52 protein-coding genes and 1 riboswitch (1 of these 53 running past the window's edge) are annotated in these 50,791 nt (G+C 69.6%); of the genes, 32 read left to right on the top strand and 20 right to left on the bottom strand.

Features of this window, described 5'->3' with window-relative positions; translation table 11 throughout:
• The 12 genes from ACWIGI_RS21050 to ACWIGI_RS21105 form a co-directional block, all read left to right on the top strand.
• A protein-coding gene (locus ACWIGI_RS21050) for a hypothetical protein (protein ID WP_454204101.1) crosses the window boundary here: on the top strand, positions 1 to 252 show its 3' portion. 507 nt of this gene lie to the left of the window's left edge; the window shows 252 of its 759 coding nt (coding positions 508-759); its start codon lies off the left edge, out of view; its stop codon occupies positions 250 to 252.
• Positions 249 to 1,181 carry a tRNA (adenosine(37)-N6)-dimethylallyltransferase MiaA gene (miaA, locus tag ACWIGI_RS21055; RefSeq protein WP_454204102.1) on the top strand — a complete coding sequence of 311 codons (933 nt, stop codon included), beginning with the start codon at positions 249 to 251 and terminating at the stop codon, positions 1,179 to 1,181. The genes ACWIGI_RS21050 and miaA overlap by 4 nt, the downstream gene beginning before the upstream one ends.
• 1 nt (position 1,182) lies before the next feature.
• On the top strand, positions 1,183 to 2,004 hold the full coding sequence (locus tag ACWIGI_RS21060; RefSeq protein WP_454204103.1) for a TrmH family RNA methyltransferase: 822 nt from the start codon (positions 1,183 to 1,185) through the stop codon (positions 2,002 to 2,004).
• Positions 2,005 to 2,016: 12 nt separating this feature from the next.
• The gene (gene dapF, locus ACWIGI_RS21065; RefSeq protein WP_454204104.1) at positions 2,017 to 2,934 is read left to right on the top strand and encodes a diaminopimelate epimerase; all 918 of its coding nucleotides are present in this window, start codon (positions 2,017 to 2,019) and stop codon (positions 2,932 to 2,934) included.
• Positions 2,935 to 3,168: 234 nt separating this feature from the next.
• On the top strand, positions 3,169 to 4,662 hold the full coding sequence (hflX, locus tag ACWIGI_RS21070) for a GTPase HflX (RefSeq protein ID WP_454204105.1): 1,494 nt from the start codon (positions 3,169 to 3,171) through the stop codon (positions 4,660 to 4,662).
• 134 nt (positions 4,663 to 4,796) lie between these two features.
• On the top strand, positions 4,797 to 5,666 hold the full coding sequence (locus ACWIGI_RS21075; RefSeq protein WP_454204106.1) for a lysophospholipid acyltransferase family protein: 870 nt from the start codon (positions 4,797 to 4,799) through the stop codon (positions 5,664 to 5,666).
• 161 nt (positions 5,667 to 5,827) lie between these two features.
• A complete protein-coding gene (locus ACWIGI_RS21080; RefSeq protein WP_454204107.1) occupies positions 5,828 to 6,973 on the top strand; it encodes an acyl-CoA dehydrogenase family protein in 1,146 nt (381 codons plus the stop codon).
• Between the two features lie 229 nt (positions 6,974 to 7,202).
• Positions 7,203 to 7,775: a hypothetical protein gene (locus ACWIGI_RS21085; protein WP_454204108.1), complete on the top strand. Its 573-nt coding sequence runs from the start codon at positions 7,203 to 7,205 to the stop codon at positions 7,773 to 7,775.
• A 161-nt stretch (positions 7,776 to 7,936) separates the two neighbouring features.
• Positions 7,937 to 9,151 (top strand): MFS transporter, encoded by a 1,215-nt coding sequence (locus ACWIGI_RS21090; protein WP_454204109.1) that lies wholly within the window; start codon positions 7,937 to 7,939, stop codon positions 9,149 to 9,151.
• A gap of 63 nt (positions 9,152 to 9,214) precedes the next feature.
• A riboswitch (SAM riboswitch) is annotated at positions 9,215 to 9,328 on the top strand.
• Positions 9,329 to 9,413: 85 nt separating this feature from the next.
• The gene (locus ACWIGI_RS21095) at positions 9,414 to 10,133 is read left to right on the top strand and encodes an AfsA-related hotdog domain-containing protein (protein ID WP_454204110.1); all 720 of its coding nucleotides are present in this window, start codon (positions 9,414 to 9,416) and stop codon (positions 10,131 to 10,133) included.
• On the top strand, positions 10,130 to 10,870 hold the full coding sequence (locus ACWIGI_RS21100; protein ID WP_454204111.1) for an HAD family hydrolase: 741 nt from the start codon (positions 10,130 to 10,132) through the stop codon (positions 10,868 to 10,870). The genes ACWIGI_RS21095 and ACWIGI_RS21100 overlap by 4 nt, the downstream gene beginning before the upstream one ends.
• Complete coding sequence (locus ACWIGI_RS21105) at positions 10,864 to 11,703, top strand: hypothetical protein (RefSeq protein WP_454204112.1); 840 nt, start codon at positions 10,864 to 10,866, stop codon at positions 11,701 to 11,703. Before ACWIGI_RS21100 ends, ACWIGI_RS21105 begins: the two co-directional genes overlap by 7 nt.
• A gap of 119 nt (positions 11,704 to 11,822) precedes the next feature.
• Here ACWIGI_RS21105 and ACWIGI_RS21110 read toward each other — a convergent pair whose 3' ends face one another.
• A complete protein-coding gene (locus ACWIGI_RS21110; RefSeq protein WP_454204114.1) occupies positions 11,823 to 13,031 on the bottom strand; it encodes a PucR family transcriptional regulator in 1,209 nt (402 codons plus the stop codon).
• A gap of 196 nt (positions 13,032 to 13,227) precedes the next feature.
• On the opposite strand from ACWIGI_RS21110, the gene ACWIGI_RS21115 reads away from it, so the two are divergent.
• On the top strand, positions 13,228 to 13,806 hold the full coding sequence (locus ACWIGI_RS21115; RefSeq protein WP_454204115.1) for a hypothetical protein: 579 nt from the start codon (positions 13,228 to 13,230) through the stop codon (positions 13,804 to 13,806).
• Positions 13,807 to 13,812: 6 nt separating this feature from the next.
• Here ACWIGI_RS21115 and ACWIGI_RS21120 read toward each other — a convergent pair whose 3' ends face one another.
• From ACWIGI_RS21120 to ACWIGI_RS21135, 4 genes are all read right to left on the bottom strand, one after another.
• Complete coding sequence (locus tag ACWIGI_RS21120) at positions 13,813 to 14,826, bottom strand: NADP-dependent oxidoreductase (protein WP_454204116.1); 1,014 nt, start codon at positions 14,824 to 14,826, stop codon at positions 13,813 to 13,815.
• A gap of 105 nt (positions 14,827 to 14,931) precedes the next feature.
• Positions 14,932 to 16,164, bottom strand: coding sequence for a L,D-transpeptidase (locus ACWIGI_RS21125; RefSeq protein WP_454204117.1), 1,233 nt, complete (start codon positions 16,162 to 16,164; stop codon positions 14,932 to 14,934).
• A 217-nt stretch (positions 16,165 to 16,381) separates the two neighbouring features.
• Complete coding sequence (locus tag ACWIGI_RS21130; RefSeq protein WP_454204167.1) at positions 16,382 to 17,485, bottom strand: TDT family transporter; 1,104 nt, start codon at positions 17,483 to 17,485, stop codon at positions 16,382 to 16,384.
• Positions 17,486 to 17,648: 163 nt separating this feature from the next.
• Entirely contained in the window at positions 17,649 to 19,097 is a 1,449-nt protein-coding gene (locus ACWIGI_RS21135; protein WP_454204118.1) for an ABC1 kinase family protein, read from the bottom strand.
• 108 nt (positions 19,098 to 19,205) lie between these two features.
• Here ACWIGI_RS21135 and ACWIGI_RS21140 point away from each other — a divergent pair, with 108 nt between their 5' ends.
• Together ACWIGI_RS21140 and ACWIGI_RS21145 are read left to right on the top strand one after the other, a co-directional pair.
• A complete protein-coding gene (locus ACWIGI_RS21140; protein WP_454204119.1) occupies positions 19,206 to 19,979 on the top strand; it encodes a GntR family transcriptional regulator in 774 nt (257 codons plus the stop codon).
• A 150-nt stretch (positions 19,980 to 20,129) separates the two neighbouring features.
• A complete protein-coding gene (locus ACWIGI_RS21145; RefSeq protein WP_454204120.1) occupies positions 20,130 to 21,518 on the top strand; it encodes an ABC1 kinase family protein in 1,389 nt (462 codons plus the stop codon).
• 53 nt (positions 21,519 to 21,571) lie between these two features.
• Here the strand turns inward: ACWIGI_RS21145 and ACWIGI_RS21150 are convergent, their stop codons facing one another.
• Both ACWIGI_RS21150 and ACWIGI_RS21155 read right to left on the bottom strand, forming a co-directional pair.
• A complete protein-coding gene (locus ACWIGI_RS21150; RefSeq protein WP_454204121.1) occupies positions 21,572 to 21,853 on the bottom strand; it encodes a hypothetical protein in 282 nt (93 codons plus the stop codon).
• 6 nt (positions 21,854 to 21,859) lie between these two features.
• Positions 21,860 to 22,840, bottom strand: coding sequence for an SDR family NAD(P)-dependent oxidoreductase (locus tag ACWIGI_RS21155; RefSeq protein WP_454204122.1), 981 nt, complete (start codon positions 22,838 to 22,840; stop codon positions 21,860 to 21,862).
• Between the two features lie 104 nt (positions 22,841 to 22,944).
• Here ACWIGI_RS21155 and ACWIGI_RS21160 point away from each other — a divergent pair, with 104 nt between their 5' ends.
• A complete protein-coding gene (locus ACWIGI_RS21160; protein ID WP_454204123.1) occupies positions 22,945 to 23,727 on the top strand; it encodes an SDR family NAD(P)-dependent oxidoreductase in 783 nt (260 codons plus the stop codon).
• Here ACWIGI_RS21160 and ACWIGI_RS21165 read toward each other — a convergent pair.
• The 3 genes from ACWIGI_RS21165 to ACWIGI_RS21175 form a co-directional block, all read right to left on the bottom strand.
• Complete coding sequence (locus ACWIGI_RS21165) at positions 23,721 to 24,980, bottom strand: KasA/KasB family beta-ketoacyl-ACP synthase (protein ID WP_454204124.1); 1,260 nt, start codon at positions 24,978 to 24,980, stop codon at positions 23,721 to 23,723. The two genes, ACWIGI_RS21160 and ACWIGI_RS21165, sit on opposite strands and share 7 nt — an antisense overlap.
• Positions 24,981 to 25,074: 94 nt before the next feature.
• A complete protein-coding gene (locus ACWIGI_RS21170) occupies positions 25,075 to 25,671 on the bottom strand; it encodes an SRPBCC family protein (protein WP_454204125.1) in 597 nt (198 codons plus the stop codon).
• Positions 25,672 to 25,880: 209 nt separating this feature from the next.
• A complete protein-coding gene (locus tag ACWIGI_RS21175; RefSeq protein WP_454204126.1) occupies positions 25,881 to 26,324 on the bottom strand; it encodes a phage holin family protein in 444 nt (147 codons plus the stop codon).
• Positions 26,325 to 26,445: 121 nt separating this feature from the next.
• On the opposite strand from ACWIGI_RS21175, the gene ACWIGI_RS21180 reads away from it, so the two are divergent.
• Positions 26,446 to 27,426: an oxidoreductase gene (locus tag ACWIGI_RS21180; protein WP_454204127.1), complete on the top strand. Its 981-nt coding sequence runs from the start codon at positions 26,446 to 26,448 to the stop codon at positions 27,424 to 27,426.
• Between the two features lie 1,362 nt (positions 27,427 to 28,788).
• Here the strand turns inward: ACWIGI_RS21180 and ACWIGI_RS21185 are convergent.
• On the bottom strand, positions 28,789 to 30,291 hold the full coding sequence (locus ACWIGI_RS21185) for a DUF222 domain-containing protein (protein ID WP_454204128.1): 1,503 nt from the start codon (positions 30,289 to 30,291) through the stop codon (positions 28,789 to 28,791).
• Between the two features lie 254 nt (positions 30,292 to 30,545).
• Between ACWIGI_RS21185 and ACWIGI_RS21190 the strand changes: the two genes are divergently transcribed.
• The gene (locus tag ACWIGI_RS21190; RefSeq protein WP_454204129.1) at positions 30,546 to 30,800 is read left to right on the top strand and encodes a hypothetical protein; all 255 of its coding nucleotides are present in this window, start codon (positions 30,546 to 30,548) and stop codon (positions 30,798 to 30,800) included.
• Between the two features lie 58 nt (positions 30,801 to 30,858).
• Here the strand turns inward: ACWIGI_RS21190 and ACWIGI_RS21195 are convergent, their stop codons facing one another.
• Both ACWIGI_RS21195 and ACWIGI_RS21200 read right to left on the bottom strand, forming a co-directional pair.
• Positions 30,859 to 31,098 carry a DUF397 domain-containing protein gene (locus ACWIGI_RS21195; protein WP_454204130.1) on the bottom strand — a complete coding sequence of 80 codons (240 nt, stop codon included), beginning with the start codon at positions 31,096 to 31,098 and terminating at the stop codon, positions 30,859 to 30,861.
• Positions 31,095 to 31,982, bottom strand: a complete 888-nt coding sequence (locus ACWIGI_RS21200) for a helix-turn-helix domain-containing protein (protein ID WP_454204131.1) — start codon at positions 31,980 to 31,982, stop codon at positions 31,095 to 31,097. The genes ACWIGI_RS21195 and ACWIGI_RS21200 overlap by 4 nt, the downstream gene beginning before the upstream one ends.
• A 179-nt stretch (positions 31,983 to 32,161) precedes the next feature.
• Here ACWIGI_RS21200 and ACWIGI_RS21205 point away from each other — a divergent pair, with 179 nt between their 5' ends.
• From ACWIGI_RS21205 to ACWIGI_RS21215, 3 genes are all read left to right on the top strand, one after another.
• On the top strand, positions 32,162 to 32,590 hold the full coding sequence (locus tag ACWIGI_RS21205; protein WP_454204132.1) for a hypothetical protein: 429 nt from the start codon (positions 32,162 to 32,164) through the stop codon (positions 32,588 to 32,590).
• Between the two features lie 4 nt (positions 32,591 to 32,594).
• Positions 32,595 to 32,852 (top strand): hypothetical protein, encoded by a 258-nt coding sequence (locus tag ACWIGI_RS21210; protein ID WP_454204133.1) that lies wholly within the window; start codon positions 32,595 to 32,597, stop codon positions 32,850 to 32,852.
• Positions 32,853 to 32,996: 144 nt separating this feature from the next.
• The gene (locus tag ACWIGI_RS21215; protein ID WP_454204134.1) at positions 32,997 to 33,767 is read left to right on the top strand and encodes a hypothetical protein; all 771 of its coding nucleotides are present in this window, start codon (positions 32,997 to 32,999) and stop codon (positions 33,765 to 33,767) included.
• Between the two features lie 275 nt (positions 33,768 to 34,042).
• On the opposite strand, the gene ACWIGI_RS21220 is transcribed toward ACWIGI_RS21215, so the two are convergent.
• A complete protein-coding gene (locus tag ACWIGI_RS21220; RefSeq protein WP_454204135.1) occupies positions 34,043 to 34,912 on the bottom strand; it encodes an AraC family transcriptional regulator in 870 nt (289 codons plus the stop codon).
• 334 nt (positions 34,913 to 35,246) lie between these two features.
• On the opposite strand from ACWIGI_RS21220, the gene ACWIGI_RS21225 reads away from it, so the two are divergent.
• The 5 genes from ACWIGI_RS21225 to ACWIGI_RS21245 all read left to right on the top strand — a co-directional run bounded on the left by ACWIGI_RS21225 (position 35,247) and on the right by ACWIGI_RS21245 (position 40,157).
• Positions 35,247 to 35,630: a nitroreductase/quinone reductase family protein gene (locus ACWIGI_RS21225; RefSeq protein WP_454204168.1), complete on the top strand. Its 384-nt coding sequence runs from the start codon at positions 35,247 to 35,249 to the stop codon at positions 35,628 to 35,630.
• A gap of 129 nt (positions 35,631 to 35,759) precedes the next feature.
• Positions 35,760 to 37,889: a TY-Chap domain-containing protein gene (locus ACWIGI_RS21230; RefSeq protein WP_454204136.1), complete on the top strand. Its 2,130-nt coding sequence runs from the start codon at positions 35,760 to 35,762 to the stop codon at positions 37,887 to 37,889.
• 160 nt (positions 37,890 to 38,049) lie between these two features.
• A complete protein-coding gene (locus tag ACWIGI_RS21235) occupies positions 38,050 to 38,748 on the top strand; it encodes a hypothetical protein (RefSeq protein WP_454204137.1) in 699 nt (232 codons plus the stop codon).
• Between the two features lie 66 nt (positions 38,749 to 38,814).
• Positions 38,815 to 39,552, top strand: a complete 738-nt coding sequence (aat, locus tag ACWIGI_RS21240; protein ID WP_454204138.1) for a leucyl/phenylalanyl-tRNA--protein transferase — start codon at positions 38,815 to 38,817, stop codon at positions 39,550 to 39,552.
• 140 nt (positions 39,553 to 39,692) lie between these two features.
• Positions 39,693 to 40,157 carry a DUF4189 domain-containing protein gene (locus ACWIGI_RS21245; protein WP_454204139.1) on the top strand — a complete coding sequence of 155 codons (465 nt, stop codon included), beginning with the start codon at positions 39,693 to 39,695 and terminating at the stop codon, positions 40,155 to 40,157.
• A gap of 33 nt (positions 40,158 to 40,190) precedes the next feature.
• Here ACWIGI_RS21245 and ACWIGI_RS21250 read toward each other — a convergent pair whose 3' ends face one another.
• Together ACWIGI_RS21250 and ACWIGI_RS21255 are read right to left on the bottom strand one after the other, a co-directional pair.
• On the bottom strand, positions 40,191 to 40,940 hold the full coding sequence (locus ACWIGI_RS21250) for a YqjF family protein (protein WP_454204140.1): 750 nt from the start codon (positions 40,938 to 40,940) through the stop codon (positions 40,191 to 40,193).
• 68 nt (positions 40,941 to 41,008) lie between these two features.
• Positions 41,009 to 41,377 (bottom strand): VOC family protein, encoded by a 369-nt coding sequence (locus tag ACWIGI_RS21255; protein ID WP_454204141.1) that lies wholly within the window; start codon positions 41,375 to 41,377, stop codon positions 41,009 to 41,011.
• Between the two features lie 63 nt (positions 41,378 to 41,440).
• Between ACWIGI_RS21255 and ACWIGI_RS21260 the strand changes: the two genes are divergently transcribed.
• Together ACWIGI_RS21260 and ACWIGI_RS21265 are read left to right on the top strand one after the other, a co-directional pair.
• A complete protein-coding gene (locus tag ACWIGI_RS21260; protein ID WP_454204142.1) occupies positions 41,441 to 41,893 on the top strand; it encodes a MarR family winged helix-turn-helix transcriptional regulator in 453 nt (150 codons plus the stop codon).
• A gap of 113 nt (positions 41,894 to 42,006) precedes the next feature.
• A complete protein-coding gene (locus ACWIGI_RS21265; protein ID WP_454204143.1) occupies positions 42,007 to 42,636 on the top strand; it encodes a glyoxalase in 630 nt (209 codons plus the stop codon).
• Positions 42,637 to 42,644: 8 nt separating this feature from the next.
• Here ACWIGI_RS21265 and ACWIGI_RS21270 read toward each other — a convergent pair whose 3' ends face one another.
• Complete coding sequence (locus tag ACWIGI_RS21270) at positions 42,645 to 45,422, bottom strand: ATP-binding protein (RefSeq protein WP_454204144.1); 2,778 nt, start codon at positions 45,420 to 45,422, stop codon at positions 42,645 to 42,647.
• Between the two features lie 638 nt (positions 45,423 to 46,060).
• Between ACWIGI_RS21270 and ACWIGI_RS21275 the strand changes: the two genes are divergently transcribed.
• The 3 genes from ACWIGI_RS21275 (at position 46,061) to ACWIGI_RS21285 (ending at position 47,763) form a co-directional block, all read left to right on the top strand.
• Entirely contained in the window at positions 46,061 to 46,495 is a 435-nt protein-coding gene (locus ACWIGI_RS21275; RefSeq protein WP_454204145.1) for a YdeI/OmpD-associated family protein, read from the top strand.
• Between the two features lie 67 nt (positions 46,496 to 46,562).
• Positions 46,563 to 46,706, top strand: coding sequence for a hypothetical protein (locus ACWIGI_RS21280; protein ID WP_454204146.1), 144 nt, complete (start codon positions 46,563 to 46,565; stop codon positions 46,704 to 46,706).
• Positions 46,707 to 46,995: 289 nt separating this feature from the next.
• Positions 46,996 to 47,763 carry a 2-phosphosulfolactate phosphatase gene (locus tag ACWIGI_RS21285; RefSeq protein WP_454204147.1) on the top strand — a complete coding sequence of 256 codons (768 nt, stop codon included), beginning with the start codon at positions 46,996 to 46,998 and terminating at the stop codon, positions 47,761 to 47,763.
• A gap of 119 nt (positions 47,764 to 47,882) precedes the next feature.
• Here ACWIGI_RS21285 and ACWIGI_RS21290 read toward each other — a convergent pair whose 3' ends face one another.
• The 3 genes from ACWIGI_RS21290 to ACWIGI_RS21300 form a co-directional block, all read right to left on the bottom strand.
• A complete protein-coding gene (locus ACWIGI_RS21290) occupies positions 47,883 to 49,163 on the bottom strand; it encodes an RNA polymerase sigma factor (RefSeq protein ID WP_454204148.1) in 1,281 nt (426 codons plus the stop codon).
• Positions 49,163 to 49,582 (bottom strand): YciI family protein, encoded by a 420-nt coding sequence (locus tag ACWIGI_RS21295; RefSeq protein ID WP_454204149.1) that lies wholly within the window; start codon positions 49,580 to 49,582, stop codon positions 49,163 to 49,165. The genes ACWIGI_RS21290 and ACWIGI_RS21295 overlap by 1 nt, the downstream gene beginning before the upstream one ends.
• A 171-nt stretch (positions 49,583 to 49,753) precedes the next feature.
• Positions 49,754 to 50,107 carry a VOC family protein gene (locus tag ACWIGI_RS21300; RefSeq protein WP_454204150.1) on the bottom strand — a complete coding sequence of 118 codons (354 nt, stop codon included), beginning with the start codon at positions 50,105 to 50,107 and terminating at the stop codon, positions 49,754 to 49,756.
• Between the two features lie 136 nt (positions 50,108 to 50,243).
• On the opposite strand from ACWIGI_RS21300, the gene ACWIGI_RS21305 reads away from it, so the two are divergent.
• Positions 50,244 to 50,633, top strand: coding sequence for a DUF4870 domain-containing protein (locus ACWIGI_RS21305; RefSeq protein WP_454204151.1), 390 nt, complete (start codon positions 50,244 to 50,246; stop codon positions 50,631 to 50,633).
• The last annotated feature ends 158 nt before the right edge of the window (positions 50,634 to 50,791 follow it).

A 50,791-nucleotide genomic window follows, 5' to 3' on the forward strand; every position in this document is an offset into this window, starting at 1 on the left:
TTCGACGAACGCGCCGCGGACGTGCAGGCCGAGATCGATCGCGCCCTGAGCGCGGGGGACAGGCGCGCGCTGGCCGAACTCGATCCCGGTCTCTGCGCCGAACTGCACATCGGCGGCCGCGCCGCGTACCAGATACTGGCCGGGCTCTTCCAGCCCGAGGCCGCCGACCCCAAGGTCGAAACCCTGTACAGCGCAGCGCCGTTCGGGGTGGGCTACCACGTGAGCGTCTGGCATCCGGAAGGCGCCGCGTGAGGCCGCCCATCGCGGTGGTCGGGCCCACCGCCACCGGAAAGTCCGATCTCGCACTGGATCTGGCCGAACACTTCGACGGCGAGATCGTGAACATCGACGCCATGCAGCTCTATCGCGGCATGGACGTCGGCACCGCGAAACTGACGCTCGCCGAGCGCCGCGGCATCCCGCACCATCAGCTGGACGTGCTGGACGTCACCGAAACCGCCACCGTCGCGGCGTATCAGAGCGCGGCCCGCGCCGACGTCGAGGCCATCCTGGCCCGCGGTCGCACCCCGGTCATCGTGGGCGGCTCCATGATGTACGTGCAGGCGCTGCTCGACGACTGGGATTTCCCGGCCACCGACCCCGAGATCCGCGCGAAATGGGAAGCGCTGCTGGCCGAACGCGGCGTCGTGGTCGTGCACGAGGCGCTGCGCGCGGCCGATCCGGTGGCCGCCGCCACGATCCTGCCCACCGACGGCCGCCGCATGGTGCGCGCGCTCGAGGTGGTCGAGATCACCGGCCGCCCGTTCGCCGCCTCCGCGCCGCAGATCGGCGAACCCCGCTGGGGCACGGTCATTCTCGGCGTGGATCGCGACACCACGGCGCTCGACGCGCGCATCGAACTGCGCACGGCGGGTATGTTCACCTCCGGCTTGGTGGAGGAGGTGCGCACCCTCATCGGTCAGGGCCTGCGCGAAGGGCAGACCGCCCGGCGCGCAATCGGTTACGCACAAGTCCTGGACTACCTGGACAACGAATACGACCTGAACGAAGCACAGGAGCGCACCTTCATCGGTACCCGGCGCTATGTCCGACGGCAGCGGTCGTGGTTCCGCCGCGACAAGCGGGTGCGATGGGTGGACGGCGCCGATCCGGAGCTGCTGGGTACGGCGCTGGCCCGCATTCACTCCGCTACGACGAGGGATGAACAGGAAGTCCGGTAATTTGACGCGCCGCGCGAACGCCCGCAACGCCTCGGTCCAGGTGTGGCAGGCCTACTTGAACAACCGGGCCAGCAGACTGCGTGACAATCGATTCCTGGTGCACGGCCGCCGGCCCATCACCCGCGCGCTCGAATACCGTTGGCCCCTGGAGACTCTCGTCTACCGGCTGGGCTCGACCGAGCTCTCGGAGTGGGCCCGGCAGGTGCTCGAGACCAGCGGGGTGCCGAGCGTGGGGCTGGTACCCGAGGTGATGGCCGAGCTGGCCGAGCCGACCGAGGGGATTCCTGAGGTGGTGGCGGTGGCGGCCACCCGGCGCATGGAGCTGGAGGACTTCGCGCCGGGCAGCCCGCAGGAGCCGCCGACCGTGGTCGTGATCGACCGTCCGACCGCGCCCGCGCGACTGGGCGCCGTCATCCGCTCGGCGGTGGCCTTCGGCGCGGGCGGGGTGATCATCACCGGCACCGGCGCCGACCAGTACGACCCCCAGACCGTGCGCGTCTCCGACGGCGCGCTCTTCGCGATCCCGGTGCTGCGCGCCTCGGGACCGAGCCAGGTGGCGGTGTTCGCCGACCGGCAGGCGGAGCGGGGTATCGAGACCCGTATCGTCGGCAGTGACGATCGCGGTGGAATAGCCCTCGACGACTTCGAGTTCGACGGGGGAACCATCCTGGTTCTCGGTGACGAGCGGGAGGCGCTCGATACCTCCTGGTCGCAGGTGTGCGACGAGCTGGTGTGCATTCCGACCGACGGCACCCTCGGTGCGCCGTCGGCGGCGGCGGTGGCCCTGTACGAAATTTCCCGGCAGCGCCGGGCGGTGCGGTGAGTGGTGAGGACTATGGCGAACGAGAACGCGGCTGATATCGCATTCAGCAAAGGGCACGGCACCCAGAACGATTTCGTGGTGCTGCCGGACCCCGATGCCTGGCTGGAGTTGACCGAGTCCCGGGTGCGGGCGCTGTGCGACCGCCAGCGCGGCCTCGGCGCGGACGGCGTGCTGCGTGTGGCCCGCGCGGGCGCGCTCATCGAAACCGGCGCTCTCCCAACCCTGCCCGAGGGCGTGAGCGCCGACGACTGGTTCATGGACTACCGCAACGCCGACGGCTCCATCGCCGAGATGTGCGGCAACGGCGTGCGCGTGTTCGCCCACTACCTGGTGGCCACCGGCCTGGAAGCGCGCACCGAGTTCGTGGTCGGCAGCCGCGCGGGCGCCCGCCCGGTGGTCGTGCACCACGCCGACCCCGTGCACGGTGAGGTCACCGTCGCCATGGGCCGGGTCGGCGTCCTCGGCGCCTCGACCGCGACCGTCGACGGCCGCGAGTTCACCGGCCTCGGCATCGACGTCGGCAACCCGCACCTCGCCTGCGTCGATCCCGCCCTGACCCCGCTGCTGCTGTCCGAGCTGGACCTGACCCGCGCACCCGCCTTCGACCGCACCTTCTTCCCGCACGGCGTCAACGTCGAGCTCCTGACCCCTCTGGCCGTCGCCTCCGACGGTCAGCGCGGCGTCCACATGCGCGTCTACGAACGCGGCGTGGGCGAAACCCGTTCCTGCGGAACCGGAACCGTGGCCGCCGCCGCGGCCGCCCTGGCCGCCGAGGGCTTCGACCTCGCCACCGACACCGGCCACATCCAGGTCCACATCCCCGGCGGCACGGTGACCGTGGGCGTCGAGTCCGGCGCCGCCTGGCTCCGCGGCCCCTCGGTCCTCCTTGCGACCGGCACCCTCGCCGCCAAATGGTGGCAGGACGCCTGACCCCACGCACACGCGCCCGTCGACTGCCCGGTCGGCTGGGCTTCGACCCTTCGGGGACAGGGCTCGGCCGCCCGCGTGTTCGGCTGTGCTCGATGTCCCGCCGGGGGTCCGGGGGCTCGGCCCCCGGTCTCTTCTCCAGGGGGTGTGGGGGCGAAGCCCCCACGGAACCTCCCGCGAATCGCGGTGAAATAACCGAATGCGTCATTCGGTTGGTCCGTGGGACCATGGAGGCGTATGAGTAAACAAGAAACGTACGAGTTCACTCCCGCTGAGGAGCACACCGACGACGCCGAGACCGGTTGGTCCGCGTCGCCGACCGTCGGTGAGTTGCAGCTCGAGGAGCGCGCCGCACTGCGCCGCACCGCCGGGCTCTCCACCGAACTCGAGGATGTCACCGAGGTCGAGTACCGGCAGCTGCGTCTCGAGCGCGTCGTGCTGGTCGGTGTCTGGACCGAGGGCACCCCCGCCCAGGTCGAGTCGAGAATGGCCGAGCTGGCCGCGCTCGCCGAGACCGCCGGTTCCGAAGTGCTCGACTCGCTGATCCAGCGGCGCGACAAGCCGGACAAGGCCACCTACATCGGTTCGGGCAAGACCGACGAGCTGCGCGAAATGGTGCTCGAGGTGGGCGCCGACACCGTCATCTGTGACGGCGAACTCTCCCCGGCGCAGCTGACCGCGCTGGAGAAGGTCGTCAAGGTCAAGGTCATCGACCGCACCGCGCTGATCCTGGACATCTTCGCCCAGCACGCGACCTCGCGGGAGGGCAAGGCCCAGGTCTCCCTGGCTCAGATGGAATACATGCTGCCGCGCCTGCGCGGCTGGGGTGAGTCCATGTCCCGGCAGGCCGGTGGCCGCGCGGGCGGCGCGAACGGCGGCGTGGGTACGCGCGGTCCGGGTGAGACGAAGATCGAGACCGACCGCCGGCGCATCCGCGAGCGCATGGCCAAACTGCGCCGTGAGATCCGCGAGATGAAGACCGCGCGCGACACCAAGCGCGCCAAGCGCACCGCCAGCGGCATTCCGCAGGTCGCGATCGTCGGCTACACCAACGCCGGCAAGTCGAGCCTGATGAATTCGCTGACCGGCGCCGGGCTGCTGGTGCAGGACGCGCTCTTCGCGACCCTCGACCCGACGACGCGCAAGGCGGCGCTGGAGGACGGTCGCGAGGTCGTGTTCACCGACACCGTCGGATTCGTCCGGCACCTGCCGACCCAGCTCGTCGAAGCCTTCCGGTCCACCCTCGAGGAGGTCACCGGCGCGGACCTGCTGCTGCACGTGGTCGACGGGTCCGATCCGCTGCCCGACATGCAGATCAAGGCCGTGCGCGAGGTCATCACCGACGTCCTGCGCGAGACCGGCACCCCGGCCCCGCCGGAGATGCTGGTGGTCAACAAGATCGACGCGCTCGATCCGATGGAGCTCACCCAGCTGCGCGGCTGGCTGCCGGAGGCGTCGTTCGTCTCCGCGCACACCGGCCAGGGCATCGACGAGCTGCGCGAGCGATTGGCGACGGCGCTGAACCTCGACGTGGAGGTCAGCGTGCTGCTGCCCTACACCCGCGGTGATCTGCTGGCCCGTATTCACGCGGACGGCCGCATCCTGAGCACCGAGCACGAGGAGTCCGGCACGCGCCTGCGGGCCCGGGTGCCGCAGTCCCTCGCGGGGGTGCTCGCCGAGTTCGCTTACGCGGGAACCGAATCCAGTGATTCGGACGAGTCCGCGGACTGACGTCCGATTCGGCATCCGGCGCCGCGGTGTTGCCATCACCGCGGCGCCGTCTCCGGGTGTGACCCCACACACGGTGCCCCGCACGGGATTTCGTTAGCATGCGGCTATCGAATATCTCTGCAGGGAGGGATGTCTTGTCTCGAAATGACGCCGATTCGGCCGTGACCGATCGGCTGACCGACGGTGCGCCGTTGCATGTCGAGTTGACCGATGGGGATCGCCGGTTGATCGATGTTCTGGTCGCGCCCTCGCGCGCCTGGTTCAGTCCGCGGTTCTACGGGCTGGAGAACTTCCCGACCGAGGGCCCGGTGCTCCTGGTCGGCAATCACACCCTCGCGGGTGGCACCGACGCGCCGCTGCTGGCGCACGAGATTCTGGTGAAGCACAACCGGCTGGTGCGGGGCCTGGCCGAGAACGTGCTGATCGATGTGCCCGTGCTGCGCGACGCGCTGCACCACCTGGGGATCGTGCGGGGCAATCGGCACAACTGCACCGCGCTGCTGCGCGAGGGCGAGGCCGTGGCGGTCTTCCCCGGCGGCGGCCGCGAAGCCATGCGGGGCAAGGGCCAGAAGTACAAGCTGCTGTGGGAGGGCCGGACCGGCTTCGCGCAGATGGCCATCGAGACCGGCGCGCCCATCGTCCCGATCGCCATGATCGGCGGTGACGACATCTTCGACATCGTCTTCGACGGTGACGACGCGGTCATGCGCCCGGTGCGCGGCCTGGTGCGGGCGCTGGGGTTGCGCGGCAGTCTGACGCCGCCGCTGATCCGGGGCCTGGGCCCGACCATCATTCCCAAGCCGGAGCGTTTCTACTTCGCCCTGGGCACCCCGATCGACACCGCGCCCTGGCGCGATACCGCCGACGTCGCCGCCGCGGCCGCGGAACTGCAGGTGGTCGTGGCCAAGGCGGTGGAGGAGGAACTGGGGTTCCTGCTCGGCGAGCGGGATCGCGATCGCGGCCGCAGCCTGCTCGGGCGGACCCTGTCCGCCGTGGGTCTCTGAGACCCTAGGTTTACCCAGGTTCCCGCACTGTGGACTGCGGCTCTTCGGTTAGGAGTCGCAGTTCGAACCTCTTTCCGGAGACTCGAAGTTAACAGCCATTCCGTTTTCGAGTACCGTGGACCACATCGGCGATGGGCCGCTGTGGCACTCAGGAGGTTGGCGTGGAACGCACTATTTTCGAACCGGAGCACGAGCTGTTCCGGGAGTCGTTCCGAAAGTTTCTCGATCAGCATGTCGCGCCGAACCACGAGCAGTGGGAACACGACGGCGTCGTCGATCGGGCGGTCTGGCTGGAGGCGGGCAAGCAGGGCTTCCTCGGTATGGCGGTGCCGGAGGAGTTCGGCGGCGGCGGGGTGAAGGACTTCCGCTACAACGCGGTGGTCACCGAGGAGGCGACCTACGGTCAGTACTCCGGCCTGGGCTTCGGCCTGCACAACGACGTCATCGCGCCGTACCTGCTGGAACTGGCGAACGACGAGCAGAAGGCGCGCTGGCTGCCCGGCTTCTGCACCGGCGAGATCATCACCGCCATCGCCATGACCGAACCCGGCACCGGCTCGGACCTGCAGGGCATCAAGACCCGCGCGGTCAAGGACGGCGACGATTGGATCCTGAACGGGTCCAAGACCTTCATCACCAACGGCATCAACGCCGACATCGTGATCGTGGTCGCGCAGACCGATCCGGCCAAGGGCGCCATGGGCTTCTCGCTGCTGGTCGTCGAGCGCGGCATGCCCGGATTCGAGCGCGGCCGCAACCTCGACAAGATCGGCCTCAAGGCCCAGGACACCGCCGAGCTCTCCTTCCAGGACGTGCGGGTGCCCGGCAAGAACCTGCTCGGCACCGAGGGCCAGGGTTTCGTGCACCTCATGCAGAACCTGCCCCAGGAGCGCCTGTCCATCGCCGTGATGGCCGCCGCCGCCATGGAGGGTTCGCTGCAGGGCACCATCCAGTACGTCCGCGACCGCAAGGCGTTCGGCAAGCCGATCGGCGCACAGCAGAACACCCGTTTCGTGCTGGCCGAGCTGGCCACCAAGACGACCGCCGTCCGCGTCTTCGTCGACCGCTGCATCGAGCTCCTGAACGCCGGGAAGCTGACGGTCGAGGAAGCCGCCATGGCCAAGTACTGGAGCACCGAGGAACAGCTCGACCTGATCACGAAGTGCCTGCAGCTGCACGGCGGCTACGGCTACATGCGCGAGTACCCGATCGCCAAGGCCTACATGGACGCCCGCGTGCAGACGATCTACGGCGGCACCACCGAGATCATGAAGGAGATCATCGGCCGCGGTCTGAAACTGACCTGATCCCGGTCGATGTCGCGGGGCCGCGCGGGTGTTTCCCGCGCGGCCCCGCGTGGCGTCGACGGGGGGAGCGGCCGGGCGGGGAGGTGCGCCGGCGCAGGTCCGGGCCACTTCTCCCGGGCCGGAATCTCTACAGACCGAGTGGTCTCATTTAGGCGACAGTACTGAGCAGCTAACTGATAGCGAATTAGCATGGCGTGTGGGGTCGGGTCCTACCCGATGGAGACACGCAATGCGAACAACCCGAGAGATTCTCAGGAACGCACTGGCCGTCGGCATGGCTGCCGCCGGTTTCGGAGCCGCCATCGCGCTTGCCCCGGCGATCGCGCCCTCCGCGCACGCCGACGCCGACTACGGCGGCGGGTGCGTGCTCTACGACGGCGACCGCGCGGCGACCATCGATTCCTTGAGATTCAGATGCGGCCCGGGTCAGCTCGAGGCGCTGTACCGCGACGCACCGCAGGGCGCGGTGCCCATGGGCGTCAAGAACGGGTGGGTCGCCGAACCGGCCGACATGCAGGTGTGGTCGCCGGCGCTGTGGATCGGCAAGACCTTCTTCACCGGACCCGACGGCGGCTACCTGCTCAACCGCGTCACCGGCGCGGGTGTCGAGGTCTACCAGGCCGACGTGTACCGCGGCCCCTCGGTCGTGGACGGCGGGCCGACCTGGGTCCTGAACTATCGCCCCTCGCCCACCCCGCAGCTGTGGGACGAGATCCGCGAGGTCACCCCGGGCGTGTGGTTCGGCTACTCCTACTGGCGTGACGGCCGCGACGCACAGCTGTTGAGTTTCATCCTCACCTGACCCCCGCACCGGCTTGCGATCACCTCGCACGTAACTCTCGTGGCGGGGGAGCGTCCCTTGATAGACGTGGACTCCGTTGTCTACGAAAGGGATTCAATGATCACCCTGCTACGCGCCGCCGCCCGCGCGCGCGGCGAGCTCAGTCGATCGCGGGTGGGCGTGTGAGCGCGCCGCCGGATACCCAACCCACCCTGTGGGCGCCCACCGGCCGGACCGTCGGCGCCGTGTGCGCGGTGGGCATTCTCGTGGTCGGGCAGCTGTATGTCGTGCTGCCCGTGCTGAATCGGCTCGCCGAGGACTGGGAAACCTCCACATCCGCGGTGACCTGGACGACCACGGCCTTCGGATTGGCCTACGGCGCGGGCTTTCTGGTGACGGGGCCGCTCTCGGATCGCTTCGGCCGGCGGCCGGTCATCGTGGGCGGCCTGCTCGCCACGGTGGTCAGCTCGCTGATCGTCGCGCTCGCGCCGGGGCTCGGCCTCGGGCTGGCGGCCCGGGTGCTGCAGGGCCTGACCGCGTCGTTCTTCGCCCCGGCGGCCTTCGCGTATCTGTCCGAACGCATTGCCCCGGAACGCAGAATCTTCGCCCTGACCTGCCTGACCAGCTCCTTCCTCGCCGCCGGGGTGGTGGCGCAGGTGCTGGCGCAGCTGGTGGGCGCCGCCTGGGGCTGGCACGCGATCTTCGTCACCGGCGCGGTCGCGTTCGCGCTGTCGGCGGGGCTGCTGTGGTTCGTGCTGGGCGCGAATCCGGCGGCGGGAGAGCCCGCCGCCGTCGTTGCCGACACGCCGCGTACGGTTTTCGCGCCGTTCGGCGCGCTGCTGCGGCGGCCCCGGCTGGTGCTGCTGTACGTCAGTTGCCTGGCGGTGCTCGGCTCGTTCGTCGGCATCTACACCGGAATCCAGCTCTCACCGCCGGACGGCGTGGGCGCGAGCAACGGCGCGCTACTGGCGTTGCGCGCCAGTGCGATTCCCGCCATGATCGCGGTTCCGCTGCTGGCCACTCGCCTGGGTGTCATCGCGCCGGAGACCCGGGTGATCGGCGCGCTCGGCATCGCCGGGGTCGCGGCGGCGGTGACCGCGGTACCGCTCGGGGGCATCTGGGTCGCGGTGTGGCTGCTGGTGTTCGTCGGGGCCATCGCGGTCGCGGCGCCGGCCGCTGTGCAGGCAATCGCGGCGCAGGCGGGCGCGGGACGGGGCGCGGCCACCGCGCTCTACACCTTCGCGCTGTTCCTCGGCGCCTCCCTGGGGCCGCAGCTGGCGAATCTCGTTGCACACCGCGGGTATTCGTCGGTCGCGCTGGTGATCGCCTCCCTGTCGGTGGCGGGCGCGGCACTGGCCTACGCCTCGACCCGGGTCCCCGATGCCGTCCGGAATTGATTTCGACCAGCCTGGTTTGAATCATTGTTGGTAATACGCAGTGCCACATAAGTTTTCGAACACGGTCATGAGTTCCAGCGACAAGCCCCGGCTTGCTGGGCGGCAACCCTCCAGTGGCGGCGGGGTGCTCCGGGTGACGACCGGATGGCGGCGAACGCGTCGCCATAAGCGTCTTCGCTCTCGGAGGAAAACAATGTCTGTAGCCCAACTCTCTTCGGCGACTCCGGAATCCGCGACCCTGAACCTCCGCGAGGTGGTACTGGTGGCAGATCGATTCCGGGGTCTCGCGGAGGACGACCGGGCATTCACGGTCTCCGGTTTGGTGGCCGTGCTGCGGAGCGGGGGATTGCGGGAGGCGGCCGAGCCGCTCACCGTCCGGATCGGGCAGGGGATCACCCGGCACGACCTGGACTACATCGAGCACGTGGCGGCCATTCACGCGCCCGCCGGGCTCCGGGTGGTCGACACGGTCGCCGAACCGGCGCCGCGGCATCAGGTGCACAAGTACCAGAACTCGAATGTGTTGCTGGCCAACCTGGTTCAGGAATCGGCGACCGAGTTCAGCGCCGATCTGCGAATCCACGGTGACAACGAGCTGCTGCTGGATCATCAGACCGGCGAGCACGTGCAGGGGATCGTCATCGTGGAGGCGGTGCGCCAGCTGTTCCTCGGGGCGTTCGAGCTCGAGTACGGCCGGCGCTGGCCCGAGCAGCACTTCTACATCGTCTGGAACAGCATCGAACTGAACTTCACCGCGTTCCTGTTCCCGCTGCCCGGCACGCTGCACGCGGTGCTCACCCCGATCTCGATCGAGGATCCCGGCAAGCTGGAATTCTCGATCGAGGTGCAGGTGCGCCAGGCCGGGAACAACGTCGCCGACGCCCGGATCGGGTACGCGGCGCTGCCCAACGAGCGCATCACCCGCATCGAACGGCACAAGGCCGCCAAGGCCATCGCCGCGCATCTGAACGAGGTCGCGTGAGCGCCGTCGCGCCGGTGCGCACGGCGGCGTTCTTCGACGTCGATGAAACCCTCATCACCGTCAAGAGCATGTTCACCTTCCTGCGCTTCTGGCTCGCCGAGCACGGCGACGACGGGAGCCGCTACGCGCGCGTCTCCGGCGAGATCAAGGAGCGCGCGGCCGCGGGTGTGCCGCGCGAGGAGGTGAACCGGCACTACTACCGCGCCTATCGCGGGGTGCCGGGCGCGGAACTGGCCGAGGCCGGGCAGCGCTGGTTCGCCGAGTTCGAGGCCGGTGGCGCGGCGTACTACACCGACGCCGTGCGAGCTCTTACGACACATCGGGATTCGGGTGCGGTCACGGTGCTGCTGTCCGGATCGTTCGCGGCGGCCATCGCCCCGGTCGCCGCGGCGCTGGGTGCGGACCGGCTCATCGCGACCACCCCGGTGGTCGACGATCACGGGCTGCTGACCGGCGAGGTCCTGCGGCCGATGATCGGTGCGGCCAAGGCGGACGCGGTCTCGGAGTTCCTGCGCGAGCACGGAATCGAGTTCGAAAACACCTTCGGGTACGGCGATCACGCCAGTGATCTGCCGTTCCTGTCGGCCGTGGCGCACCCCGGCTTCCGCGGGGCGGATCCGGTCCTGCTGGAGCGGGCCGGGACGCACGGCTGGATTCATCTGAGTGATCGGGTCAGCGCGACGGTCGGTGCGCCCGGCCGCCTGCTGTCCGAGCGGGAAGCGGAATCGGTATGGTGAACAAGATCTACGAGCTGACCCCCACCACCCAGGGTCCGCTGTATCCGCCGAGCGAAGTGCTGGACGCCGCAGGCGATTTCATCGTCGTCGGCTTCCTCAACGACTCGGGGCCAGATGGTTCGGTGACCAGGCGGTGGGGGCGGGCGATCGTGGCCGCCGACACCCCGGTGCCCGAGTTCGGCGCGGCCGCGCCGTACACGATCGTGCGCGAGCTGGACGCGGAACTGTCCCGCGAGGACGCGGCGAGCGTGCTCTACACGCTGCCGCTTCCGTTGCCCGCCAACAACTATCCGATCGTGTTCGCGCCGGATCAGCGACCGGACGCCGAATCGGTCCGGCGCCCGAGCTACGCGTTCCACGAGACGCCGATCCCGGACCTGCGACCGGAGGACGGGCGCAAGCTCACCACCCCGATCACCCTCGAGCAGTGGCTGCGCGCTCGCGGGACCGTCGAGGTGAGTGTGCGCGAGGACGGCCACCACGGTGACTTCCGCTTCGAGTTCACCGACCTGATCCCCGACTCGCTCTACACCGTGATGTCCCTGCGGGCACGGGATCTGGACCCGGACGCACCCACCAGGCCGGGTCCGCTGGGCGTGCCGAACGTCTTCGTCACCGATGCCGCCGGCTCCGGTTCGTACAGCGCGACACTGCCGAATCCCTTCCCGGATCCGGAGGCGCCGGGCGCGAACCGCGTCATCAGCGTCGTGGTGCTCTGGCAGAGCTACCAGCAGAACTACGGCGGGGCCATCGGGCACTTCGGCCTGGGCGGGGACATCCACGCGCAGTTGAAGCTGCCCACGCCCACCTTCGAGGAGTTCCGTACCGCCTGACAGCCTGTCGCGATGGCAACGGCCGCGTGGTCCTGGACCGCGCGGCCGTTGCCGTTGCGGCGCAGGGTTTCCGGCTGTGGTGTGGGAGCCGGACAGCGCATCTCCCGCCGCGCTGATCCTCAGCGTTCGGCCGGGCTCCCCGCGAGCAGGCGATGCGCCTCGAGCGCGAGGTGGATCTCGGTCGCGGCGTGCGGTGCGGTCAGGCGGCGGCCGGTGAGTTCGGCGACGCGATTGAGCCGGAAGCGCACGGTGTTGCGGTGGCAGAACAGCGCGGCGGCGATGGCCGAGACCTCGCCGTCGTGGGTGAACCAGGCGCGGACGGTGTCCAGCAGGATGTCCCGGTCGTGGTCGGGCAGTGCCAGCAGCGGGCCGAGCACCGCGTCGGCGAGGGTCATGGCGGTCTCGGGGGAGCCCACCAGGAGTACCGGGATGAGGGCGTCGCTGTAGCGAACCACTTCGCGCGAGCCGGGTTCCGTTGCGGCGCAGGCGAGTTCGGCCTGGCGCAATCCGGTCGCGGCGTCGGCGAGCCCGCCGAACGGGGAACCGATCCCGACCCGGCCCACCGCGCGCTCGGTGAGCATGGTCTGCAGCCGGGCCTGGGTGAATCGCGCTGTGAGAGTGACGATTCCGATGTGATGATCGGTGCGCAGCCGCCAGGCCGAGGCCACCCCGAGCATGGACAGCGCCTTGTCGATGCCGGGCAGTGCCTCCTCGGCGGAGTTGCCGGTTCCGGCCATGACCACCACGAACTCGCCCTGCACCGGGAGCCCCAGGGTGCGGGCGCACTCCCACAGGCGCGGCCCCTCGGCCTGACCGCCGAGCACCGCGTCCAGCGCGGCGTCCTGGGCGCGCGCGTCCCGGCGTAGCTGTTCGGTCACCGTCTCCTGATATCCGGCGGTGAGCGCCTGGGAGTAGTCGTCGACGAGCTTCCAGATATCGGTGGCCCGGATGAGCAGTTCCCGATTGGATTCGGGGTCGGCCCCGGCCATGGTCACCAGTTCATCCCAGATCACACCCGATCCGATGCGGAAGGCGCGCAGAATCGCGGGCAGCGGCACCCCGCTCTCGGCGCGGCGCTGACCGGTGCCGTGCGGTGCGGCGGTGTCGGGTCCGGTGTGGTTTCCCGCGAGATAGCCGAAGACCGCCTGCAGGTTCTCCCGGGTGGTGCGGCGCAGCTCGTCGGGCGAGACCTCCGCGGTCGGTCCGTAGACCGGGACGGTGCGTTCGATCTCCGTGGCCACCCGGTCCACGAAGGCGTCGAGGCGCTCCAGCAGCGCGACGCTGGCCCGGGCGAGAAAGCCGCCGGGCGGGGTGGGCGGGGTGTTCATGGACGATGATCGTACCGCCCGTCATCCCGTGCTCGCGCACCGTGACCTGCGCCGACCCGTCGCACCCCGGGTGCGCGCCCGGCGCTCGCGCGGTCGCGCCACGCCGAGGTCCACAACGGCCCGGCCACACCGGTTTCCGCCGGGCCCCGCGCGAAACACCCTCGTGGACGAGGGCTTCCGGCCTACCATCTGTGCCATGTCAGCCCCGCGAACCGGTTCGACAATGATCGAGGGGCGGGTCGCGCGCACCTCCCGGAGTCTGGAGATCACCTTCCACAGCGGCCCCGGCGACCCGCTCGCCGTCGCGGTCCGCGGCGACAGCGGCCGTACCGCGCGCATGGCGGCGTGGCTGGGCTTCCACACCGCGGGCACCGGCACCCACCGCATCACCTACTCCAACGGGACGACCCTGCTGGTTCGCTCCCGCACCAGCGCCCCGACGTTGCTCACCCGCAGCGACGGCACGGCGATCGCGACCATCTCGCGGGCGAGCACCTCCACGGCCGTGGCGGGCACCGCCGGCACCCTGTTCCACTTCGTCCCCGCGCCGAAGGACGCGGAGACCCCGGCCCTGTTCCGCCTGCACGTCCTGGATCGGATGGGCGAGAAGTTCGCCCGCCTCAACATCGTCCGCGCCGGCGAGGGCCCCACCCCGTTCCTGGGCACCCGGCTGCTGCTGTGCACCCCGCCCGACGCCACCGAACGCGACATCCTGGTGGCGGTGTGCGTGGACATCGCCCTGGGCCTGCGCCCCTACATCACCGCGATGAAGTAGCCGGATCTAGTCGGCGACCCGGATGACCGACTTCCCGAGGTTCTGCCCGACGAGCAGGCCCTGGAAGGCCGGGACCGCGTTCTCCAGCCCGTCGACGACATCCTCGAGGTAGGTGAGGCTGCCGTCGGCGAGCCACCGGGTCGCGTCGGGGTAGAAGTCGGAGAACTGGTGCAGGAACTCGGTCTGGATGAATCCGCGCAGCGTCAGGCTCTTGCGCAGGATCAGCGACATGAGCTGCCCGAGGCGATCGGGTCCCGGCGGCAGCTCGGTGTCGTTGTAGGAGGAGACGAGCCCGCACACCGGGATGCGCGCGAACGAATTGAGGCGGGGCAGCACCGCGTCCAGGACCGCACCGCCGACGTTCTCGAAGTAGACGTCGATGCCGTCCGGCGTGGCGGCGGCCAACTGCTCGGCGAAGTCGGGCGCGCGGTGGTCCAGCGCCGCGTCGAACCCGAACTTCTCGCGCAGCAGCGCCACCTTGCGCGGCCCGCCCGCGATGCCGACCGCGCGAGCGCCCTTGATCCGCGCGATCTGCCCCACGGTCGCGCCGACCGGACCCGTGGCGGCGGCGACCACCACGGTCTCGCCCGGCTGCGGCTGCCCGATCGTGAGCAGCCCGGAGTACGCGGTGAACCCCGGCATGCCGAGCACCCCGAGCGCGGTGCTCAGCGGCGCGTCCGCTGGATCGAGGGTGCGCAGGTACCGCACGTACTCGACCGAATGCGTCTGCCAGCCGCCGTACCCCAGCACGAAGTTCCCGGGCCGCAGCGCGGGATCGGCGGATTCGATCACCCGCGACACCGTCGCCCCGCACATGACGTCACCGACCGCGACAGGTTCGGCGTACGAGGGCGCGTCGCTCATCCGTCCGCGCATGTAGGGATCCAGCGACAGGTACAGCGTCTGCAGCAGCGCCTGCCCGGGCCGCGGCGGCTCGAGTTCGACGGTCTCGGTGCGGAAGTTCTCGGCGGCGGGCATGCCGGTGGGGCGGGAGGCCAGGACGATGCGGGTGCTCTTCATCGGCGGCGCGACCTTTCGATGGGCGAGAGCCCCAGTGTGGAACACCGGGGCCCGCGGCCGACCGCTATTCGGGACGCGTGTCCCGCTCAGTGGACCCGATCGGGGCTACCGCAGCGCGCTGCCCGCCACCCACTGCTCCCACGGCACGCCCCAGTCGCCGCCCTGCCAGATGTCCAGCGGGTCGCCGCCGGTGTTGCGCACCTCGAGTACGTCGCCGGGCAGCGCGAATTCGTAGAACCAGCGCGCGTTCTCGGTGCTGAGGTTCAAACAGCCGTGTGAGACATCGGTATTGCCCTGCGCCCAGATGGTGGAGTCGAGCGCGTGCACGTAGATCCCGTCGGTGCTGACCCGGGTGGCCCAGCCGATCGTCTCCTTGTAGCCCAGTCGCGAATTGACCGGCAGCCCATAGGAAGAGGAGTCCATGATGATCGGATTGGCCTGATCCATCACGGTGTAGATGCCCGGCTGGGTCCAGAACGAGATCGTCCTGCCGCCGACGGTGGTGGAGCCGCCCATCCCCATCGAGGTCGGCATGCTGCGGATCAGATTGCCGTTCTCGAAGACGTCGATCATGTGCGTGTTGTCGTCGGCGATGGACACGTGCGCGGGGCCGATGGTGAACCCGACGCGCGAGTTCTCCTGACCGAAGAGTCCCGGCGCGAGTTCGACCCCGTACAGATCGGCCGACACGCCGACCTTGGTCCCCGGGGCGTAGTAGTCGCGCGGCCGCCAGTGCGCGAGCCGGTTGTCGAGCCAGTGCCACGCGCCCTCGACCTTGGGCTCGGTCGTCACGACCAGGTGCTTCTCGGCCGCGGCCCGATCCAGCACGTCCTCGTCGAAGTGCGCGCGGATGATCGTCCCGACGCCGTAGACCCCGCCCTCGGCCAGCAGCACCCCGCCCGAGGTCTTGAGCTGGGCCCTGGTCTGGTTGGCCGGGATGAGCGTGGTGAACGTGGAGGTGACCGGCCCGGTCGGCCCGGTGACGCTGATCCCGGTGGCCGAGATCGTGTAGCTGCGCCCGTATCCCGGGGCCTCGAACGGCGTCCAGGCGGTCTTGTCCGGGGTGAGCGCGCCGTCGTGAACCCGGCCGGTGTCGTCGGTCATGGTGACCGTGCCGAGGATGCCGTTGGTGGTGCCGACCCGGACCGGCAGCGCCGGATTCACGAACTCCGCGCCGGTCGCGGGCGCGATCGTGATGACCTGCGGGGGCGGCGCGGCGGTCGGCGGTATCTCGCTCGAGGTGGCCGAGGAACACGCGGAGAACAGCAGTACCAGCGCCGCGAATGACCCGATGGCGGCGGAGGGCCGAAAACGCCGGGGTTGCATAGGCTCTCCCATCCTGCACCTTGTTACTGGGCAGCCTAGTAGATGACCCATGGATTTCCGGGCTTGTGCCGACGTGGAGTTTTATCTACTGTCTACGGACGTAGATAGTAGATAAGGACTTGCGCCGGTCGACCACCCCGGCGCGGGCATCACCGCTCGGTGATGAGCTCGGAAGAAGCCGGGGCGTGCCACCCCCTCATCGGCATGCCCCGGCTTTTCTCCTCGCGCGCTACTGCGCGGGCGCCGGTAGTTCGCCCCGCACCAGCCCGCGCACGGTGCGGGTGGCCACGACCGCCCAGGCCGCGACGAGCAGCGCGTACAGCGCCACCGCGACCACGGCGAACAGGTCGGCCCCGGTGTGCTGGAAGAGCACGCTGCTGCCGGTGACGCAGGTGCCCAGGGGGAAGGTGAAGCCCCACCAGGTCAGGTTGAAGGGCATCGACTTGCGGGCGTGTGCGGTGACCGCGACCGCGAGCGCCAGCCACAGCATCGCGAATCCCCAAGTGGGAACGCCGAATACGAGCGAGAACACGTCCATGCCCGCCGAATCGCGATCGGGCAGCGCGGTGGGCGCGGCCGCGGCGAGCATGCCCGCGGCGGTGACCGACTGTCCCAGCGGGCCCAGCACCAGCCAGACGGTGGCGACCATGCCGGCGGCGGGCAGCCCGTGGTGCAGCAGCCGCGACCAGATCAGGGTGATCATGACGACGGCGGCGATCAGGCTCAGCCCGAACATCGCAAGGCAGGCGAAGAACATCGTGAGCCGGGCCTGGCCCGCGGGCAGGTGGGGGATCAGCAGCGCGCCGGTGGCGGCCGAGACCATGGGCGGCACCACGGGCATGAGCCAGCCGCCGAACGCCGAATCGGCGTCGAAGTGGTGCCGGGTGATCATGCGGTAGGGAATGGCGGCGGCGGTGAGCAGGCCGATGACGGTGCCGGCCGACCACAGGATCCAGTCCAGGGTCAGTGCGGCGCCGAGCCCGATCACGTCCGTGCCGAGCATGAGCGCGCCCGCGCCCACGGTGAGCAGCGCCATCGGCAGTGCGCCGTAGAACTGCATCATCACCGGATTCGCGCCGTGCCGGCGGGCGCTGTCGGGGTAGCGGATCCAGTGCAGCGCCCACGCGCCGACGAGGGTCAGCAGCAGCAGCGCGGCCAGCGCCCACACCAGGGTGGCCGCGGCGCGCAGGCCCGGGAACTGCAGCGGGAGGGTCGCCGCGGCATTCCCGATGATGCCGGTGCCCATGACCACGGCGAACCAGTTGGGGGCCAGGTGCCGCAGCGGCTGGGAGGGCGCCTGCGACCGGGTTCGCCCCGCGTGCAGCGTCGACATTCCGGCCCGAGTGCGCGCGGTCGGCTCGTGTTCGGTGCGGCGGAAGGTCACTGTGGTCATGTATCGAGCATCGGCCCGGACGAGATCGCCCGGTAGCCGCCGCGATCCGATGGGTACATAGAACGGTTCTATGCCCTTCGGGCCGGTCGATGACGGCGGCCGGTCAACTGACGACCGAGAACCGCCTGCCCGGCGTCGCGGCCCGCAGGTGCCGGGCCAGACCCAGATCCGTCGGCTGATCCCGGCGGCTGTCGAAACGCTCGAACACCGCCGCCATCTCCGGTGACCAGCGCGCGAACTCACCGCGCACCGGACCGGTGGTCCCGAGCTGGCACAGCACGCCGAGCGCGGTGAGCAGGGCGCGCGCGAACGGCGTGACGTAGGCCGGAATGGTCATCTGCCGGTGCGCGTTGGTCAGCCGCGGATCCAGGACGTAGCGCACCCGGTCGCGCATCCACGCGGTGCTGAACCGGAACTCGCTGTGCGCCAGCGGTTCCGTGACCATGGCCACGCCCTCGGCGATGGCCCGCACGTCGTAGTCGCGCTGCGGTTCGACGAAGCCGTGCCGGCGCAGCGCGGCGTCCAGGTCGCCGAGATCGCCGTTGAACACCGCGTCCATGACCTCGCTGACCAGATCCTCGAATCCGGCGTGCGGCCAGGACACGCAGGCCCCGAAATCGACGACGCCGAGCCGCCCGTCCGGCAGCACCCGGAAATTGCCCGGATGCGGATCGCAGTAGAGCAGCCCGGTGCGCACCCACGACGAGAGCAGGAAGCGCAGGATCAGCATGCCGACCCGATCGCGCTCCTCGGGCGCGCCGGATTCGATCACGCGGGTCACCGGGGTGCCGTGCAGCCATTCGCTGACGATGACGTCCCCGCGCTGGGTGACGACCCGGGGCACCACGAAATCCGGGTCGTCCGCGTAGGTTTCGGCGAAGATCCGCTGGTGCTCGGCTTCGGCCGCGTAGTCGAGTTCCTCGACCACGCTGGTGCAGATCGCCTCGGTCACCGCGGGCACGTCGGCGCCCGGCACGAACACCGTGGCCAGCACCGACAGTCGCCGCAGCTGTTCCAGGTCCCCGCGGACCGAGCGGTGCGCGCCGGGATACATGACCTTCACCGCGACCGGGCGGCCGTCGCGCCACACCGCGCGATGCACCTGGCCGATGGAGGCCCCGGCCGCGCGCCGGTCGTCGAATTCGCGGAAGTTCCAGCGCCAGCCCTGGCCGAGTTCCGAGGCCAGTACCCCGTGCACCGCGGCGGGCATCATCGCTGGCGCGGAATCCTGCAGCTGGGACAGTGCCGTGCCGTAGGGTTCGGCGAGTTCGGGCGGCAGCGCCAATTCGTAGAGCGCCAGCAGTTGCCCGAGCTTGGCGGCGCAGCCCTTCAATTCGCCGAGGACCTCGAAAATGTGCTGTGCGGTGCGCATCTGGATGTCGAGATTGATATCGGCGGTCGAACGGCCGCGGGCGCGCTGGGCGACCCCGGCGGCCTGTCTGCCCGCGAAAGCGATGGGCAGCGTGGCGATTTTGGCGTTGCGTACCGCCTTGCGAACCGGTGGTGTCCCGCCGGTGCCCCCTGCACGATTGCCGATTCGACGCTTCGCCATTGTTCACCTCATTGTGTGCACGGCCTGCCGCACCGCGCACGTGCAGTTTGGCATATGGAAGCATAAACTGTCTGGGACGTATCCGATAGGTTGTCGAAAGGTGACGGGATGGGTGCCCGAACGGTCGTCGCCGATGTCGCCGACATCCTCGCGCGTCGTGTCGCGACCGGCGAGTACGCGCCCGGCGACCTGCTGCCCTCGGTCCGCCAGGTCGCCGACGAATTCGGAATGAACAGGGCCACGGCGCAATTGGTGCTCGGGCGACTCGAGTCCTACGGTTTCGTCGTCGCGCATCGCGGGCGCGGGTTCATCGTGCGCGACGTGCGCCGCGCCGGCGGGCTCGACGTGTTCCGCCGCCTGTTCCCGCTGTCCATGCACGCTCCCGAGCTGGCGGCGGAGATGTTCGCCGACATCGTGGCCGCCGAGCGGGTGATCGTGCTGGAGGCGCTGCTGGACTACACCGATGCGGGCGGCGGCGTCGATCCGGTCGAATTGCACGCCGCCGTGGACGAACTCGAAGCGCTGGCGCGCGCGGACGAGCCCGATCACGCGGCCATGCTGGGTATCGAGATCGATATCGTGCGCGCGCTGCTCACCTGTCTCGGCCACGGCGTGCGGCGTTCGGTGCTGAACTCGGTGGGGGAGACGCTGTTCGAGGTGCCCGAGGCGGTACGGGCGTACTTCGCGGCCTCGCCCGATCTGCACGTGCTGGTGTGGCGGGCGCTACTGGCGGTGTGGGAGTCGGACTCCGGGCCGACCGAGGCGCAGCTGGCGCTGTTCGAGGATTTGTTCGGCCTGTACCACGAGAACGTGGTGGCCCGTTTCGGCGAACTGGCCGGGGTGCGCGCGGACGCGGTGGCCGCGCGCGGGGAGACCGCCTGAGCGCCGCCCCGCCGGGATGCGGGAAGCGCAGTGCCGCAGCCCGTTTGACCTACTGTCTGAGACAATCTAGATTCGGTTTGTGTGCCCCGCGCGCACCCGCCTCGCGGTAGTGCTCGAGGCGGCCTTCGCGATATCGAATCGAGGCACCCGATGGCGGGCAAGAGAAGAACCGGCCTGGCGCGTTCGGCGAAAATCGCCGCGCTGCCGGTGGGCATCATGGCCCGGCGCCTGACCGCGACGAGCAAGGCCATCATGACCGGGGCCGATCGCGCCACGATCGACGAGGCGCTCGTCGACAAGGCGGCGGACGAGGTGTTCCGGGTGCTCGGCGAGCTCAAGGGCGGCGCGATGAAGCTCGGGCAGGCGCTCAGCGTCGCCGAGGCCGCGGTGCCCCCGCGCTTCGCCGATCGCTACCGGGATGCGCTGGCGCGCCTGCAGAATCAGGCCCCGCCCATGCCGCTGGCACAGGCGCATCGGATGCTGGACGAGCAACTGGGTACGCGCTGGCGCGAGCGATTCGCCGGCTTCGAGGACGTGCCGGTGGCCGCGGCCAGCATCGGCCAGGTGCATCGCGCGGTGTGGAAGGACGGCCGCGCAGTCGCGGTCAAGATCCAGTACCCGGGAGCCGATGTCGCGCTCATGTCGGATCTCAAACTGCTGCGCATGCTGTCGGGCACGTTCGGGGTGTTCGTGCCCGGCGTGGACGTGAAATCTCTCATCGAGGAGTTCGTCGAGCGCACCGCCGACGAACTCGACTATCGCATCGAAGCCGATCATCAGCGCCGGTTCGCGATCGCCTACGCCGACGATCCCGACTTCTTCGTGCCCAAGGTGGTCGCCAGCGCGCCCAAGGTCATGGTGACCGAATGGATGGACGCCGTCCCGCTGGGCCGCGTCATCGCCGAAGGCACCGCGGCCCAGCGGGATCGGGCCGGGGAGCTGCTGGCCGCGTTCGGCCTGAGCTCACCCGTGCGGGTCGGTTACCTGCACTGCGATCCGCATCCGGGCAACTACCAGCTGCTCCCCGACGGCCGCCTGGGGATCCTCGATTTCGGAGCCGTCATCGCGCTGCCGGACGGGCTGCCGCCGGTGGTCGGCGCACTGGCGCAGCTCGCGCTCGACCGGGACTATGACGCCCTGGTGCGTACGTTGCGCGACAACGGCTTCGTGCGCCCGGGCCATCACCTGGACATGGAGCCGGTGCTGCGCGTGGTCGAGCCCATCGTCGCCGAGTTCCACGGCGATCGGCTGCGGATCAGTCGCGAGCTGGTGCAGGGGCACATGGAGCGCGCCACGGATGTGCGAAACCTGTCCGTGCAGAACACCTTCGCGGTCCGCACGCCGCCGGAGCTGCCGGATCTGGTCATGCTGGGCCGGGTGCTCGGCGGCATCGTCGGGGTGTGTGCGCAGCTCGACGCCGAGGCGCCGTACCTGGCGCTCGTGCGGCGCTGGCTCCCGGGCATGCGGCCGCCGGGGGCGGCGGCCGGGCACGAGCCGCGGACCGCGGGTGAGGGGCAGGAGCCGGTCCCGGCGCTGTGACGCGCCGGGCCGCTGCCCGCCGGTGAGTGTGGCTGCCCGGTCGGCAGCGGAGCTCAGCCGACCATCATTCCGGCGGCGACGAGCGCGGCGATCACGGTCAGCGCCATCGCCGCCAGGATGACCAGATTGCGGCGCAGCGGGGGCTCGGCGGGGGCGGGCTCTCGTTGTGTGCCAGACGGTTTGCCCGCGGATGTGGTGGACGCACCTGTGCCGGAGACGGTTTCGGCGCCCGGCTCGGGCGCCGCGTCGCCGGAACTGGTCGCGGTGGGCCGGGCAGCCTCGGAATCGGCCGGGATCGGCTCGGATTCGGCGGGGGTGGGCGGAACGGCAGTCACGGTGGTTCATCTCCTCATCGGTGTCGGTGGCGACGGTGGATCATCGTATTCCGGTGGTTCCCAATAGGTTTGCAGGCCCGGTCGCTGCGGCATGAGTTCGGCCGCCTCGCGCGCGATGCCCAGGACCGCGGGATGGTCGATGGCGAAGCGCACCGCGCGCTCCACCTCGGGCCCGCTGATGGTTCGCATGAGCGCTCGGGTGAGTCCGGGAAAGACACGGGTGAGCCGGTATGCCAGCTGGGATTCCGCGCGCAGGGGCAGGATGTCGCGGTTCGCCGCGGCGGCTTCGACGATCTTGCGCCCGGCTCGGTCCGGATGCATGCCGAGCAGGGTCATGCCCTTGACGACCATTTGCCGGGTGATCGCGACCTGTTCCCTGCCGAGGGTGGCCAGGGTGGCGGTGGCGGCGAGATTGGTCGCGACCAGACCGGGGCAGGCGACCGTCACACCGATTCCGTGCGTGGCCATTTCGGCGCGCAGGCTCAGGCTGAAATGCTGCACGGCGGCCGCGGTGAAGCAGTACGGGGTGCCGAGCCGCAGGGCCGCGAAAGCGGCGATCGAGGAGATGTTCACCAGCTGACCGCCGGCTCCGCGCTCGGCCATCTGCGCGCCGAACAGCTTGCAGCCGTGGACGATCGCGGTGAGGTTCACATCGACGATGCGCCGCAGATCGGCGGGCCGGATGTCGAAGAACGGCCCGCCGACCACGATTCCGGCGTTGTTGACCACCACGTCGGGTACCCCGTGCGCGGTGCGTACGTACTCGGCGAACGCCTCCAGCGAGAGCGGGTCTCCCACGTCCAGGGCGTACGACGCCGCGCGCCCGCCGTTCGCGCGAATCAGCGCCACGGTGTCCTGCGCTGTAGCGAAATTGATGTCGGCGACGATGACCTCGGCACCACGCGCGGCCAGCGCCTTGGCCGTGCCGCGTCCGATGCCGCTGCCCGCTCCGGTGACCACCGCGAGTTCCGGGTGGAAGGGTGTCATAGCTCGTCTCTCCTCCGGCCGGAGAGGCAGAGTGTACACTGTCTGGGACAGATGATTCCAGTCGAAATGCGCAGCGCCGCAACCGCGGACACAGGGGGCAACTCATGCCAGGCTTCGACGATGAGGTTGTCGTGGTCACCGGCGCGGGCGGCGGAACGGGCCGCGCGGTAGCCCTCCGCTTCGCGCGCGAGAGAGCGATGGTCGTCGTCGCCGATAGCGACAAGGCCCGCGCGGTGCGCACGGTGGAGGAGATCGAAGCCCACGGTGGCACGGCCGCGCCGTTCGCGGTGGACGTGGCCGACGCGGCGGCGATGGCGAGCTTCGCGGACGACGTGCACGCCGACTTCGGGCCGCCGAAGGTGCTGGTGAACGCCGCCGGATTCGCCACGACCGGCCCGTTTCTCGAACACACCCTCGAGGACTGGGAGCGATTGCTGGGCGTGAACGTCTGGGGACTGGTGCACGGCTGCACCTATTTCGGACGGCAGATGATCGCCTCGCGGCGAGGCGGGCGAATCATCAATGTCACGTCGGTGGCCGCCTTTGCTCCGAGTCCGTCCAGCGCCCCCTACTGCGCGACGAGGGCGGCCGCCCGGATGCTCACCGAAGGGCTGCGGCTGGAATTCGCCGGAACCGGCGTCGGCGTTACCGCTGTCTGTCCCGCGCCGGCGCCGACCGGGATCTACGCCGCCGACGGTCCGGACGGCATCGCCCGCATGATCGTTCGCATCGCGGCGCGAAATCCGGCGGTGGTGCCCACACCGATCGAAGCCGGGGCGCTGTACCTGGCGAACCGGGTGTCCCCGCGCGTCGCGCGGCGAGTGGCTCGGGTGCTCGAGCCCGAACGGCTGGCTCGCCTGCGGGGCCGGAGGCTCCGCGCTCAATAGCGCCCGAACAGCACCGCGGCATTGTGTCCGCCGAAACCGAACGAATTGTTGAGCGCGAAGTCCACGGTGGTCCGGCGCGGCGCGGTGTGCACGACGTCGAGATCGATCTCCGGATCGAGATTGTCGAGATTGAGCGTCGGCGGTATCACCTGATCGCGCAGGGTGAGCACCGACAGGATCGCCTCCAGCGCGCCGACCGCGCCGACCGAATGTCCCAGCGCCGATTTGGGCGCGTACACCGCCGGATGCGTGCCGACCGCGGCCGCTATGCCCTTGGCCTCGGCCAGATCCCCGATCGTGGTGCCGGTGGCGTGCGCGTTGACGTGATCGACCTCGCGGGGGCCCACCCCGGCGGTCTCGAGCGCGCGGCGCATGGCTCGCGCGCATCCGACCCCATCGGGATCGGGGGCGACCAGGTGGTAGCTGTCGGCGGTGAGCCCGGCGCCGAGCAGCCGGGCGAGTGGTTTGGCGCCGCGCGCCAGTGCGTGCTCCTCGGCCTCGATCACGAGCAGTGCCGCGGCCTCGCCGAACACGAACCCGTCCCGATCCCGGTCGAAGGGCCGGGACGCGCGCTCGGGCTGCTCGGCCCGGGTGCTGACCGCCCGGGCCATCGAGAATCCGGCGATGGCAACGGGATTGATGTACCCCTCGACCCCGCCGGCCACGATCATGTCGGCCTCACCCAGCACGATCGACCGCCACGCGTGCACCAGCGCCTCGCACCCCGAGGCACAGGCCGACACCGGTGTCACGAGGCCGGCTCGCGCGCCGATCTCGAGCCCCACCACACCGGAGACGCCGTTGGGCATCGACATCGGCACCGCGAAGGGAGACACCTTGCGATACCCGTGATCGCGCATGGCGTCATTGGCTTCGACGATGGAATCCGCGCCGCCGAGCCCGGTACCGATGCACACGCCGAGCCGTTCGGGATCCACCTCGGGTCGTCCGATGCTGTCCCACAGTCGTTTTCCCATGGCGTAGGACATCTGCTGCACGTAGCACATCCGCCGTTTGCGGACCCGATCCAGTTCATCGGTGGGATCGTCGACGAGTTTGCCGCCGATCGTCACCGGCAGTTCGAGCCGGGCCAGCTCCGGATCGGTGAGCTTGCCGATTCCGCTGGCTCCGGTGAGCAGGCCCTGCCAGGTGCCCTCGGTATCGGCGGCGATGGAGGTGGTCATCTCTACGGCGGTGACGACGACATCGCGGAACCCGCCGCCGCGGGTGGAGAAGGTCTCGAGTGTATTCACTGTGGAACCCCTTAGCGACCAATCAGCAAGCACGGCAGTGTTATTGCGGTCTCGACGAGGGTAGCCGCCACCGTCCGCGCGGGTGAGGTGAAGCTCAGATCCGCGTGCGGAGCCCGCCGAGCGCCCAGGCCGCGAAGGGACGCACGAACGGAGCTCCCCAGCGCAGTGGCAGAAAGCGGCCGAAGCGCGGGCGCACGGCGATGGTCCAGGCCACCGTAGTGCGGCCGTTCAGCTCGGTGAATCGGTAGTCCTGGGCGAAACCGGTGACCAGTAGGGGAATCGAGAGTGCGGTGCCTGTCACGGTGAGGCGAGTGTGCGGGGCCTGGATGATCACGCGTTCCCGCGCCGCGAACAGTGGTGCGTCGATCACGCGAGCCGCGCCCTCGTGGCGGCGGTCATCGGCGTAGCGAATGCCGTTGACCAGCGGCAGCCAGGAGAAGGCGCCGTCTAGTTGCAGCGCGTCCCAGACCCGCGCGGCGGGCGCTGCGAACTCGCGGATCGCGGTGACGGCGAAAGTGCCACGGTCGGCGAGGAATTCGTCGACGTGCTCGGCGGACACGGGACGCACCTCGAAGCCGCCGCCGGACAGCACCGCGCGTCGCCAGCGATGCAGGACGGCGGCGCTGATCGCGGCCACGATAGCGCCTGCCACCAGGAGAACGATCGCCGCGATGAGAAGGGTTTCGATCATGGCTCGGCTGCTTTCGGGAGAACTGCGGGGCAGCTGCTCCGAGACTGTCGACCGCCGTGCACCCAGATTGTCTCAGACACGATATCGGCTTACGTGGAATCGTGCCGACCATTGCCGTGCGATCGAGTGGCCCCTCTCGCTGACGGTGGCGCTCGCCGTCGGTGCCGTGGTCGCCGTCCTCGCGGTAGAGCCGCGTACCGGGATCGAGGTCAGAAAGGTTTGACGCCCTTCGTGTTTCGTCGCCCGAGATTGGTGAATGCCGTGTTCGCCGCACCGGCCGCGGCGCGGGCGGCGCGCACGCTGCGCAGTCGGAACATCTGCCGCACCCCGATCAGGGCGGCGAGCGCCGCTGGGATCAGCATCAGGGTCGAGGTGAGTCCCAGCGCGGCCCAGTGTGGCATCCACTGTCCGAGCAACTCGACGACGAAGGCGAAGAAGTAGATGGTGCCGTAGACCGCGGCGAGAAGCGCGAATCCCAGTGTCGCGGCGATGAACGCGGCTCGCGTGAGCTCGGCGCGCACCGCTCGACCGGCCCGACGTGCCCGTGGTGCGAGCCACCTGGTGAACTCGGCGAACAGCTCGCGCGCCGCCCGTTCGAACGGGCCGGGTGGCGTCTGCAGCGCCGTGCCGTAGGTGTGCTGACGGTCGGCCATCGCGGCCCCCTCGATGCGATCGGTAGGCGACGGCGGCCCGCCGCGAGAACTGTCGCAGCCTAGCATGACCGGCTACTCTGTCTCAGACGATATTTGCGCGCGTAGGAAGAGTGTGAAGGTGATGGCACAGGTGCACACGGCCGCGGCGAAGGCGGTCAATCCGCCCCTGATCGCCCGGCGCTGGACAGCCGACGATATCCCCGACCTCAGCGGCAAGACGGCCGTGGTCACCGGCGCGAACAGCGGTCTGGGCCTGCGCACCGCCGAAGCCCTGGCGGCCAAGGGCGCGCACGTTCTCATGGCCTGCCGCAACGAGATCAAGGCCGCTGCCGCCCTGGAGTCTGTCGCCGCCGGAGCCACCGGACCCAAACCCGAAGTCCTGCCGCTGGATCTGGCCGACCTCGGTTCCGTGCGGCGCGCGGCCGACCACCTCGATGTGCGCGGTGTTCCCATCGACCTGCTGGTCAACAATGCCGGCGTGATGGCGCTCCCGCGCAATGCGCGCACCGCCGAGGGCTTCGACGCCCAATTCGGCACCAATCATCTGGGCCACTACGCGCTGACGGGTTTGCTGCTCCCCGCGCTCCTGCGTGCCCCCGCGCCCCGAGTGGTGACGGTGTCGTCCATCGCGGCCTGGGGTGGCGCGATCAACTGGCTCGATCCCCAGTGGCGCGTGGTCTATCTGCGCTGGCTGGCCTACAGCCAATCGAAATTGGCCAACCTCCTCTTCACCGCCGAATTGGACCGGCGAGCCCGCGCCCACGGCACGCCCCTGATCGCCGTAGCCGCCCACCCCGGCCTGTCCGCCACCAACCTCTACGAGTCGACCCCCGAAAGCGGCTGGACCGCACGCATTTCCGCGCTACAGCAGCGCGCGCTGGTCGGGATGGCGCAGTCAGATCGGATGGGCGCACTGCCCCAGCTCTACGCGGCGACGGTCCCCGGCCTGGCCGGGAACTCCTACGTCGGCCCGGCGCTGGAGACTCTTGGCTATCCCCGGCGCACTCTTCGAAACCCGTTGGCCTACAGCCGCACCCAGGCCGGTGCGCTGTGGCGGTTGAGCGAGAAGCTGACCGGCGTCGCTTACGACTGGCCCGCGTAGACGGGGCTCGATGGCGTGTCGCTGGGGGCGCGTCAGGTGCTCGGTCAGCGGTGGGGTGCCCTACCGCGGGCGAGAAGCCAGGAGTGCGGGTACCGGCAGAGCGCCTGGAAGACTCGGCGGCGGCTGGGTGTCCTACTGCAGGAAGACGCTCTGACAACGAAGTACCGGCGGGGCACGGCGGAGACGCGATCGCGGTGGAGTGCCCTACCGCAGGGGAGAATCCTGGAAAGCGGAGTCCCAGTCGGGGAACGTTGGGTGCCTCGATCACGGTTGGGAGCCCTGCCGAGGAAGAGAAGCCCGGACAGCGGAGTACCGGCGGGAAGAGTTGGGTGCATCGGTTGCGGCTGGGAGGGCTACCGCAGGAAAGATGCCTGGATAACGGAGTACCGGCGGGGGCATGTCGGGAGGCTCGGCGGCGGTTGGGTGCCCTACCGCAGGGAAGATGCCTGGACAACGGAGTACCGGCGGAGGCACGTCGGGAAACTCGGCGGCGGTTGGGTGCCCTACCGGAGGAAAGATGCCTGGACAACGGAGTACCAGCGGGGGCACGTTGGGAGGCTCGATGGCGGTTGAGCCCTGCCGGAGGAAAGACGACTAGAAATCGGAGTACCGGCGGGGGCACGTCCGGAGACTCGGTTGCGGTTGGGTGCCCTGCCGGGGAAAGGACGCCTGGATAACGGAGTACCAGCGGGGGCGGGTTGGGTGCCTCGGCGGCGGTTCCAGCCCTTCCGGGCCGATCAACGGGATCGAAGCCCTTGGATGCGTGGCCGGGTTCCGAACCCTGGACCGGGCGCGGCAATCACCGCCAGAGACATCACCCTCATTGTGTTGACGTCGAGTCTTTGTCTGTAGGTCTCGAGAAGGTGCCCACGGCCGGCCGGCCCGGCTGGAAGGGTGAACGGGCTCCTGGCTGGGGAGCCGTAGGTCGGGTACGGCAGGCGAGGTAACCAGCACTGTCGCATATGTTTTGCCTGCTCTCCCGAACCCCGCGGGAAGCCGCACGGCCGGTGTGGGTGTGGGCTACGTCGGCCACGGGCGTGAACACCGGTGCGTGTGGTCGCACCAGCGGTGTGAGTGGGATGGCCGGGCCGGGGGCAAGGTGGGTGGGAGCCCGTTCGGTTCCGAAGGCCATGAGGCGGCGAGCGAAAGTGCTTGGAGCAGTGAGCGGTTCAAGGCAGGGGTGTGGTCGTTGGCGGAGTCGCCGTTCGGGGATGCCCGGTGCTGGGGTCGTGGTGGAGTTCGGGCGGGTTCGACGCCAAGGGGGTGGGTGGGCGTGTCGGCGCACGAAAGCCTCTTCGGCGTCGAAAGCCGAAGAGGCAGAGTGGAAAGCAGTGAGCGGGGAGTCACGACCGGGCGTGATGGTTAGCAGCGCCATCGTGCGGGGATACCCGGAAAGTGGGGGTGGTGGCGGAAGTTCACGCGTGGTCTCCGAGCTCGGTCGATGTGTGGTGGAGGAATCCAGCCGGTTTTGCCCGGATTCTCCGAGTCCTCGCTCATCACAACGGTTTCCCACCCGTTCGGGCCGGTGTTGATCTGGGCGTGGCAACCATCGCACGCCAGGGTCAGGTCCTCGATGTCCGTTTCGCCGCCATCGGCCCATTCTCGGATGTGGTGCACGGCCGAGCGGCTCGCTGGCGCATCGCATCCGGGGCGGGTGCACCCGCGCTCGGTGGCAGTCAACGCGAGCCGTTGTGCCGGGTTGGCGAGACGCTGCCCCCGAGACAGGTGCAGCGGTCGGCCGTTGCGATCGAGCACCACCAGATACGGGGTCGAATTCCTGGCCACCTGGAGCGCTTGGGTAATCGACATCGTCCCACCGGTCGCTGTGGTCGCGACCCCGGCGCGCTTCTCGAGGTCGTCGATGCTCATGGTGATGATGGTGGAGACCGGCAGTCCACGATGCGATCCGAGCTTCGTGGGGCCCATGTCCGGGCGGAAGAACACCATCAGCGCGTCGTGGTTGCGCTGCTCGGCGTTGCGGTGATCGCGCTTGGCTGCCGCGCGCAGCTTCGCGCGGAGAGCGGCGCGGGCACGCTGGGCCGGGGTCAGCGAGGGGTCGTTCGCATCGGCGTCGTCGGCGTTCTCGTCGCCGTCGTCGAGTTCGGTGTCGAGGCCGAGTTCGGCGGTGGTCCAGGGGCTTTCTGGGTCGTCGGGGTTGCACATGCCGGGTCGTCCGAATTTCTCGAACATCGGGATCATGACCGCCCCCAGCTGCGGGGTGAGGAACCCGGAGATCGGGTACATGCCGTCGATGCCCTGATGCCCGATCTTGACGCTCCGGACTCGCTGGCGGTCTCGGTCCTCGGTCAATCGCCCGTCGGGGTCGACGTGGGCGAGGATGTGGACCCCGAGCTTGGTCACACCCTTCGGGTCACCCTCGCGGGCGTATGAGGTGAGGTGTTGTTCGGCATGGTCTTTGACTTCCGGACCGGCGGCGTCGGGGATCCGCGTCAGCGCATCGTTGATGGCCTTCACATGATCGGCGGAGATCTCCCCGGCCCGTTGCGCTGCGGCTACGAGCGGCAATTTCGGCGGCCGGGTACTGGAACCCACGGACACCGTCGACAGCAGATCAGCGTTGCGAACGCGGGCGGCGGCCTCGGCGTAGGACAGGCGCAGGGTCTGCTGCAGGAACAGGATCAAGCTCTTCACACCCGCCCGAGGGCCCAAGTCCCGCGCTCCGCATTCGAGCGCGAACCGCTGCTTGACGGCTTCGAGTTTGCGGAAGCTGGTTTCGAGCTCCTGCATGACTTCGATGACCTCGTCCTTGGCCAACGAGTACATCGGCAATTCGAGCAGGTTCTCCACCGCGGCGCCAAGTGCTTTGGCACTCGTTGCGATGGTGGGTACCTTCCTCGAATCCATGCCTCTATTCTACGCCTTAATAGCAAGCGTGAATAGCCCAATTCTGTTGTGAAACAACAAGATTCGGTCAAATGACGCGTTTCGATCAACGGAAATTCGTGAACATCATTACGCCCGCAACCGGCCACACCCGAAACTCCGCCGTGGAAACCTGGCCCGGCCGAAACCCGCCGCACGTGCGAGAATCTGCGTGCCGTCGGGTCCCGCCCCGCCCGCGCGGTCGCACCTGTCGAGATCACCGTGAGGAGACGTCGTTGAACGTCAAGTACCTGGCCACCCTCCCCGCCGCCGTCATGGCGGTGGCCCCGGTGTTCGTCGTCGCGGGAACGCCTTCCGCGGCAGCGGCGGCGCCCCGCGCCTACGTCTGCACCGCCGAGACCTGGGGTGGCGATCCGCTGCCCGCCGTCACCGTCGAGGCGCGCAAGAACCTGCGCCAGGCCAAGGGGCTGGCGCAGACCGAATGGCGCGGCACCGCCAAGTACGCGACCATCGAATGCAAACCCGCCTGAGTGTTCGGCGCACGGCCTCCGGGGGTTCTCGGCCCCCGGGAGCCGCCCGGGTTCGCTGCTAGCGGTCGAACGCTCCGGCCCGCACCCCGGAAATGAAAGCGTCCCAGGACGTTCCGTCGAAGACGAGCGCCGGGCCGGCGGGGTTCTTCGAATCTCGCACGCCGACCATGCCTTCCGTGAGATGCGCCGCCTCGACGCAGTCCTGCTGCGGTGTGCTGCGGGAGCTCTTGAACCACCGAGCCGCTACCAGCTGCGCGGAATAGTCGATCGAGTATGTGTTGGACGGTTCGACGTTCACTGCTCTAGATCCTTTGCGATACGACTGATCAGCGCTCGGCTTTCCTCGCTGCTGACCGATGCCTCGGCGATGCCCTCGAATGCACGGTAGTACTTCTGGACTTCCTCGTCTCGTCCCAAGTAGAGGCTTCCCGTGAAGTGCTGCAGGTACACCGTCGGCGGCTCATCCGGAATCCATTGCTTGTCGCTCTTCGGCGATTCCAGGACGACGAACGGCCCTGTCGCCAAACCGATGTGCGGAGTGCCCTCGGGGATGATCCGAATCGAAACGGTGGGTATTTCGACCAGCGTCAGAAGCCGCTCCAGTTGGTCGCGCATCACGGTCGCACCGCCGATGGTCTGTCGCAGGACGCGTTCTGCCAGTACCGCAACAACTTCGAGCCGGGCCTGGCTGGTCTCTTCGAGCCGCCCCTGTCTCATCGTGGCCACGGCGATACTCGACGTAACGGAGTCTTCCGGGGCGTTGGGATCGATCACGTACGCCATCGCGCGTCGATACTCGGCGGTTTGCAGCATTCCCGGCAGCAACGTGTCCTGATAGCTGATCATCCGTTGTGCCGAGTTCTCGCGGGCTACGAATTGCGAGAAGCCCGGAGTCATCGCGTTGTCGAACTTCTGCCACCAACCGGACTCGCTCGCCCTGCCCAGTAGATCCAATATCGTTTCCTGCTCGGCGGTGTCGGCGTCGTACAGCCTGCACATCGCCAGGATCGAGACCTTCTTGGGTGGTTGTTCCCACTGTGCTCGCTCGTATCGCCACAGTGTTTGTTGGCTCAGTCCAAGGAGTTTGGCGGCGGCCTCGCGACTCATCGCCGGTCGGATGCGCTCTCGCAGCGCCTCCAGCGTCATCCCCATCAGCCGCGCCGGCAGCGTATGGCTTTTCACAACTGTCTCCCTTTGTGTTGGAACAAAGCTTCCAAGCCGGAAGGAAAGATTGTGTCGTAGTTCACTGGGAAGCTTCCACGAGCATAACTCCGGCGCGCAGACTTGTAGGTACCCGCAGCGGGGCGACCAGCGTCGATCCCGTCGCATTCATCGATCCGCGAGCCGACCGGAGCTGCCGAATGAATACCGCCGCACAGCAACTCGACCATGATCCCGTTCCCGACGATGAGCTGACAGCCGAGCGCGCCCGGCGCGAACTCGCCACCCATCGGGAGTGCCCGACCTCCGTCTGCCGTCGCAAGGCGCAGGCGAAAGCGCTGCTGGCCTTCGACATCGACGCGCAGGCCGCCGTTCCGGAACTCCCGGCGTGGGTGCGCGTCGGCGCCCGTGTCGTCGAACTCTCGCAGACCCGGGGGATCGTCCTGTCCCGCTTGCGGATCACCGCGATCACCGACCGGGCGATCGTTCTCGAAGGCGGGTACCGCTATCCGCTCGAGTCGATGCATACCTGCGCCACCACCGGGCACACTGTGTTCACCCGTCAGAACCCCTATCTCCCCAACTGCCGCCTCCGCCTCGCCGCTCCCGACCACCCCGAAGCGCGGTAATCCCATGAAATCTCCCGAGGGTCAACCTCTTCCGCACTCCGCTCCGCGACTCGGCGACTCCGTCAGTGACGCCATCGCCACCCGTTCCGCCCAGCTCGCCGAGTGCGATTTCCCCACCGACGCCTACCTCGGCGTGATCGAGGCCGCCCAGGCCCGCGCCGCACACCGCACCTGCGATCCCGCCGCGTGCACCACCCTGCTGCGCGCCGATCAGATCCTGCGCGCGGCGACCGAGATGCTCTTTCCTGCCGCGTCGCAATGAATGGCGGCCCAACAGTTTTCGTGATCGACTCTTCGGTTTCCAGTCTCAGCTTTTCGGGGTGCTCCGGCTACGTGACGCTCCGCGTTCCGGCGCGGAGCGCCCGGCACCGCTCCCACGTGCGGTGATGCTCGCTACGCTGGGCGCGTGGAGTGGGACATCGCGGACAGGGCGCTCGTGTCGTGGCTCGGCACGCCCGACACGGATATCGGATGGTGCGGGTACGAAATCCCGTCACACCCCGACGCCGTGTGGGTGCTGAACGCGATGTACGAACACGACTCGGCGCCTTCGGAACTCACCTACGACGAAGCGCGCAAGCGGCGGCTGGCCACCAGCCTGGAGCAGCCGGTCACGTTCCCGGGGCTGGCCACACTCGATGCGAATTCCGTGGAGACGGGCGGGTCGCTGGGCCGCTCGCGCCACCCGGGGCCGGGGTGGCGGCGGCTGCGCTGGGCCGAACTGGCCGAGCGCTTGGGGGAGGAGCCCGTCGCCGAGGGCATCCTGCCGTGTTTCCGCTGCATGCCCGGTGCGACGGTGAACGGCAGCTGGCCGGTCAGCATCCGCCCGCCCGCCGAGGGCTCGCTCGACCGCGAGTCGTGGGAAGCCCTGCTCGAGGTATTGATCGCCTGGTCCCCGCAAGGCGCGGAAACACCCTGCGTGGCCTACTTCGGCCCCGGCGCCAGCGGCGAGTTCGACACCGGCGTAACGCTTTCCGGCCCGCTCGGGTCGGCGACCGCGCTCTACGACCACCCCGCCGGCGCCGGTTCGCCGTCGAATCTGTGGGCCGCGGACCGATCCTGGATCACCTGGTCGGACTGGGACCTCTGGGGTACGAAGGTGGCCGGCCCGCCGGACCTCGTGAACGCCATTCTTGCGAAATCGGAACTCGAAGTCCTGCGCCTGCCCTGGGGCTGACACCCGACAAGGTCTGCGGACGGGCCGGTTCTTCGCTTCCAACGGGCAACCCTGCCGGCGATCGAGGCCCTGCGCCTGCCTTGGGGCGGACACTCGACAGGGTCTGCGGACGGGAATCCGGACGGGCCGGTTCCTCGCTCCCGACGGGCACCTGCCGGCGGCGGCGGGCTTAACCGCGTTGGCGGCGAGCATGATTCAGCAGCGCGGTGCGTGCACCCTGGACGCGACAACCCGTCCGCCGCCGAACCGCCGTACGCCCGGGTCCGCAGCGACAGTCACTCCGGCTCGACGGGCAACCACAGCTCACAGGTCGCGGTGGTGAAATCTGCCGTGCGTTCCAGGATCGCGACGATCGACGGGCCCGGTCGCAGACGCCACGGGTTCGAGGGGAACCAATCGGTCGCGGTCGCGGCCCAGGTGTCCTGGAGGGTTTTCGGGTGGGGACCGGACGTGTGGAACACCGCCCAGGTGCCGGCCGGGACATCGATGGCGTCGAGGTCGGCGGGGACGGGGGTTTCCAGCTGCACGGCGACGCCGTGCAGGTAGGTCAGTTCGGTGCCCTCGACGCCGTCGGGATCCACGCCGTCCGAAACCTGCAGCAGGCCGGCGGGATCGGTGTCGCTCAGGTCCTTCAGCCGGACATGCTCCTGCGGCGGCAGCGCGGCGATGTGCTGCTGGATGTGCGGATTGACGCCGCGATGGATCAGTGGAACCCGGGCGGCGTGCCCGACGAGCCGGAACGCGGGGCGGTCGATGATGCGGGTGTCCATGGGGGTGCTCCCTTCTACGGTCAGGCGGAACCTGAGCTGCGGTTGTGTGCGAAGGGGGCCTCCGTCGCGGCGCACGTCACCGGGGCTCGCGCCGTGGACGGCGCGGAACGCCCGGCCGAACGCCTCGCCCGAGCCGTAACCGTGCCGGACGGCGATGCTCAGCAGATCGTCCTCGCCGCGAACGACTTCGGCGGCGGCGACGGTCATGCGCCGCCTCCGCACGTACTCCGAGAGCGGCATGCCCGCGAGCGACGAGAACATCCGCCGCAGGTGGTACTCGGTCGTGCCGAGCTCCCTGGCGAGCCCGCCGATATCGAGCTCGTCGGTCAGCTGCTCTTCGACGAGGTCGACCAGCCTGTTGAGTGCCGAGATCACGAGGCCTCCTTCCACCATCAACCCTGTCGCACGGCACCCCGGCCGCACCCGATCACAGCGATCCGATCCGATCAGTCGATTCGACCATGCGAGTCGGGATGCCAGGGCGTTCACTTGCCACGTGTGTCCGCGCCTACGGGAGCTTCGATCGGTGGCCGCGCTAGTCGCCCGGCCCGCTGGCCTGCCGATCCGCAGGCCCGCCGACCCCGTGGCCTGCCGACCCGGCTGTTTGTCGGCCTCGGCCGTGCTCCGGCCGGGTTCTGGCCGGTCCCCTTCGGCCGGAACTCCGCAGGCCGAAAGACAGACTCGTGAATAGGATCGACCCGTGACCAAGCTGCGAGACCTGCAACACCGAGTGGTGACGACGGCGCAACGACACATCGGTAACCCGATCATGGGCCGTCTACCGATACAGACCCTCCTGGAAACGACGGGCCGCAAGAGCGGTGAGCCCCGGATCACCCCGATAGGCGGCCGCCGCACCGGCACCACCTTCTGGCTCGTCTCCGAGTTCGGCGAGAAGTCCCAGTACGTCCGAAACATTCTGGCGGACAACCGCGTTCGCCTGCGGATCCGCGGCCGCTGGCACACCGGCACCGCACACCTGGTGCCCGACGACGACGCCCGTGCCCGCCTGCGCGCTCTACCCCGGGCCAACAGCGCGGTCGTACGCGCGGTAGGCACCCAGCTGCTGACCGTTCGCATCGACCTGGACTGACCCGTCGCCGAACCGCCCGCCGGTGGCCTGTTGAAAGCGTTGCGGCCGAACGGCGGTGGGGACTTTCGATGTCCCCGCCGCCCGCTACGCTGCGCGCGTTCGACACATCAGTACTGGGAGGGACGGCTCATGCCGGATCACATGTGGACAGCCATCGACTGGGAGGTCCAGTTCATCGAGTTCGAGGACGGCTGCGGGGCCGTCCGTATCGGCGACTCGCACCGATACGTCGATTTCGACGGTGACCACAAGGGCGTCGAGGCCACCGTGGTGGTGCCCGACGACCCCGATCAGGCGGCGCGAGTGCTGGCGGTCGTGCGGTCACCCGAGCTCAACGGGGCCGATCCGTCGTGGGGCGATATGTCGGTGTGGCACGAGGGCCGCCGCTCGGGGGAATGGGTTGTGCGCTGGCGCTACTCGTGGCGGTCCTCCCGGGCCGAGGTCGAGAAGGCCGCACAGGCTGTGGTCGCCGTGCTGCGTGACGGGTTCGGGCTGACCCCAGCCCAGGTCCGGTACCGCTCCACGGACGATTCCATTCCCGGACGCGAGGACTTCTACTTTCCCTCGGACCGCCCCACCGATCGAGATCTGGGCGAACAGGCCGCGGACTGGGCCGAATTCACCGAACGCCTGGCCTGGGTGGCGCGCACCCTGCAACAACGTGCCGTGCTGATTCTGCGGGCGGGTGAGGCGATGACCGTGCGATTCCGGAATGAGGGCGGGGTCGACGTCCGGTGCGACGTTACCGACCCGACACTGCTCGGGAACGACTCGGCGGCAGCACATTTGACAGTTCTCGGCTGGACGCCCGACGGCGACGGCGGCTGGACGGGAGGGAGAATCGAGCCGTACGAGAACGACGCGACGGGCTTGGCCGAACTGGCCGTGGCGACACTGCGCACGATCCGCGGGATCGACGATCCCCGGCAGCTCACCTTCGAGTCCTACCGCGACGAACTCGGCCGCGACGACCTCTGGTACATCGATGCCGAACTCGGGATTCCCCGCGAGCCGGGCACCGCGGTGAGCGAAAAGCCTTCGCCGGACGAGGATTCCGTGGACATCGATCGAGCGGCCATCGCGGATGCCGTGAACAGCCTGACCGACGACTGGATCGAAGCCCTCGACGACCCGTCCGCCTCCACGGTGATCTCGGCTCCGGCCCTGTGGCCGCTGCTCGCGCTGCTGCTGAGCGGGGCGGATGAGTTCCACGAGTTCCAGGAACTCGGATACAGCGTCGGCCTCGACGAACACGACGCCCTCGGGCACGCCCGATTCTTCCTCGATCTCGTGCGCAGGTCACCGGCGGTGGATGTGTCGGTCGGCATGTGGCATCGCGATGACATCGGCATCGAATCCGACTGGGCCGAAGGACTTCCCGATGGGGTGACTGTCGAGCCGTTCGAACCCGAGCGGGTGCGGAAGTGGGTGGACGAGCGCACCGGGGGCTTCGGTGACGACTTCCGTCGAGCGCTGAATCCGCACAGCCCCCTGGTCCTGATATCCGCTCTCGCCGTGCGGACGACCTGGGCGGTTCCCTTCGCCGACTTCGAACACACCCCGGCAGCCGGGCCATGGATGGGCCGAAGGCTGGCCGCCGTGCGCAGACTCGGTGTCAACACGAGCCTGGTCTGGTCGACCGAGAACGCCACCTGCGCCCTGGTCACCGGACTGGACGACGTCAACGTCATGCTCGTCGCGGGCGAACCCGGTGCGAGCCCGGCCGCGGTGCTGAACAGCGGAGCCGAGACGCTGTCGGCCGGTCCGTCGATCCTCGACATCGGCTACACCGGCCCGGGTGTCACGGTGGAGGCCGCGGACTCCGACACCGATGTCGTGGAATTCATCGTGCCGCGCTTCACGATTCGCGCGGAGCACGACCTGCTCCGCGGCGGTGAGCTGAGCGACGACTGGTTCGGCGCGTGCGGCGCGTACTACGACGACGGCGACGGTGATCGCGAGACCGACGGCGAGCTCACCGCGGACGACTTCGACGAGTACGGCGAATCGCTGCCCATGATCTCCGAGCAGGAGCTGCTGGTGGGAGAAGCGAGGCAGGTTGTTCCGGCCTCCTTCACCGCGACCGGATTCGGCATGGAAGGCCCGCCCGCGCCGCCGGAGAACATCCCCCCGCCGATCGTCGAGCAGCCCAGGAAGATCACGGTCTGCCTCGATCGGCCGTTCGGCTTCTACATCATTCAGAAGTCGACTTCGCTGGTGCTCGGGGCCGGATGGGTGGCCGAACCCGAATTCCTCTGACCACCAAATGGTTTCGGTGACGGCGGGGGCGCATCGGCGGTTCCGGTGATGACCGCGCTCACGGTCGCGGTCGCCAGTACCCGGGTCATCCTGCACGGCAACCGTTCCCGCGCAGGAATGCGATCGCGCCCCGTCCACCGTTGCTGATTTACTGGCGCGCGTGAGAGTTCGGGACGCGAGCAAGCGATTCTGGTACCTGCGGCGCAGATTCGCGCCGTGGCGGCGGGTGGTGCAGCCGTACAACATCGGGTTCGAGAACACGTATTTCCGTTACGAGGTGCCGGCGGCCGCGCCGACGCCCATCGATGCGGAGCAGGGGCCGCAGCCGTCGCAGAGAACTGTGCGCCGGGAGCGGCGCCGGGCCGAGCGCGAGGCGAAGCTAACCGGGATCAGCGGCTGGGAATGGCTGTGGAAGTTGCCTCTTGTGCTGGTTCTCCTGCTGGTGATGATCGTTCTCGGGCAGGTGCTAGAGGTGCTTCTACTCCTGCTGTGGTTCGTGCTGTTCGCCGTCTCGCTGGTCGAGATGGCGGCCCAGGTGATCGTCGGTGTGCCGTTGCTCGTGGCCCGCGTGCTCGGACTGGCCGCCTCGCGGGTCGACGTCTTCCGGGAACAGGGCAACCACTTGACCTCGCTCACGGTGCTGCGGGTATCGGGTCATCGGCGGGCCGGGAAGCTCCGCAACGCCCTGGTCGAGCACCGCCGCACCGCCGCCACTCCGTTCGACCCAGTCCAGGATCCGCACATCGCCATGCTGCTGCGGCAGTACGACGCCGAGGTCGTGAGCCACGACAGTCGCTACGTCGGTCTCGACGCCGACTGGTACGCGCCGCCGCCGCAGCCGCGGCACAGCCGTGCGTAGACCACGCCGACCGGCGGCCCACGCCGCACCCGGACGCTGTCGGCGCGGATCGGTAGTGTCTGCCCGGTGACCGACGCCAGCGACCTGATCCGGCTGTTCCTGGCCGAACCGGACCAGCCCTTTCCACCGGTCGAGCACGCGGACCCGTCGGGGCTGATCGCGTTCGGCGGGGATCTGTCCGAGCAGCGGCTGCTGGACGCCTACTCCGCGGGCATCTTTCCCTGGTACAACCCCGGCGAGATCATCCACTGGTACTGCCCGGACCCGCGCAGCATCCTGGTGCCGGGCGCGCTGCGGGTGACCAGGTCACATCGGCGGGCGGTCGCCGCCGCCGACTACACCGTCACCATGGACCGGGCCTTCACCGAGGTGATGGTGAATTGCGCCGCGCCGCGCGCCAAGGAGGCGGGCACCTGGATCGGCGCGGACATGCTGGCGGCCTACGTGCGGCTGCACGAACTCGGCCACGCGCACTCGGTCGAGGTGTGGCGCGACGGCGAACTCGTCGGCGGGCTCTACGGGGTCGCGCGCGGGCGTTCCTTCGCCGGCGAGTCCATGTTTTCCCGTGCCCGGGACACCTCGAAGATCGCGCTGTACTGGCTGTGCGCGCAGCTCACCGCATGGGATTTCGCGCTCATCGACTGCCAGGTGACCTCCGAGCATCTCGCCTCGCTCGGTGCGGTCGACCTGCCGCGCGCGGACTTCCTGAGTCTGCACACCGAGGCCGCCGCGCGCACGGGCGTCCCCGGATCCTGGCGGTTCGACATCGCGGTTCCGCACCGTGCCGGAGATCTGCCGGAGTAAGGCACAGCCGTCTCGGCACCCATATCGAAATACCCTGCGCGAGGTAGACATCGGTCTCGATTACGGGAATGATCGCCCGGTCGGTGCAGAACACACTCGGGGGTCGAGTACATGTCGTTGTTGGGAAATCCGCTCTGGCCATGGTGGTTCCGGCCGCCGGAGCCCTGATCGTCTCCGGAACCGGGACGGCGAACGCGGCCGGTGACCTGTACGGCGCCATCGCGATCTATCAGGAGAAGACCGAGGGCACACCGTGGGATCACCACACCGGAGTCGGTGTGGCCGTTGATTTTCCGTCGCAGGACGCCGCCGATGCGGCCGCGTTGGCGGCGTGCACGGTCTCGCGCTGCACGGTTTTCGCGCGGGTGCACAACAGCTGCGCCTCGGTCGTGCAGTTCGAAGCCTGGACCTCGTGGTTGAACGGTGTGGAACCGACCTATCTGACCGGCCGCGGCAACACCGCCGCCGCGGCGGAGGCTGCCGCCCTGGACATGGGGAATCGAACCCTGTCCCCGCCGACGAGCTTCCTTTTCGATCTCGGCCTCGCCCGGCTCGTCAAGCCGCTGTCGGTGCTGGACACCATCTGCACGTCGAACGCGGGCTGACACCGGCCCGCGCACTACCGGAGGCCGGGTCGTTCACCGATCGGCGGGCCCGTCGCCCCGGCGCTCGATCGGCCGGTCCGCGCGAAAGGGCGGGCCGAATCGCACCGGAACGCCCGGGGAGTAGAGGCCACTGACCGGGCCCTCGCCGGCGACGGACACGCCCGCGGCCGCGACGAGATCGTCGGCGCAGTCCAGTAGTTCGGCGCGGTGCAGCGGCCACGCCGGGTGCTCGTTGGGCATGTAGAGGGTGCGACCACCCCGCGCCACGTGCAGCCCCCACCGGGCGGTCAGGAACTGCTCGAGCGGTGTCGGCTCCGCGATCGGCTCGCCGGGGCGCACCCGCACCCGGCTCCCGATGTCCACGCGCCGACGACGGCATCGGTATTCGACAGTGCCGGAAACCTTTTCGATCCGCAGCGCCGACCACAGATACGGCAGCGACACCGCGGCGCGCCCGGCCAGCGCCGGTATCAGCCGGGCGGCGTCCAGCGACAGGAACACCACGCCCCGCCGCCCGCGCTCGTCGACCGAGTACAGCCGCACGTTCGTCTCGCAGAACGAGCCCAGATACGGCAGCCGCAGCGTGCGTTCCATCCGGAACGGCACCAGTCCCACGTAGGCGCGCCCGTCGAACAGATCGGGCCGGGTTCCCGGCGGCAGCAGCGCCGCCACCGCGTCCGGCTCCACCGTCCAGTGCAGGAACGTGACGTCCCGCCACCACTGGGTCATCACCGCCCGCCGCACGGGCCGCGGGGTCCGCTCACTGACCGGCTCGACGACCATGACGCCAGGCTATCGAATCCGGTGACCGCTCCGGCCGACCGAGCGGGACCGGAGCGGCGCCGGTCGGATCACGCGCGGTCGTGCAGGGTGATCCGGTAGCCGTCCGGGTCGGCGAACGTGAAAGTCCGGCCGAAGGGGCCGTCGATCGGCGCGGCCACGATCGGGTGGCCGTCGGCGGCGAGCGCGTCGTGTATGGCTTGGACGTCCGTCGCGTGCAACCAGATCGCGGCGCCGATGCCCGGCTGGGCGACGGCGTCGAGGTCGGTGCCAGGGACCACGTCGCGCAGGGCGAACGCGATCGGCTTCGTCTCGAAGACGACGGCGTGGGGCGGCCCGGCGGGTGAGCGGACCAGGCCCAGGTAGTGCTCGTAGAACGCCTGCGAGGCGGCGAGGTCGCGCGCCTGGAGCGAGACGAAGTCGGGGCCGGTGACGGGCATGACGATCCTCCTTCAATTCGTGTCAGTTAACTGACACGAACCACGGTATGTCAGAATACTGACATGAGTCAAGACGCCGTCGACCTGGAGACTTCGCTCGGTTACCTGCTCAAAGAAGCGTCCAGCGCCCTGCGCACCGCCATGGAGGAAGTCCTGCGCCCACTGGGCATGAGCGTCACGCACTACTCGTGCCTCGAACTCCTGGCGCAGCGCCCGGGCCTGTCGAACTCCGACCTCGCGCGCGGCGCGTTCGTCACCCGCCAGACCATGAACGTCCTGCTGCAGGCCCTCGAACGCGACGGTTACGTCGCCCGGCCCGCCGAGGCCCCGGTCGGCAAGGCGCTGCCCGCCCGCCTCACGCCCAAGGGACGTCGCAGCCTCGAAAAGGCTTCCGCCGCGGTTCGTTCCGTCGAACTCAGGATGCTGTCGGGCATGACGGAACCGGAACGGTCGGCCGCGTTCCACGCGCTGCGCGGCATGATCGACTCCCTGCGCGGCGGGCCCAGGGGCGACTGACCCGGGTCCTCGCGGGCCCCGGGCCACCGGACGCCCACCGACCCGCTCTCCGTGGTCCGTTCCGTGGTCGGCACGGATGCCGGCCGGTGGGGCCCGTCCATATCGTTATGGGCATGGAAAACAACACGCTCACCAGCACCGATATCACCGTTCAGCTCGAGGTCGAGGACCCCGCTGCCGCCGCCGCGATCTACGAAGCCGCCTTCGGGCTGGGTGACGCCATCGGGTTCCGGCCGACGCGAGGCGAGTCGGCGGGATTCCGTGGATTCATGCTCTCCCTCGTGGTGTCGCAGCCGTCCACCGTCGACAGCCTGGTCGGTACCGCGGTCGAGGCCGGGTTCACGATCGTCAAGGCGGCCAAGAAGAGCTTCTGGGGCTACGGCGCGGTGCTGCAGGCGCCGGACGGGTCCGTATGGAAGGTCGACACCTCGAACAAGAAGGACGTCGGCCCGTTCACCCGCAAGATCGACACCGTCGTCCTGCTGCTCGGCGTCTCGGATGTGAAGGCCGCCAAGCAGTTCTACGTCGAGCGCGGGCTGACCGTGGCCAAGAGCTTCGGCGGTAAGTACGCCGAGTTCGAGGGCAAGGGCTCGCCGGTCACCCTGGCGATGTACCCGCTCAAGGCCGCCGCCAAGGACGCCGGCATGGCCCCCGACGGCAGCGGCTCGCACCGCATCGTCGTCAGCAGCGGCATCGGATCCTTCGCCGACGCCGACGGCTTCGTGTGGGAGACGGCGGTCTGACCCGGGAATCAGACCCCGGCCGCGAGGGCCAGGGTCCGGGCGGACTGGTAATGACAGTGGGCGCGTTCGAATTCCGCCGCGAGAGCGGCCAGCGGGGTGGTGTCGCCGTCGAGAAGGGCGGCGGCCCGCTCCACTATCGGACCTGCTATCGGGTTGCCGGACACCGTGGTCCGCGCCGCGGCAACGACGCCGCGCGCATCCGGATGGCCGGACAGCACCGCGGCTTCGGCGCGCAGGGCGACGTACCAGTGCCGCCAGATCCAGATGGCACGCTCGTCGGGCGAATCCTGTTCGATCGCCAATTCTTCCAGCGCCTTTGTCGTTTCGCCGCGATCGAGCAACACGATCGCCTCGAACACCGCGCGGTAGGCGGACTGCTGTTCCCCGGCGCCGCCGAGCGCGTCCACGATCGCGAGCCACTCACCCCGCGCGACATCGTCGCCGCGCAGCCCGTGCGCCATCGCGACCGCCGCGGCCGCCGGAGCCAGACCGGGGGAATGCGGGCGGCCGGACAGCTCCCACGCGTCGAGGAATCCACCACTGCGAGTGAGCACGTCGTCGAGATCGCCCGCCAGCGCCTCCGCCACCAGCAGGGCGGACGTGGCGAAATCGCCGCGCTCGGCCAGCAGCGGCAGGTCGTGCAACTGCTCGGCCACCTGCCGCGCCGCCGCTAGATCGCCCACCCCGACGGCGATCTCGGCCGCCTCGGACAGCGCGTTGACGTGTTCGAGGGAACTGGCCGGCGTGGGCGGCATCGCGGACAGCAGCGCCACGCGCCGCCGGGTGGTCTCCGCGGTGGCGACGATGTCTCCGGCCCAGCACTGCGCCGCGGCCAGGGCATCCAGGGCGGCACTGCGCGCGAGCGGGTCCCGGGTGTTGTCGGCCAGGGTCACCGCGTGTCGCGCGCGCGACAGCGCTTCGGAGGCGGGACCTTCCGACACCCGGGCGGCAGCCGGATCCGAGTCGCCGACCTCGGCGTCGGCATGGGCGAGCACCCCGCATTCGGCCAACGCCACCGCGGCCAGCGCCAACGGATCCGTCCCGGCGAGTGCGCGCGCCTCGTCCAGCAGCGCCGCGGCCTCGCTCACCGCGATCGGGCGCGCGAACGTATCGGCCATGCGGAAGACGGTGATCGCCGCGGTGGCCAGATCCCGCGCCGCGGCGGCCGAATCGGCTGCGCCGCAGGCGATCGCGGCGGCTGCCCGGTACAGGCGATACATGTCCTCGCCGCGCATCCGGCAGCCCGCGACCTCGGCTGCTCGCCGCAGCGTCTCGGCGGCGGCGGCCGGGTCCGCGGTCAGCGCCGCGGCCTGTTCGTAGCGCCGCTGGGATTCCCCGATGAGATTGCGATCGAAAGTCAACCGCGCCAGGGACATCGCGAGGGCGAACGCGTCGTCGCGCCGCTCGGCCTGCGATGCCGCCCAGGCCAGTGCCGCGCGCGTGTCGTCGGCGATCGCGTCGAACGCCGCAGACCGCTCCCGCACCGGGCGCGCGGTGTCGGCGAGCAACTCCGCGGCCGTCGTCGCGCACCAGTGTGCGTGCCGCGCAAGGGTTTCCTCGAGCTCGCCGGCGCTCACCAGCTCCTCGCGCTCGTACTGGCGGATCGTCTCCAGTGCCCGGTACCGGGTCCCGCGCGCGGATCGGACGACCGTCAGCAGACTCTGCTCGGTGAGCCGAGCCAGACCGTCGGCGACCGCGATCGAATCCAGCTCCGCCGTCCCCGCCACCGCCATGGCGTCGACGGCGGTGAACGGGGCGACGAACACCGCGATCCGCCGCAGCACCCGCCGATCCTCCTCGGTCAGCAGCGCCTGGCTCCAGTCCAGCATCGCGCGCACCGACCGATGGCGCTCATCGGCCCGGCGGCCGCCGACCAGCAGCCGCAGCGGGTCCGCGAGACTCGCGCCGAGCCCGTCCAGCCCGAGGGTGGGCAGCCGGGCGGCCGCGAGCTCGATGGCCAGCGCCAGTCCGTCGAGCCGGCCGCAGATCTCGTGCACCCGATCCAGTTGCTCGGCGTCCACCGGCCAGCCCAGCGCGGCGGCCCGGTCCAGGAACAGCGCGACCGCGTCCTCGGCGTCGTCGCCGAGCGAGAGCGGGGGCACCGTGAAGACCTGTTCGAACGGCACCATGAGCCGGGCCCGGCTGGTCGCGAGCACCGTCACGTTCGGGCAGGTCGCGAGCAGGTATTCGATGAACGGCGCCACCCCGTCGCGCAGATGCTCGCAGTTGTCGAGCACCAGCAGCACCCGGCGCTCGCCGAGCGTGGCCGCCACCGATTCCTCGAGGGTGCGACCCTGCTGTTCGCCGATCCCGAGCGCGCGCGCCACCGCGGCCCCGGTCATCGCCGGGTCGGTCACCGGCACCAGGTCCACGAACCATGCGCCGCCGGTGAATTCACCGGACAGGTCGGCGGCGACCGCCAGCGCCAACCGCGTCTTGCCGACGCCCCCGGGCCCGAGCGCGGTCACGTGCCGGTGCGCCCGCACCGCCGCGCGCAGCTCGTCGCGCTCGCGGGCACGGCCGACGAACGAGGTCAGCGGCGCGGGCAGCACGGCGGCCGGCGCCCCCTCCGCCTCGGTCCGGTCGAGCTCGGCGGCCCGCTCGGCCAGCGCCCGCCGGTCCGGCACCCCGACCTTGCGCAGCAGCGAGGACACGTGGGTCTCCACGGTCCGCACGGAGATGAACAGCTGCGCGGCGATCTCGGCGTTGCTCCGGTACCGCCCCACCAGGGCGAGCACTTCGGCCTCACGGTCCGAGATCCCGCCCGCGGGCTTCGACTTCGACACGTCCACATTCTCACGCACCGGCGTGTCGCGGGCGCGGGAACACCCCGGTACGGGGTTCCGCGCACCGACGGTAACTCCGGTCCCAACCGATCACCCACGCCGAACTGCCGCCGGGCCTCGGCCCCCCGAAGTCGCGACGACCCCCGTCGACACGGCCGCCGTCAGCACCGAACTTGAGTTCCTGGTCCTCGACGCCCAGGTCGCAGAACGATCCGGTTGCGCTGCATACGTACGAGTTTCGGCTGTGGTGCGCGAGGATGCTCGTGGCTCGGAGTTCGGGAGGGCTGCGGTGCCGTGGCTGGTCGTCAGCCGTGAGAGTTTCGGCTGTGGTGCACGAGGATGCTCGTGGCTCGGAGTTCGCGAAGGCCGCGGTATCGACCCGGTGTTCCTGCCGCCGTTCACGACCGTGGTCGACGCGGGTCAGGAGCTGATCCGCTCCGGGCAGATGGCCGAGCACGTGGGCTGCCGTGGCTGGGCCATCAGCGCTGGTCGAGGCCTGATCGGCGGCGAGCTGTCGCAGTGCGGTTCCTCGGACGGCGTGGCACGTGCCATGGCATGCGCCGCGCCCGCGATGATCTTGGAGTGGGGAGCGAGAGGCGGGCCGGACGGACCCGTCGTGAGTCAACGGGAGAGCGCACATGAAGTTTCGGTCGCAGGTCGAGCCGCCCGAGCCGATGCGCGGACTGGAGGTGCCGCCCGAGGTGGTCACCGCGCTCGGGGACGGTGCGCGGCCCCCGGTCACGATCACCATCAACGGGCATTCCTGGCGGAGCCGCATCGCCCTGATGCGCGGACGTCATCTGATCGGTCTCAGTAAGGCGAACCGCGCGGCCGCGGGGATCGAGATCGGTGACGAGGTCGAGGTCGAGGTGGAACTGGACACCGAGCCGCGCGAGGTTGTCGAACCCGCGGACTTCGCTCAGGCGCTGGACGCGGACCCCGAAGCGCGCGCCGCCTACGACGCGTTGTCCCACAGTCGCAAGCGCGAACACGTGCTCGCGATCGAGGGCGCCAAGAAGCCCGAGACGCGGCAGCGGCGTATCGAGAAGGCGATCGCGAGCCTGCGGGGCTGAACCGGGGGAGTATCCCCGTCGACGGTTCGCACCTCGAGCCGAGACGGGGCGGGCGGTCGGATGCGCTGTGGCGGACAGGATCTGGCTGACCAACTTTGCCTCGGAATCGGTCAAGACGGTCAAGGCCAACATCGCCATCGCCATCACCGCGCGCTTGGTGCCCGGTGGCTGGATTCTTCGCCGAACGCTGCGCCGAAGGGGCGCAGCGTGATTCGGATGGCGAGGCTGGACGCGGGGCATAACGCTCTACGGCGACCGTGATCTACATCCCGCCGGTCGCCGCAATCCGAGGTGATCAAAGCGGGTACGTGTCCCACGAAGTTGATGACCCAGACGGGCGCACTTCCGGGACAACCTGCGTGGTCATCGAGCGCTCCGGCGAACGCCCCACTGCCGGTGGACATTCGGCAACCGGGCGGTGGCAGCGACCGGTCCTGCGAAACCGGCCGATCTCTGACACACTGGCGAACCGTTTCGTCGGGCGTGGTGAAGGGGTGGGGATGATCGAGATTCCGGAGTGGTCGAAGCAGTCGCCGGCCGGTGTCCGGATCGACTGGGGATTGGCGGGGGCGCGGGCACTCGGGCCGGGGTGTGCCGCGGTCGTCGTCGTGGACGTGTTGTCGTTCACCACCTCGGTGTCGGTCATGGTCGAGGCGGGCACCCGGGTCCTGCCCTACCCGTGGCGCGACGGCAACGCGGCCGAATTCGCCGCCGCGCAGCGGGCCGAGGTGGCCGTCGGGCGCAGCGCCGTCTCCGCGCGGCAGCCGTGGTCGCTGTCGCCCGCCGCACTGCGCCGGGCGCCCGCGCCCGCGCGACTGGTCCTGCCCTCGCCGAACGGATCGGCGATCTGCGCCGCCGTCACCGGGATTCCGGTACTGGCCGCGTCCCTGCGCAACGCCACCGCGGTCGCGGAGTGGATCGCCGGGCAGGGGTGGGGCACCGAATCCCACCCGGTCGCGGTGATCGCCGCCGGGGAACACTGGCCCGGCGCCGACGTCCTGCGGCCCGCGGTCGAGGACTGGCTCGGCGCCGCCGCGGTCATCACCGCTCTCGCACAGCGCGTTTCGGGGCCGCTCTCGCCGGAAGCCGTGCTCGCCCGGGCGGGTTACGAGGGCATCGCCGACGTTCGGGCCCTGGTACGCGACTGCGCGTCCGGGCGCGAGCTCGCGGCGAAGGGCTTCGGTGACGATGTCACCGTCGCGACGGAACTCGAATCGAGCAAGGTGGTTCCGCTGCTGGTCGACGGGGCGTTCGTCGACGCCGCCTGATCGGGTGCTGGGCGCCCGATTGCGGTGGGCGCGTCGTGCAGCGCGAATGTAGTCGGCCCCCAAGTCAATTCCGCGCGCACCGACTCGCTACGGCTAGTACGCGCGGCGGGCGAGCGGGCTCACAAATCAGCGAGTTTCTTTTCCAGCACCGACTTCTCCCGCTCGTTGCCGCACAGCCCGATCGCCTCGATCAGCGCCTCGCGCGCCTCGGCGTTGCGCCCGAGGCGGGTCAGCAGCTCGCCCCGCACCCCGGGCAGCAGATGCGAATTCGCCAGTGCCCCCGCCGCGGTCAGTTCCTCGACGATGGGCAGCGCCGCGGCCGGCCCGCTCGCCATCGACACCGCGACGGCGCGATTCAACTCCACCACGGGGGAGGGCGCGAGCCTGCCCAGCGCCTCGTAGAGCACGACCACCCGCTCCCAGTCCGTCGCCTCGACAGACGGTGCGACAGCGTGACATTCGGCGATCGCGGCCTGCAGGCCGTACGCGCCCAGACCCCGCCCGGCCTCGGCGGCCTTGCCCAGCGCGGCCCGGCCCCGCCCGATGGCGGACCGATCCCAGCGCCGCCGGTCCTGCTGTTCGAGCAACACCGGCGACCCGTCGGGAGCCGTGCGGGCGGGAAAACGCGCGGCGGTGAGCTCGAGCAGCGCGAGCAACCCGTACACCTCGCCCTCGGGCATCAGCCGGGCCAGCACCCGAGCGAGCCGCACCGCCTCCGCGGCCAGGTCGGTGCGGATCAGATCGCCGCCCGTGCTGGCCGAGGACCCCTCGGTGAAGATCAGGTAGATGACGCCGAGCACCGATCCGAGCCGTGCCGGGCGCTCGGCCGCGGGCGGCACCTCGAACGCGACCTCGGCGGCGCCGAGCGTCTTCTTGGCCCGGGTGATCCGGGCCTGGACCGTCGCGGTCGGAACCAGGCACGCCCGCGCGATCTCGTCGCTGGTGAGACCGCCCACCACCCGGAGCGTCAACGCCAGGCGAGCCTCGCGCGAGAGCACCGGGTGGCAGGAGATGAACATCAGGGCGAGGACGTCATCGTCGATCTGATCGGGATCCCACAGCACCTGTGCTTCCGCACCGGCGGGTTCGGCGGGCTCGCCGCCGGTCAGCGCCCCGCCCTCACCGAGGGTGCCCGCCAGGGCGCTGTACCGGTCGTCGAGGGCGGCGCGGCGCCGGAACGCGTCGATCGCGCGGCGCCGCCCGACCGTGAGCAACCACCCGGCCGGCTGCCTGGGCACGCCTTCGCGCGGCCACGTCACCAGCGCTTCGGCCAGCGCCTCCTGCGCGAGATCCTCGGCCATCGCGAAGTCGCCGGTGTAGCGAGCCAGCGCGCCGACGATCCGGGCGGACTCGATGCGCCAGACCGCCGCGACGGCTTCCCGGCCGGTGGGGTGCGTCATCAGAGCTGGCCGGTGGCCTCGCGCCAGGCGCGTTCCTTCTGGATCCACTGGTTGTCCTGCGGGAACTCGTCGATCGAGGTGACCCGGCGGATCTCGGTCTTGACGCCCGGGCCGGTCATCGGCATCCGCTTGGCCCACTCGACGGCCTCTTCCTTCGACGCTACGTTGAGAATGTAGTAGCCGCCGAAGAGCTCCTTGGTCTCGCCGTACGGCCCGTCGGTGACCACCGGGGTTTCCGAGGCGTAGTCCACGACCACGGTCTGGGCGGCGTCCTCGAGGCCCTCGGCCGCGACCAGGATTCCGGCCCGGATGAGCTCGTCGTTGAACTTGCCCATGGTCTCGAGGATCTCGTCGAAGTCGTACTTCTCCATCGCGGCCCAGGCGTCGTCGGTCGCGCGCATGATCAGCATGTACTTCATGGTCTTGTCTCCTGGGGGTAGGTGTTCGTCTTGCTTACATCCCTAGGTCGAACGGGGGGTGTCGGAGATCGACAAGCCGCCGAAACTTTTTTCGGCGAGTTCGCCGCGACGGTTCGCCGACGGCCATTCTGCCCGCTCGGGCGGGCCGGCGGAGTCGATCCCGCCCGCGAGTCAGCGTCGGTGCGCGAGCACGTTGATCACGGTGCCGCCGGGGTCCTCGACGAAGAACCGCCGCACGCCCCAGGGCTCGTCGGTGAGCGGGTAGACGATCTTCGCGCCGCACCGCACGGCCTCGGCGTGCGCGGCGTCCACGCGGTCGGGGTCGCCGAGATCGATGCCGAATCGCGGGGTGGGCGTCTCGGTTCCGGGGGCCAGCACGATGAGCTGGGCCGCCGGATTCCCGGGCGCGCGCAGGCCGAGCACGGGTGTCTCCATGGCGACTTCGAGCCCGAAGACGCCGGAGTAGAAGCGGGCGAAGACTTCCGGGTCGTCGCCGTCGATGTAGGGGTGGATGCGTTCGATCATGTGCTGATCCTGCCGGTCGGCCGGGCGGGATCGCTTGTACGAATCGGAACGGAACGGCGCCGATCGGGTTCGCGTGAACTGCGGTTTCCCCGAAAGTTGGGATTGGTAGGCGAAGTTCGCCGCGTGTACTAAACGCATGACATCTTCTCAGTACCCCGCGAACTCCACCGGCCTCGACAAGAAGACGAGCGCGATCCTGTCCTACGCGCTCGGCTGGGTCACCGGAGTGATCTTCCTCTTCGTGGGCAAGAACGACCCGGACGTGAAGTTCCATGCCTCGCAGTCGATCGTCTTCTTCGGCGCGGTCTCGGTCCTCAACATCGTCCTGAGCATCGTGGGCTCCCTGCTCGGCGCCCTCGGCATCATCTTCAGCCTCGCCGGCCTGGCCCTGATGGTCCTGAGCCTGGCGGTCTGGATCATGGCGATGCTGCAGGCCAACCGGGTCGGCGGCGTCCGCGCCGAGCTGCCCCTGGTCGGCAAGTTCATCGCCCCCTACGCCGACCAGCTGGCCAACTCGGTCAAGTAGTCAGCATCCCCTGCCACCCAGCACAATCCGTCCCCGATATCCGCCCTCGGCGGCTCATATACCGAAGACGAACGGCCCGAGATGCTCTCGGGCCGTTCGTCTGCGGTCGGTCGGGTGTCGCCGCGACGTCGGCGGGGGGGAGGCGGGGCGGCCCGCGG

The organism is Nocardia sp. NPDC055321 (assembly GCF_053645575.1).

Coding starts and splice junctions, on each gene's coding strand:
- dapF (WP_454204104.1), top strand. CDS start 2,017: ATGGCGAACGAGAACGCGGCTGATATCGCATTCAGCAAAGGGCACGGC.
- hflX (WP_454204105.1), top strand. CDS start 3,169: ATGAGTAAACAAGAAACGTACGAGTTCACTCCCGCTGAGGAGCACACC.
- ACWIGI_RS21085 (WP_454204108.1), top strand. CDS start 7,203: ATGCGAACAACCCGAGAGATTCTCAGGAACGCACTGGCCGTCGGCATG.
- ACWIGI_RS21105 (WP_454204112.1), top strand. CDS start 10,864: ATGGTGAACAAGATCTACGAGCTGACCCCCACCACCCAGGGTCCGCTG.
- ACWIGI_RS21110 (WP_454204114.1), bottom strand. CDS start 13,031: ATGAACACCCCGCCCACCCCGCCCGGCGGCTTTCTCGCCCGGGCCAGC.
- ACWIGI_RS21115 (WP_454204115.1), top strand. CDS start 13,228: ATGTCAGCCCCGCGAACCGGTTCGACAATGATCGAGGGGCGGGTCGCG.
- ACWIGI_RS21120 (WP_454204116.1), bottom strand. CDS start 14,826: ATGAAGAGCACCCGCATCGTCCTGGCCTCCCGCCCCACCGGCATGCCC.
- ACWIGI_RS21125 (WP_454204117.1), bottom strand. CDS start 16,164: ATGGGAGAGCCTATGCAACCCCGGCGTTTTCGGCCCTCCGCCGCCATC.
- ACWIGI_RS21130 (WP_454204167.1), bottom strand. CDS start 17,485: ATGTCGACGCTGCACGCGGGGCGAACCCGGTCGCAGGCGCCCTCCCAG.
- ACWIGI_RS21135 (WP_454204118.1), bottom strand. CDS start 19,097: ATGGCGAAGCGTCGAATCGGCAATCGTGCAGGGGGCACCGGCGGGACA.
- ACWIGI_RS21140 (WP_454204119.1), top strand. CDS start 19,206: ATGGGTGCCCGAACGGTCGTCGCCGATGTCGCCGACATCCTCGCGCGT.
- ACWIGI_RS21145 (WP_454204120.1), top strand. CDS start 20,130: ATGGCGGGCAAGAGAAGAACCGGCCTGGCGCGTTCGGCGAAAATCGCC.
- ACWIGI_RS21155 (WP_454204122.1), bottom strand. CDS start 22,840: ATGACACCCTTCCACCCGGAACTCGCGGTGGTCACCGGAGCGGGCAGC.
- ACWIGI_RS21160 (WP_454204123.1), top strand. CDS start 22,945: ATGCCAGGCTTCGACGATGAGGTTGTCGTGGTCACCGGCGCGGGCGGC.
- ACWIGI_RS21170 (WP_454204125.1), bottom strand. CDS start 25,671: ATGATCGAAACCCTTCTCATCGCGGCGATCGTTCTCCTGGTGGCAGGC.
- ACWIGI_RS21175 (WP_454204126.1), bottom strand. CDS start 26,324: ATGGCCGACCGTCAGCACACCTACGGCACGGCGCTGCAGACGCCACCC.
- ACWIGI_RS21180 (WP_454204127.1), top strand. CDS start 26,446: ATGGCACAGGTGCACACGGCCGCGGCGAAGGCGGTCAATCCGCCCCTG.
- ACWIGI_RS21185 (WP_454204128.1), bottom strand. CDS start 30,291: ATGGATTCGAGGAAGGTACCCACCATCGCAACGAGTGCCAAAGCACTT.
- ACWIGI_RS21205 (WP_454204132.1), top strand. CDS start 32,162: ATGAATACCGCCGCACAGCAACTCGACCATGATCCCGTTCCCGACGAT.
- ACWIGI_RS21210 (WP_454204133.1), top strand. CDS start 32,595: ATGAAATCTCCCGAGGGTCAACCTCTTCCGCACTCCGCTCCGCGACTC.
- ACWIGI_RS21230 (WP_454204136.1), top strand. CDS start 35,760: ATGCCGGATCACATGTGGACAGCCATCGACTGGGAGGTCCAGTTCATC.
- ACWIGI_RS21245 (WP_454204139.1), top strand. CDS start 39,693: ATGGTGGTTCCGGCCGCCGGAGCCCTGATCGTCTCCGGAACCGGGACG.
- ACWIGI_RS21250 (WP_454204140.1), bottom strand. CDS start 40,940: ATGGTCGTCGAGCCGGTCAGTGAGCGGACCCCGCGGCCCGTGCGGCGG.
- ACWIGI_RS21255 (WP_454204141.1), bottom strand. CDS start 41,377: ATGCCCGTCACCGGCCCCGACTTCGTCTCGCTCCAGGCGCGCGACCTC.
- ACWIGI_RS21260 (WP_454204142.1), top strand. CDS start 41,441: ATGAGTCAAGACGCCGTCGACCTGGAGACTTCGCTCGGTTACCTGCTC.
- ACWIGI_RS21265 (WP_454204143.1), top strand. CDS start 42,007: ATGGAAAACAACACGCTCACCAGCACCGATATCACCGTTCAGCTCGAG.
- ACWIGI_RS21275 (WP_454204145.1), top strand. CDS start 46,061: ATGAAGTTTCGGTCGCAGGTCGAGCCGCCCGAGCCGATGCGCGGACTG.
- ACWIGI_RS21285 (WP_454204147.1), top strand. CDS start 46,996: ATGATCGAGATTCCGGAGTGGTCGAAGCAGTCGCCGGCCGGTGTCCGG.
- ACWIGI_RS21290 (WP_454204148.1), bottom strand. CDS start 49,163: ATGACGCACCCCACCGGCCGGGAAGCCGTCGCGGCGGTCTGGCGCATC.
- ACWIGI_RS21295 (WP_454204149.1), bottom strand. CDS start 49,582: ATGAAGTACATGCTGATCATGCGCGCGACCGACGACGCCTGGGCCGCG.
- ACWIGI_RS21300 (WP_454204150.1), bottom strand. CDS start 50,107: ATGATCGAACGCATCCACCCCTACATCGACGGCGACGACCCGGAAGTC.
- ACWIGI_RS21305 (WP_454204151.1), top strand. CDS start 50,244: ATGACATCTTCTCAGTACCCCGCGAACTCCACCGGCCTCGACAAGAAG.